Origin of the sequence: Deinococcus planocerae (genome assembly GCF_002869765.1) — a bacterium.
Taxonomy (GTDB): domain Bacteria; phylum Deinococcota; class Deinococci; order Deinococcales; family Deinococcaceae; genus Deinococcus; species Deinococcus planocerae.
In genome coordinates this window covers 1-55,342 of sequence record NZ_PNOR01000025.1, presented here as the reverse complement: position 1 = coordinate 55,342, position 55,342 = coordinate 1, and the positions used below count along the sequence as shown (strand labels likewise).

At 69.2% G+C, this 55,342-nt stretch carries 58 protein-coding genes (1 of these 58 cut by a window edge); 30 read left to right on the top strand and 28 right to left on the bottom strand.

Translation table 11 applies throughout. The features are described from left to right. The 5 genes from folD to A7B18_RS14645 all read right to left on the bottom strand — a co-directional run. On the bottom strand, positions 1–528 hold the 5' portion of the coding sequence (folD, locus tag A7B18_RS14665) for a bifunctional methylenetetrahydrofolate dehydrogenase/methenyltetrahydrofolate cyclohydrolase FolD (RefSeq protein WP_102127443.1). It extends 336 nt beyond the left edge of the window; only the first 528 of its 864 coding nucleotides appear in the window; its start codon is at positions 526–528; the stop codon falls past the left edge of the window. Further along, a complete protein-coding gene (gene nusB / locus A7B18_RS14660; RefSeq protein WP_102127442.1) occupies positions 525–1,028 on the bottom strand; it encodes a transcription antitermination factor NusB in 504 nt (167 codons plus the stop codon). The genes folD and nusB overlap by 4 nt, the downstream gene beginning before the upstream one ends. 130 nt (positions 1,029–1,158) lie before the next feature. Then, positions 1,159–1,509: an Asp23/Gls24 family envelope stress response protein gene (locus tag A7B18_RS14655; RefSeq protein ID WP_102127441.1), complete on the bottom strand. Its 351-nt coding sequence runs from the start codon at positions 1,507–1,509 to the stop codon at positions 1,159–1,161. Between the two features lie 178 nt (positions 1,510–1,687). Further along, a complete protein-coding gene (gene ligA / locus A7B18_RS14650) occupies positions 1,688–3,742 on the bottom strand; it encodes an NAD-dependent DNA ligase LigA (RefSeq protein WP_102127440.1) in 2,055 nt (684 codons plus the stop codon). A gap of 48 nt (positions 3,743–3,790) precedes the next feature. Further along, positions 3,791–4,198 (bottom strand): VOC family protein, encoded by a 408-nt coding sequence (locus tag A7B18_RS14645; RefSeq protein WP_281260164.1) that lies wholly within the window; start codon positions 4,196–4,198, stop codon positions 3,791–3,793. A 221-nt stretch (positions 4,199–4,419) separates the two neighbouring features. Here A7B18_RS14645 and A7B18_RS14640 point away from each other — a divergent pair, with 221 nt between their 5' ends. The 7 genes from A7B18_RS14640 to A7B18_RS14610 all read left to right on the top strand — a co-directional run bounded on the left by A7B18_RS14640 (position 4,420) and on the right by A7B18_RS14610 (position 13,006). Next, on the top strand, positions 4,420–5,535 hold the full coding sequence (locus tag A7B18_RS14640) for a BMP family lipoprotein (RefSeq protein ID WP_102127438.1): 1,116 nt from the start codon (positions 4,420–4,422) through the stop codon (positions 5,533–5,535). Positions 5,536–5,615: 80 nt separating this feature from the next. After that, complete coding sequence (locus A7B18_RS14635; RefSeq protein ID WP_102127437.1) at positions 5,616–6,059, top strand: DoxX family protein; 444 nt, start codon at positions 5,616–5,618, stop codon at positions 6,057–6,059. Positions 6,060–6,436: 377 nt separating this feature from the next. Further along, positions 6,437–7,552 carry a BMP family lipoprotein gene (locus A7B18_RS14630; RefSeq protein WP_102127436.1) on the top strand — a complete coding sequence of 372 codons (1,116 nt, stop codon included), beginning with the start codon at positions 6,437–6,439 and terminating at the stop codon, positions 7,550–7,552. Positions 7,553–7,817: 265 nt separating this feature from the next. Further along, on the top strand, positions 7,818–10,847 hold the full coding sequence (gene uvrA / locus A7B18_RS14625) for an excinuclease ABC subunit UvrA (protein ID WP_102127435.1): 3,030 nt from the start codon (positions 7,818–7,820) through the stop codon (positions 10,845–10,847). Then, on the top strand, positions 10,844–11,599 hold the full coding sequence (locus tag A7B18_RS14620) for a hypothetical protein (RefSeq protein WP_245872901.1): 756 nt from the start codon (positions 10,844–10,846) through the stop codon (positions 11,597–11,599). The genes uvrA and A7B18_RS14620 overlap by 4 nt, the downstream gene beginning before the upstream one ends. Before the next feature lie 273 nt (positions 11,600–11,872). Then, entirely contained in the window at positions 11,873–12,562 is a 690-nt protein-coding gene (locus A7B18_RS14615) for a DsbA family protein (protein WP_102127434.1), read from the top strand. A gap of 9 nt (positions 12,563–12,571) precedes the next feature. Continuing rightward, positions 12,572–13,006, top strand: a complete 435-nt coding sequence (locus A7B18_RS14610) for a disulfide bond formation protein B (protein WP_102127433.1) — start codon at positions 12,572–12,574, stop codon at positions 13,004–13,006. 136 nt (positions 13,007–13,142) lie between these two features. Here A7B18_RS14610 and A7B18_RS21505 read toward each other — a convergent pair whose 3' ends face one another. Both A7B18_RS21505 and A7B18_RS14605 read right to left on the bottom strand, forming a co-directional pair. Continuing rightward, positions 13,143–13,514 (bottom strand): hypothetical protein, encoded by a 372-nt coding sequence (locus tag A7B18_RS21505; RefSeq protein WP_146009551.1) that lies wholly within the window; start codon positions 13,512–13,514, stop codon positions 13,143–13,145. Positions 13,515–13,571: 57 nt separating this feature from the next. Next, on the bottom strand, positions 13,572–14,366 hold the full coding sequence (locus tag A7B18_RS14605) for an SDR family NAD(P)-dependent oxidoreductase (RefSeq protein WP_102127432.1): 795 nt from the start codon (positions 14,364–14,366) through the stop codon (positions 13,572–13,574). Positions 14,367–14,563: 197 nt separating this feature from the next. Between A7B18_RS14605 and A7B18_RS14600 the strand changes: the two genes are divergently transcribed. Then, the gene (locus tag A7B18_RS14600) at positions 14,564–15,733 is read left to right on the top strand and encodes a M28 family peptidase (protein ID WP_102127431.1); all 1,170 of its coding nucleotides are present in this window, start codon (positions 14,564–14,566) and stop codon (positions 15,731–15,733) included. 65 nt (positions 15,734–15,798) lie between these two features. Here A7B18_RS14600 and A7B18_RS14595 read toward each other — a convergent pair whose 3' ends face one another. The 10 genes from A7B18_RS14595 to A7B18_RS14555 all read right to left on the bottom strand — a co-directional run bounded on the left by A7B18_RS14595 (position 15,799) and on the right by A7B18_RS14555 (position 25,921). Further along, positions 15,799–17,493 (bottom strand): bifunctional metallophosphatase/5'-nucleotidase, encoded by a 1,695-nt coding sequence (locus tag A7B18_RS14595; RefSeq protein WP_102127430.1) that lies wholly within the window; start codon positions 17,491–17,493, stop codon positions 15,799–15,801. 46 nt (positions 17,494–17,539) lie between these two features. Then, on the bottom strand, positions 17,540–18,745 hold the full coding sequence (locus A7B18_RS14590) for an alanyl-tRNA editing protein (RefSeq protein ID WP_102127429.1): 1,206 nt from the start codon (positions 18,743–18,745) through the stop codon (positions 17,540–17,542). 89 nt (positions 18,746–18,834) lie between these two features. After that, a complete protein-coding gene (locus A7B18_RS14585) occupies positions 18,835–20,718 on the bottom strand; it encodes an MDR family MFS transporter (protein ID WP_102127428.1) in 1,884 nt (627 codons plus the stop codon). Next, a complete protein-coding gene (locus tag A7B18_RS14580) occupies positions 20,715–21,236 on the bottom strand; it encodes a MarR family winged helix-turn-helix transcriptional regulator (RefSeq protein ID WP_102127427.1) in 522 nt (173 codons plus the stop codon). The genes A7B18_RS14585 and A7B18_RS14580 overlap by 4 nt, the downstream gene beginning before the upstream one ends. A gap of 586 nt (positions 21,237–21,822) precedes the next feature. After that, a complete protein-coding gene (gene lysX / locus A7B18_RS14575; RefSeq protein ID WP_102127426.1) occupies positions 21,823–22,674 on the bottom strand; it encodes a lysine biosynthesis protein LysX in 852 nt (283 codons plus the stop codon). Positions 22,675–22,757: 83 nt separating this feature from the next. Beyond that, a complete protein-coding gene (gene lysW, locus A7B18_RS14570; RefSeq protein WP_102127425.1) occupies positions 22,758–22,931 on the bottom strand; it encodes a lysine biosynthesis protein LysW in 174 nt (57 codons plus the stop codon). Between the two features lie 57 nt (positions 22,932–22,988). Further along, positions 22,989–23,336, bottom strand: a complete 348-nt coding sequence (locus tag A7B18_RS14565; protein ID WP_180970179.1) for a hypothetical protein — start codon at positions 23,334–23,336, stop codon at positions 22,989–22,991. Positions 23,337–23,381: 45 nt separating this feature from the next. Further along, entirely contained in the window at positions 23,382–23,879 is a 498-nt protein-coding gene (locus tag A7B18_RS14560) for a LeuD/DmdB family oxidoreductase small subunit (protein ID WP_102127424.1), read from the bottom strand. 63 nt (positions 23,880–23,942) lie between these two features. Beyond that, on the bottom strand, positions 23,943–24,650 hold the full coding sequence (locus tag A7B18_RS21500) for a hypothetical protein (protein ID WP_146009550.1): 708 nt from the start codon (positions 24,648–24,650) through the stop codon (positions 23,943–23,945). Beyond that, positions 24,647–25,921 carry a 3-isopropylmalate dehydratase large subunit gene (locus A7B18_RS14555; protein ID WP_102127423.1) on the bottom strand — a complete coding sequence of 425 codons (1,275 nt, stop codon included), beginning with the start codon at positions 25,919–25,921 and terminating at the stop codon, positions 24,647–24,649. The genes A7B18_RS21500 and A7B18_RS14555 overlap by 4 nt, the downstream gene beginning before the upstream one ends. A 151-nt stretch (positions 25,922–26,072) precedes the next feature. On the opposite strand from A7B18_RS14555, the gene A7B18_RS14550 reads away from it, so the two are divergent. Together A7B18_RS14550 and A7B18_RS14545 are read left to right on the top strand one after the other, a co-directional pair. Then, positions 26,073–26,561 carry a cation:proton antiporter regulatory subunit gene (locus A7B18_RS14550; RefSeq protein WP_180970178.1) on the top strand — a complete coding sequence of 163 codons (489 nt, stop codon included), beginning with the start codon at positions 26,073–26,075 and terminating at the stop codon, positions 26,559–26,561. 95 nt (positions 26,562–26,656) lie between these two features. After that, entirely contained in the window at positions 26,657–27,823 is a 1,167-nt protein-coding gene (locus A7B18_RS14545; RefSeq protein ID WP_102127421.1) for a cation:proton antiporter, read from the top strand. A gap of 65 nt (positions 27,824–27,888) precedes the next feature. On the opposite strand, the gene A7B18_RS14540 is transcribed toward A7B18_RS14545, so the two are convergent. The 4 genes from A7B18_RS14540 to icd form a co-directional block, all read right to left on the bottom strand. Beyond that, on the bottom strand, positions 27,889–29,421 hold the full coding sequence (locus A7B18_RS14540; protein ID WP_102127420.1) for a B12-binding domain-containing radical SAM protein: 1,533 nt from the start codon (positions 29,419–29,421) through the stop codon (positions 27,889–27,891). Between the two features lie 125 nt (positions 29,422–29,546). After that, positions 29,547–30,317 (bottom strand): class I SAM-dependent methyltransferase, encoded by a 771-nt coding sequence (locus A7B18_RS14535; protein WP_245872899.1) that lies wholly within the window; start codon positions 30,315–30,317, stop codon positions 29,547–29,549. Then, positions 30,314–30,541: a hypothetical protein gene (locus tag A7B18_RS14530; RefSeq protein WP_102127418.1), complete on the bottom strand. Its 228-nt coding sequence runs from the start codon at positions 30,539–30,541 to the stop codon at positions 30,314–30,316. The genes A7B18_RS14535 and A7B18_RS14530 overlap by 4 nt, the downstream gene beginning before the upstream one ends. A gap of 109 nt (positions 30,542–30,650) precedes the next feature. Then, entirely contained in the window at positions 30,651–31,910 is a 1,260-nt protein-coding gene (gene icd, locus A7B18_RS14525) for an NADP-dependent isocitrate dehydrogenase (protein ID WP_102127417.1), read from the bottom strand. Positions 31,911–32,141: 231 nt separating this feature from the next. Here icd and A7B18_RS14520 point away from each other — a divergent pair, with 231 nt between their 5' ends. The 7 genes from A7B18_RS14520 to A7B18_RS14490 all read left to right on the top strand — a co-directional run bounded on the left by A7B18_RS14520 (position 32,142) and on the right by A7B18_RS14490 (position 37,450). Beyond that, positions 32,142–32,378, top strand: a complete 237-nt coding sequence (locus A7B18_RS14520; RefSeq protein ID WP_102127416.1) for a hypothetical protein — start codon at positions 32,142–32,144, stop codon at positions 32,376–32,378. A 90-nt stretch (positions 32,379–32,468) separates the two neighbouring features. Further along, positions 32,469–33,401, top strand: coding sequence for a carbohydrate ABC transporter permease (locus A7B18_RS14515; RefSeq protein WP_102127415.1), 933 nt, complete (start codon positions 32,469–32,471; stop codon positions 33,399–33,401). Continuing rightward, positions 33,394–34,317, top strand: coding sequence for a carbohydrate ABC transporter permease (locus A7B18_RS14510; protein ID WP_102127414.1), 924 nt, complete (start codon positions 33,394–33,396; stop codon positions 34,315–34,317). The genes A7B18_RS14515 and A7B18_RS14510 overlap by 8 nt, the downstream gene beginning before the upstream one ends. A 46-nt stretch (positions 34,318–34,363) precedes the next feature. Then, on the top strand, positions 34,364–34,747 hold the full coding sequence (locus tag A7B18_RS14505; RefSeq protein WP_102127413.1) for a hypothetical protein: 384 nt from the start codon (positions 34,364–34,366) through the stop codon (positions 34,745–34,747). Continuing rightward, on the top strand, positions 34,744–36,117 hold the full coding sequence (locus tag A7B18_RS14500) for an FAD-dependent oxidoreductase (protein WP_102127412.1): 1,374 nt from the start codon (positions 34,744–34,746) through the stop codon (positions 36,115–36,117). Before A7B18_RS14505 ends, A7B18_RS14500 begins: the two co-directional genes overlap by 4 nt. Beyond that, the gene (locus A7B18_RS14495; protein ID WP_245872898.1) at positions 36,114–36,680 is read left to right on the top strand and encodes a histidine phosphatase family protein; all 567 of its coding nucleotides are present in this window, start codon (positions 36,114–36,116) and stop codon (positions 36,678–36,680) included. Before A7B18_RS14500 ends, A7B18_RS14495 begins: the two co-directional genes overlap by 4 nt. After that, the gene (locus A7B18_RS14490) at positions 36,677–37,450 is read left to right on the top strand and encodes an alpha/beta hydrolase family protein (RefSeq protein WP_102127411.1); all 774 of its coding nucleotides are present in this window, start codon (positions 36,677–36,679) and stop codon (positions 37,448–37,450) included. The genes A7B18_RS14495 and A7B18_RS14490 overlap by 4 nt, the downstream gene beginning before the upstream one ends. Positions 37,451–37,456: 6 nt before the next feature. On the opposite strand, the gene A7B18_RS14485 is transcribed toward A7B18_RS14490, so the two are convergent. Then, positions 37,457–37,903, bottom strand: coding sequence for a response regulator (locus A7B18_RS14485; RefSeq protein WP_102127410.1), 447 nt, complete (start codon positions 37,901–37,903; stop codon positions 37,457–37,459). A gap of 141 nt (positions 37,904–38,044) precedes the next feature. Here A7B18_RS14485 and A7B18_RS14480 point away from each other — a divergent pair, with 141 nt between their 5' ends. The 6 genes from A7B18_RS14480 to A7B18_RS14455 all read left to right on the top strand — a co-directional run bounded on the left by A7B18_RS14480 (position 38,045) and on the right by A7B18_RS14455 (position 41,857). Next, complete coding sequence (locus A7B18_RS14480; RefSeq protein WP_102127409.1) at positions 38,045–38,470, top strand: DinB family protein; 426 nt, start codon at positions 38,045–38,047, stop codon at positions 38,468–38,470. Next, on the top strand, positions 38,467–38,985 hold the full coding sequence (gene yjjX, locus A7B18_RS14475; protein WP_102127408.1) for an inosine/xanthosine triphosphatase: 519 nt from the start codon (positions 38,467–38,469) through the stop codon (positions 38,983–38,985). The genes A7B18_RS14480 and yjjX overlap by 4 nt, the downstream gene beginning before the upstream one ends. Next, complete coding sequence (locus A7B18_RS14470) at positions 38,982–39,293, top strand: GNAT family N-acetyltransferase (protein WP_102127407.1); 312 nt, start codon at positions 38,982–38,984, stop codon at positions 39,291–39,293. The genes yjjX and A7B18_RS14470 overlap by 4 nt, the downstream gene beginning before the upstream one ends. Positions 39,294–39,363: 70 nt before the next feature. Continuing rightward, positions 39,364–40,551 (top strand): MFS transporter, encoded by a 1,188-nt coding sequence (locus tag A7B18_RS14465; RefSeq protein WP_180970177.1) that lies wholly within the window; start codon positions 39,364–39,366, stop codon positions 40,549–40,551. A gap of 85 nt (positions 40,552–40,636) precedes the next feature. Further along, positions 40,637–41,440, top strand: coding sequence for a [LysW]-aminoadipate kinase (locus A7B18_RS14460; RefSeq protein ID WP_102127405.1), 804 nt, complete (start codon positions 40,637–40,639; stop codon positions 41,438–41,440). Positions 41,441–41,473: 33 nt separating this feature from the next. After that, positions 41,474–41,857, top strand: coding sequence for a hypothetical protein (locus tag A7B18_RS14455; RefSeq protein WP_146009549.1), 384 nt, complete (start codon positions 41,474–41,476; stop codon positions 41,855–41,857). Between the two features lie 143 nt (positions 41,858–42,000). Here A7B18_RS14455 and A7B18_RS14450 read toward each other — a convergent pair whose 3' ends face one another. The 4 genes from A7B18_RS14450 to A7B18_RS14435 all read right to left on the bottom strand — a co-directional run bounded on the left by A7B18_RS14450 (position 42,001) and on the right by A7B18_RS14435 (position 46,005). Then, a complete protein-coding gene (locus A7B18_RS14450) occupies positions 42,001–43,296 on the bottom strand; it encodes a S1C family serine protease (RefSeq protein ID WP_102127403.1) in 1,296 nt (431 codons plus the stop codon). A gap of 137 nt (positions 43,297–43,433) precedes the next feature. Further along, the gene (locus A7B18_RS14445) at positions 43,434–45,089 is read right to left on the bottom strand and encodes an FAD-binding dehydrogenase (protein WP_102127402.1); all 1,656 of its coding nucleotides are present in this window, start codon (positions 45,087–45,089) and stop codon (positions 43,434–43,436) included. A 33-nt stretch (positions 45,090–45,122) separates the two neighbouring features. Next, positions 45,123–45,482, bottom strand: coding sequence for a VOC family protein (locus A7B18_RS14440; RefSeq protein ID WP_102127457.1), 360 nt, complete (start codon positions 45,480–45,482; stop codon positions 45,123–45,125). Between the two features lie 133 nt (positions 45,483–45,615). Then, complete coding sequence (locus A7B18_RS14435; protein WP_102127401.1) at positions 45,616–46,005, bottom strand: S1 RNA-binding domain-containing protein; 390 nt, start codon at positions 46,003–46,005, stop codon at positions 45,616–45,618. 153 nt (positions 46,006–46,158) lie between these two features. Between A7B18_RS14435 and A7B18_RS14430 the strand changes: the two genes are divergently transcribed. The 5 genes from A7B18_RS14430 (at position 46,159) to infB (ending at position 50,891) form a co-directional block, all read left to right on the top strand. After that, the gene (locus A7B18_RS14430) at positions 46,159–46,758 is read left to right on the top strand and encodes a septum site-determining protein MinC (protein ID WP_180970176.1); all 600 of its coding nucleotides are present in this window, start codon (positions 46,159–46,161) and stop codon (positions 46,756–46,758) included. Positions 46,759–46,988: 230 nt separating this feature from the next. Then, positions 46,989–47,456 carry a ribosome maturation factor RimP gene (rimP, locus tag A7B18_RS14425; protein ID WP_102127400.1) on the top strand — a complete coding sequence of 156 codons (468 nt, stop codon included), beginning with the start codon at positions 46,989–46,991 and terminating at the stop codon, positions 47,454–47,456. A gap of 31 nt (positions 47,457–47,487) precedes the next feature. Further along, a complete protein-coding gene (nusA, locus tag A7B18_RS14420) occupies positions 47,488–48,675 on the top strand; it encodes a transcription termination factor NusA (RefSeq protein ID WP_102127399.1) in 1,188 nt (395 codons plus the stop codon). 5 nt (positions 48,676–48,680) lie between these two features. After that, positions 48,681–48,998, top strand: coding sequence for a YlxR family protein (locus A7B18_RS14415; protein ID WP_102127398.1), 318 nt, complete (start codon positions 48,681–48,683; stop codon positions 48,996–48,998). 69 nt (positions 48,999–49,067) lie between these two features. After that, entirely contained in the window at positions 49,068–50,891 is a 1,824-nt protein-coding gene (infB, locus tag A7B18_RS14410) for a translation initiation factor IF-2 (RefSeq protein ID WP_102127397.1), read from the top strand. Positions 50,892–50,971: 80 nt separating this feature from the next. Here the strand turns inward: infB and A7B18_RS14405 are convergent, their stop codons facing one another. Then, on the bottom strand, positions 50,972–51,778 hold the full coding sequence (locus tag A7B18_RS14405) for a hypothetical protein (protein ID WP_245872897.1): 807 nt from the start codon (positions 51,776–51,778) through the stop codon (positions 50,972–50,974). Between the two features lie 198 nt (positions 51,779–51,976). Here A7B18_RS14405 and A7B18_RS14400 point away from each other — a divergent pair, with 198 nt between their 5' ends. Both A7B18_RS14400 and secD read left to right on the top strand, forming a co-directional pair. After that, on the top strand, positions 51,977–52,339 hold the full coding sequence (locus tag A7B18_RS14400) for a hypothetical protein (protein ID WP_245872896.1): 363 nt from the start codon (positions 51,977–51,979) through the stop codon (positions 52,337–52,339). 57 nt (positions 52,340–52,396) lie between these two features. Then, on the top strand, positions 52,397–54,691 hold the full coding sequence (gene secD, locus A7B18_RS14395; RefSeq protein ID WP_102127395.1) for a protein translocase subunit SecD: 2,295 nt from the start codon (positions 52,397–52,399) through the stop codon (positions 54,689–54,691). A gap of 66 nt (positions 54,692–54,757) precedes the next feature. Here the strand turns inward: secD and A7B18_RS21495 are convergent, their stop codons facing one another. Beyond that, on the bottom strand, positions 54,758–55,189 hold the full coding sequence (locus A7B18_RS21495) for a hypothetical protein (RefSeq protein ID WP_146009548.1): 432 nt from the start codon (positions 55,187–55,189) through the stop codon (positions 54,758–54,760). Positions 55,190–55,342: the final 153 nt, after the last annotated feature.

Sequence of the window (55,342 nt, the reverse complement as noted above, 5' to 3'; positions counted from 1 at the left end):
CGCCGCCATCGGTCGCCCGACGATGTGGCTGCGGCCCACGATCACCGCGCGCTGCCCGGCAACGGGGATGCCGTAGTGCTCCAGCAGGAACATGATCCCGGCGGGCGTGCAGGGGGTCAGGCCCCCGCGCCCCGCCCACAGCTCCCCCACGTTGACCGGGTGGAAGCCGTCCACGTCCTTGCGCGGGTCGATGGCGTGGAGGACGGCCTGCTCGTTGACGTGCGGCGGCAGGGGAAGCTGGACGAGGATGCCGTTCACCGACTCGTCCGCGTTCAGCTCGGCGATCAGGGCGAGGAGGTCGGCCTGCGGGGTCGTCTCGGGCAGGGCGTGGACGGTGCTCCTGAGCCCCACCTCGCGCGCCTTGCGGTCCTTGCCGCGCACGTAGCTCACGCTGGCGGGGTCGTCGCCGAGCCGCACCATCACGAGGGTCGGCGGGGAGGGCAGCCGGGCGGCGCGGGCGCAGACGGAGGCGAGCAGCGCCGCCGCGGCGGGGGGTCCGGCGAGGACGCGGGCGGTCGTGGCCGTCACCCCTGCCCCTCCGCCTCGTCCCCCTGCGCGGCCTTCGGGGCAGTGTTCAGGCCGCGGCTCAGGCCCGCCAGCACCCCGTTCACGAAGCGGCCCGAGTCCTCGCCGCCGAACTTGCGGGCGATGCGCACGGCGCTCTCGATGACGGGCGGGTGCGGCTCGGGCGTGTACATGAGCTCAAAGGTCGCCAGCCGCAGGATGTTGAGGTCGGTCTGGGCCATCTGCTCGAAGCTCCAGCCGCGAATGGTGCGGTGCAGCGTCCCGTCGAGGTCGTCGCGGTGGTCCCTGAGTCCGTCCACGAGCTGCCGCGCAAAAGCGAGGGCCTCCTCGTTGAGCTTCGGGAAGGTGTCGTCCCCCTCGCGCATGGCGCCCTCGGCGCGGGTGAACACGGCGTCGAGCGGCACGTTGCCCCGCTCGGCCTCGAACAGCACCCGGAAGGCGAACTCGCGGGCGGCGCGGCGGGTGCCGACGGGCTGGGCGGCTTTCTCGCGGCGGCGGGTCATACTTCCTCCGGGAAGCAGGCGCGTGACGCCTGCTTCCCCGAGCGGAGCGAGCAGGAGCCGGCTCCCCTTTCGTGAAACGCAGGGCATGACTGCGCATTCCCGGCAGGCCCGGAGTGGAGCGGAAGGGGAGTCAAGCGTTCCCCTTCGGCAGGGTCACGCCCAGCACCGTCACGTTCACGGCCCGCACCTTCAGGCCGGTCATCAGCTCCACGTTCTCGGCCACCGCCTGCTGCGCCTGCCGCGCCACCCCGACGAGGTTGCGCCCGTACTCCACGTTCAATCCCACGTCCACGGTCACGTTCTGCCCGTCGCGGCTCACCCTGAGGGACCGGGGGCGGCGCGGTCCCCCACCCTGCTGGCGTAAGGCCTCCCCGACCTCGCTGGGCCTGAGGCTCGCGGGCGCGACCTCGATGCCCTCGATCCCGTCGAGGGTCGTCTGCGCGATGTCCGTCAGGACACTCCTGCTGATCTCCACTTCCATGCTTCTCGCCTCCGGTGGGCCGCGACTCTGGGGCAGCCCGGCAACGGGAGACAGTGTAGCGGGGGAGGGCTGCGCCGTGAGTGGTCAGTGGGCAGTGGTGGGTGGATCGTGGATGCCGGCCTCCCCATCTGGCAAGTGCGCCACTCCGGTGGCCCAGCGGGGCAAGCACCACGGACCACTACCCACTCACCACTCCCCGTTCCTCCAGCAGCGCCGCGAGCCCCGCCTCGTCCAGCACCTCCGTCTCCAGCTCGCGCGCCCGGTCGAGCTTGCTGCCCGCGTCCTCCCCGGCGATGAGGTAGTCGGTCTTCTTCGTCACGCTGCCCGTCACGCGGGCGCCCTCGCGCTCCAGCAGGGCCTTGATCTCCTCGCGGGGGCGGGAGAGAGACCCGGTGATCACGAAGTTCAGGCCCGCCAGAGCGGCGCCGCGCTCCACGCTCTCCTCGACCGGGTTGACCCCGTGCTCACGCAGGCGGCGCAGGAGCCCCCGCATGTTCTCGTCGGTCAGCGCGGCGGTCACACTCCCCGCGAGGGTGGCGCCCATCCCCGAGATCGCCTCGATCCGCTCGGGTGTGGCGGCCAGCAACGCGTCGAGCGTCCCGAACTCGCGGGCGAGGGTCTGCGCACCCCGCTCCCCGACGTGAGAAATCCCGAGGGCGTTGATCAATCTCCACAGGGGCCGGGTCTTGCTCGCCTCCAGTTGGGCGAGAACGTTCGCCGCCTTCTTCTCGCCGCTGCGCTCCAGCTCGGCGAGTTGCTCGGCGCTCAGCGTGTAGAGGTCGGCGGCGTCCTTCACCAGGCCCACGCTGAGGAGTTGCTCGATCATGCGGTCGCCCAGCCCGCGCACGTCCATTGCCCCCTTGCTCACGAAGTAGCGCAGCCGCTCGTACTGCTGGGCCGGGCAGGCGGGGTTGGGGCAGTAGGTGTTCGCGTCCCCCTCCGCCCGCACCGCCTCATGAGCACACTCGGGGCAGTGGGTGGGGAACTCGAAGGGCACCGCGCCCTCGGGCCGCCTCTCCAGGACCACCCGCATGATCTGGGGGATCACGCCGCCCGACTTGCGGACGACCACCGTGTCCCCGATTCGCAGGTCCATGCCTGCGATGTAGTCCTCGTTGTGCAACGTCGCGCGGCTGACGGTGCTCCCCTCGATCAGCCGCGGAGAGAGGTGCGCCAGCGGCGCGAGTTTCCCGGTGCGGCCCACGTTGATGACGATGTGTTCGAGGACCGTCTCGACCTCCTCCACCGGGAATTTGTAGGCGATGGCCCACCGCGGCGCCCGGCTGGTGAAGCCCGCCTCGTCCTGGAGGTTGAGGGAATCGAGCTTCAGGACGGTGCCGTCCGCATCGAACTCGAAGCCCGCGCGCCCCTCGGTCATCCGGCGGTGGTAGTCGGCGGCGGCCAGGGTCCCGGTGAAGGTCTCCGTGTAACGGCTGGTGGGGAAGCCGTGCCCGGCGAGCCAGGTCAGCAATTCCGACTGCGACCGCACGGGCACCCCGTCCCGTTTGCCCAGGCTGTAGAACAGCGCCCCCAGGTTGCGGCTGCGGGTCACCTCCGGGTCCTTCTGCCGCAGCGCCCCGGCGGCGCCGTTGCGGGGATTCTTGAGGAGAGGCGTGCCCAGCTCCTCCGCCCGCGCGTTGTAGGCGGCGAAGTCGGCCCGCGAGAGGTAGACCTCGCCGCGCACCTCCAGTTCCCCCTTCAGCCCCGGCAGGGTGCGCGGGATGCCCGGCACGGTGAGGACCTGCTCGGTCACCATCTCGCCCGTCACGCCGTTGCCGCGGGTGGCGCCCCACTGGAGCACGCCGTCCACGTAGTAGAGGTTCACGCTCAGGCCGTCGATCTTGAGTTCGCCGGTGTAGGTGAACCCGTCGTAGTCGGGGGGGAGGTTCAGCGCGCGGGCCAGCTTCTCCTGCCACTCGCTCAACTCCTCGTCGTCGAACACGTTGTCGAGGCTGGTCATGGGGGTGGGGTGGTTGACGTGCTGGAAGGCCCCGCTGGGCGCCCCGCCGACCTGTCCGGTGGGGGTCTCGCCGACGGCCCACTCGGGGTGCAGTTCCTCCATCGCCCGCAGTTCCCGCACCATCCGGTCGTACACGTCATCGGGAATCTCGGGGGCGTCCTGCTCGTGGTACGCGCGAGCGTGGTGCTCGACCTCGGCGCGCAGGGCGCGGTACTGTTCCTCCGTGACATCGGCGTGGACGGCGGCGGACGTGTCTGGGACGGCTTGATCCATGAGGGGAAGCGTAGCACCGGGGTCGAATGGGGGCGGGTGCGCTTTCCTTCAGTCTCGGGAGGCCGCCACTCGCCGCGTGCCCAGGGACTCGAAGGGCCGCAGGACGTATCCGCCCGGGTCCAGCACCACGAACCGACGGTTCCCGGCCTCCCGGTCCCCCTGCCGATACCAGCGGTCTTCGAGGGGCAGGAGGACCCGGCTTTCCTCCTGAAGAATCCGCCCGTACCTCGTCTCCACATCCTCCACCTCGATCTGGAGGTGCAGGCCGCGCCCGAAGGGGTGTTCCAACTCCCCGGCGATGAAGGTCCGCGCCGGGTCGGTCGTCTGCCCCAGCATCAGCTCCGCCCCGTCCAGGTCGAGGGAGGCGAAGCGGTCCTCGCGGCGGGCATAGACGACCCGGAAGCCGGGAACCCGCGTGTAGAAGTCCAGCGAGGCGGCGAAGTCGGAGGTACACAGCTCGGGGACGATGCGGGGGCGGGCACGCCCCCCATCCTGACGCGGGGGCGGCGGAGGGGGCGGAGGCTGAAAGAAGCGCGTGCAATTGTGCCGTCGTCTCTCACCCGTCTCAGCCCATCTTGAGAGAGCTACAACTCAGAGACGCCACTTCATCCCGTATACTCTGGACTGGGTTCAAGCAAAATCAAGAACACCCGATCCCCTTCCTCGGAGGATACCGAATGAAGAAATTTCTGACGCTGGCCCTGGCCCTCACCACCACCCTCGCCGCCTCGCCCCTCGGCCAGGCGCAGGGCGCCCTGCGCGTGGGCATGGCCTACGACGCGGGCGGCAAGTTCGACCGCTCCTTCAACCAGAGTGCCTACGAGGGCGGGGCGCGCGCCGTCAAGAACCTCGGCGTGCAGCTCAAGGACTTCGAGCCCGGCGACCCCAGCCAGGTGATTCAGGGCATCCGCTCCTTCGCCAACGAGGGCTTCGACCTCACCGTCGGCGTGGGCTTTGCGAACAACGCCTCCATCACGCAGGTCGCCAAGGAGAACCCCGACCTGTACTTCGGCCTCGTGGACGACGTGAGCCCGCAGAAGAACGTGGCGAGCCTCGTCTTCGCCGAGCAGGAGGGCAGCTACCTGGTGGGCTACCTCGCGGGGCTGAATTCCTCGACGGGCGTGGTGGGTTTTGTCGGCGGCATGGACATCCCCCTGATCCACAAGTTCGAGGCCGGGTACACGGCGGGCGTCAAGGCCGCCAACCCCCGCGCCCGCGTGATCGCCCAGTACGTCGGCACCACGCCGGAAGCCTGGAACAACCCCGGCAAGGCCAAGGAGATCGCGGCCTCCATGCGCGCCCGGGGCGCGGACATCCTCTTCGCGGCGGCGGGGGCGAGCGGCAACGGCGTGATCGACTACGTGCGGCAGACCCAGTGCCTCAAGGCCAACCAGCTTCCGAGCGGCGTGCGCTTTGCCTCGAACAACTTCGCCAATGTCGCGAAGAGCGCCTCCTACCGTCAGGCGTGCGCGGCCAACACCCGCCCGATGTTCTTCATCGGCGTGGACTCCAACCAGAACTACCTCGGCGACTTCGACAAGAACCCCGCCACCATGAACCACGGCCTGACCTCCATGCTCAAGCGGGTGGACAACGCCGTGTACTCGCTGATCAACGACGTGAAGAACAACCGCTTCCGGGGCGGTGAGCGCCGATTCGGCCTCAAGGAAGGCGGCGTGGGCTACGCGGTCGACCAGTACAACCGCGCCCTGATCCCCAGCGCTCAGGTCGCCCGCGTCGAGGCCGCCAAGGCTGGCATCATCGCGGGCCGGATCAAGGTGCCCACGAAGTAACCCGGACGTCCCCTTCAGGGAGGCGGGCCCACGCGGCTCGCCTCTCTTCTTGCTTTGTGGGGAGGGGTAGACTGCCCCCCATGAACCGCCAGCCCGAGGTCGCGCTCGCCCTGGTGCGCGCGGGCGTCGGCGTGGTCTTTGCTTGGCACGGGGCCGACAAGATTTTCGGGACGGGGCTGGAGGCGGTCACCGCACAGTTCGGAGGCTGGGGGGTGCCCCTCCCCCTCCTCACCGCCCCGCTCGTCGCCGTGCTGGAACTCGCAGGTGGGGTGCTCATCGTGCTCGGGCTCGGCGCTCGGCCCATCGCGGCGGCCCTGGGGGCCCAGATGCTGGCGGCGATCTGGTTCGTCCACCGGGAGGGCGGGTTTTTCGCGCCGCGCGGGGTGGAACTGCCCCTGCTGCTGCTCGTCGGCTGTGCGGCGGTGGCGCTGGGCGGGCCGGGGTGGCTCTCGTTGGGGGGCCGGAGGCCGTCTCCCCCGCCCAGGGCCCAGGCGAAACACCCCGCCAGGAAGGGGAAGGCTTGAGACGCTCCCGGCGCCTGTTCATCAGGCGGCCCCGGAGCGTGTGACCCGGCAACGCCGTCAGGCTGAGCCCTTCGCCGCACTCTGCTTCGCACCTTTCCAAGTCAGGGGACCCATTCTTCCGTCAAACGCTCCGGGGCGGGGTCCACAAAGCCTGTCACCCTGGGCAAAGCGCAGGGTCCCAACATCTGGGGATGTTTCGCTGGCGCTCCAGATGACCATGCTGATGCGCTGCGACGTGGGGCGGCGGGCGAGCCTCTTCGTCCGTCACACGCTCCCGGCGCCCTCCATCTTTGCGTTGACCGGGCCTCCCCTACACTCCGGCCAAGGCTCGAACGAGACCGAGAGCCCCCGACTTTCCTACGGACCGAGGACACCGAATGAAAAGATTGCTGACGCTGACGCTGGCCGTTACCACCGCCCTCGCCGCCTCGCCCCTCACCCTCGCGCAGGACACCGTGCGGGTGGGCATGGCCTTCCACGCGGGGGGCAAGTTCGACGGAAGCTTCAACCAGGCCGCCTACGAGGGGGGCCAGCGGGCCGCCAGAACTCTGGGCGTGCAGGTCAAGGACTTCGAGGCCGGGGACCCCAGCCAGGTCGTGGGGGGCATCCGCGCCTTCGCACGCGAGGGCTTTGACCTCACCGTCGGGCTGGGCACGGTCAGCAACGCCTCGGTCACCCAGGTCGCCCGGGAGAACCCGGAGTTGCACTTCGGTCTGGTGGACGACGTGAGCCCCGCCCCGAACGTCGCCAGCCTGACCTTCGCCGACGAGCAGGGCAGCTACCTGGTGGGGTACCTCGCCGGGCTGAACACCAGCACGGGCGTCGTGGGCTTCGTGGGCGGCATGGACGTGCCGGCGGTCCACCGCTTCGAGGCCGGGTACACGGCGGGCGTGAGGGCGGCCTACCCGGGAGCGCGCGTCGTCACGCAGTATCTGGGCACCACCCCCGACGCCTGGACCAACCCCGGCAAGGCGAAGGAGGTCGCGGCCTCCCTGCGGGCCCGGGGGGCGGACATCCTCTTCACGGCGGCGGGGGCGAGTGGGAACGGGGTCATCGACTACGTGCGGCAGACCCAGTGCCTCCGGGCGGCGGACCTCCCGGCGGGCGCGAGATTCAAGTCGAACAACTTCGCCCGCGTGCCCAAAAGCGCCGCTTACCAGAGGGCCTGCGCGGACGACACCCGGCCCCTCTTCTTCATCGGCGTGGACCGCAACCAGAACCCGCAGGGCGACTTCGACCGGAACCCCGCCACCCTCAACCACGGCCTGACCTCGATGATGAAGCGGGCGGACAACGCCGTGTATGCCCTGATCCGGGAGGTCCGGGACGGCGAATTCAAGGGGGGCGTGCGCCGTCTCGGACTCAGGGAGGGTGGCGTCGGGTACGCGGTGGACCGGTACAACCGCGCCCTGATCTCCCCCGCCCAGGTCCTGCGCATTGAGGCCGTCAAGGCTGGAATCATCGCGGGCCGGATCAAGGTGCCCACCCGGTAGTGTCGGAACATTCGGTTGGGGCGGTTCGGCATGGCCGCCTCTCTCCTCCAGCCTGGTTCTCCGCGAAAGAGGCGGAGGCCACGGTTAAGGTCGTGCCCGCCCCTCCCGTCTCCCAGCCGCACGCCCACCCCTTCCGGGGTGTTAGAATGGCCTGTTTCAGAGCGAAGGGGCCCCCGGTCCTTACGCGGTCAACAGAACCCCTCGCGGCGAGCGGAAGGTGGATTTAGCCCCACCGACACGGCGCCGCCCTCAAAGGAGCCTGAGTTTGCAGAACCAGAACCTAGTGGTGCGCGGGGCGCGGGAGCACAACCTCAAGAACGTGACGGTCGAGCTGCCGCGCGACAAGTTCGTGGTGATCACGGGCGTGTCGGGCAGCGGCAAGAGCACGCTCGCCTTCGACACGATCTACGCCGAGGGCCAGCGGCGCTACGTCGAGAGCTTAAGCGCCTACGCCCGCCAGTTCCTCGGCCTGATGGAAAAGCCCGACGTGGAGGCCATCGAGGGGCTCTCGCCCGCCATCTCCATCGACCAGAAGACGACGAGCCACAACCCCAGGAGCACGGTCGGCACCGTCACCGAGATACACGACTATCTGCGCCTGCTGTACGCGCGGGTGGGCACCCCGTACTGCCCGGTCTGCGGGCGCAAGATCGAGAAGCAGTCGCCGAGCGAGATCACGGACCGATTGCTCGCGCAGTTCGGGGACACGCGCGCGATCCTCCTCGCCCCGGTCGTGCGTGGGCGCAAGGGCGAGTACCGCAAGCTGCTCGCTGACCTGCGGCGCGAGGGCTTCGCGCGCGTGCGGGTGGACGGCACCCTCTACGAGCTGGAGGAGGCCGAGAAGCTCAAGCTGGAGAAGTTCGAGAAGCACGACGTGGACGTGGTGGTGGACCGAGTGACCCTGCGCGAGTCCGACCGCAGCCGCATCGCGGAGAGCGTGGAACTCGGGCTGCGGCGGGGCGAGGGGCTGCTGCGCGTCCTGATGCCCGACGCGGGCGAGGGGGGCACACCGCTGGAAGAACTCTTTTCCGAGAAGTTCGCCTGCCCGGAGCACGGCAGCGTGCTGGAGGAACTCGAACCGCGCTCCTTTTCCTTCAACAACCCCTACGGCGCGTGCGGCGACTGCGCGGGGCTGGGGAGCAAGCAGGAGTTCTCGCCGGACCTGGTGGTGGACGAGAACCTGAGCGTCGCGGAGGGGGCGATCCTCCCCTGGAGCAAGAAGGGCACGGGCGGCGGCGTGTACTACTGGGACAAGCTCAAGGCGCTCGCCGAGCACCTGGAGTTCGACCTCAAGACGCCGTGGCGCGACCTGCCCGAGAAGGCCAAGCACGCGATCCTGCACGGGCCGGGCGAGCCCTTCGAGGTGATCTACCGGCGGGGCGGCAAGGAGACGATGCGCTTCACGACCGAGTTCGAGGGCGTCCTGCCCAACCTGGAGCGGAGATTTGCCGACACCGAGTCGGAGTTCATGCGCGAGAAGCTCGAGGAGATGATGGAGCTGCGCCCCTGCCCGACCTGCGACGGCACCCGGTACAAGCCCGAGATCCTGGCGGTGCGGGTGGGCGGCCTGAACATCTCGCAGGCGAGCGGCATGAGCGTGCTGGAGTCGGACGCCTTCTTCCAGGGCCTCCAGGCGGGCGCTCTCGACCACGCGGCCATCGAGCCCCACCTCCACGGGCACCTCGGCGGCACGGCGAGGGCGCACCCGCCCCGGCGCTACGAGTACGGCCTGAACGAGTTCGGGGCGGCGGTCGGGGAACCGATCCTGCGGGCGATCCGCACCCGGTTGAGGTTCCTGGTGGACGTGGGGCTCGATTACCTCAGCCTCGACCGCACGGCGAACACCCTCTCGGGCGGGGAGGCGCAGCGCATCCGCCTCGCCACGCAGGTCGGCTCGGGGCTGACGGGTGTGCTGTACGTCCTCGACGAGCCCTCCATCGGCCTGCACCCCAAGGACAACGGGCGCCTGATCGGCACGCTGAAGAACCTGCGCGACCTGGGCAACACCCTGATCGTCGTCGAGCACGACGAGGACACCATGCTGGAGGCGGATTATCTCGTGGACATGGGGCCGGGCGCGGGCGTGCACGGCGGCGAGATCGTGGCGGTCGGGACACCTGAGCAGGTGCGGGAGAACGAGGGCAGCCTGACGGGCAAGTACCTGCGCGGCGAGCTGAAGATCGAGGTGCCCGCCACCCGCAGGCGCGGGAACGGCAAGCGGCTCAAGGTGATCGGCGCCCGCGAGCACAACCTCAGGAACGTGAGCATCGACATCCCGCTGGGGACGATGACGGTCGTGACTGGGCCTTCGGGGTCGGGCAAGTCCACGCTGATCCACGACATCCTGCACGCGACCCTCGCCCGCGAGCTCAACCGGGCGAAGACGACGCCAGGGCGCTACGACCGCATCGAGGGGATGGAGCACCTCGACAAGGTGATCGAGATCGACCAGAGCCCCATCGGGCGGACGCCGAGGAGCAACCCGGCGACGTACACGGGCGTCTTCACCGAGATCCGCGACCTCTTCACCCGGACGCCGGAAGCGCGGAGGCGCGGCTACCAGTCGGGTCGTTTCTCCTTCAACGTCAAGGGCGGACGCTGCGAGCACTGCAAGGGCGACGGGGTGATGAAGATCGAGATGAATTTCCTCCCCGACATCTACGTGCCGTGCGAGGTCTGCAAGGGGGCGCGCTACAACCGCGAGACGCTGGAGGTCAAGTACAACGGCAAGACGATCTCCGAGGTGCTCGACCTGACGGTGGAGGACGCCCGCGCCTTTTTCGAGAACATCCCCGGCATCGAGCGCAAGATGACGCTGCTGTGCGACGTGGGGCTGGGCTACATGCGGATCGGGCAGCCCTCGACCACGCTCTCCGGCGGCGAGGCGCAGCGCATCAAGCTCGCCACGGAACTCAGCAAGCGGGCGACCGGGAAGACGATCTACATCCTCGACGAGCCGACGACGGGGCTGCACTTCGAGGACGTTCGCAAGCTGATGGAGGTGCTGCAACGGCTGGTGGAGGGCGGCAACACCCTGCTGGTGATCGAGCACAACCTCGACGTGATGAAGTGCGCCGACCACCTCATCGACCTGGGGCCGGAGGGCGGCATCCGGGGCGGGACGGTGGTGGCGACGGGGACGCCCGAGCAGATGGCCGCCCACCCCACGAGCCACACGGGCGAGTACCTGCGCCGGGTGCCGGGCATCGTGCCCGCCGAGGCGCCCGAGAACGCGGAGCTCGCCCTCGCCGTGCCCGACAAGAAGCCCCGCGCGAAGAAGGCGGTGGGCGCGTGACGGGGACGGCCTCCCCGGCGCGACCGAAACGGCGGGCCCGCCTCAACCCGGGCCCCGCGCGGGTGTCGCCGGTCTGGACCGTACTGCGGCTGCTCGGTGGCTGCGCGGCAGTGGCGGCGCTGGCGTACCTGCTGTGGACCTGGCCGCCGACCGACTGGCCCATGCGGCTGCTCTTCTGGGTGGGGCTGACCATCCTGGCGGACGAGTTCGGCGGGTGGTTCGGCTATCTGGGGGCCGCGCTGGGGGGGCTGCCGTTTTTCGTCCCGGGCCTGCTGACCTCGCAGTGGACGGTGATCGTGCCGCTGGTGGGCGGGGCCCTGCTCGCGCTGCTGCTCGTGAAGCATTCGGGGGGGGCCTTCGTGCTGCCCTTCGCCGCCGCCGTCTTCGCGCTACCGCTGCTGGCGGTGGGGCGGTACGGCACGAAGCTCGACCCGGAGCTGACCCTGCCCGCCAACGCGACCTTCCAGCGCACGGCGCTGACCGCCATGCTCGCCGGGCTGGCCTTCAGCTTCGTGCGCCAGCTCGTCGGGGTGGCGTGGCGGTACGCGGCGCGCAGACGGGCGAGGCGCGCGGCGCTGGCGTCGGCCCCTGCCACGCCCGTTCCCGCGGCGGGCGCGGCCCCCGTCCCCCCGGCCTCGCCCGAGCCGCTGACGGTGACGACGGCCACCGAGGTCATCACGGTGACCGCCGCGCCCGAGGACGGGCAGGTCGGCCTGCCGGGGAGCCACCGGGAGTCGGGGCGGCACGGCTGAGGCTCGCCTCAGGGGTGGGGCCGACCGGAGGGGCCGGGGTGGAAACGCTCCGGCCCCTTCGCCCTGGCTCAGCCCTTCAGCGGGCGGGTGACCCCCCGCGGCCCACGCTCAACTCCGGCGGCCTGGCCCACGGGGACCTCGCCGTGCGCCCTCACCGCGCTCGCCGCGGGCCGCGGGGACGCGGCACACAGGAGGTCGGGGCTTTCCCCCCCGGCGGCGAAGTCCAGCCCGTGCGCCCGGATTTCTAACGGGGGCCGGCGGTACACTGCCGGGGTGACCAGACTCCAGGGCAACAACCAGGGCCGCACGGTGCTCGTGATCGGCACGCTGATCGCCGCCGTCCTCATCGCGCTCGCGCTGTTCGCGGTGCGCGGCAGGCCCAGCGCCGGGGAGGGGCAGACGGTCAGGTTCGACCTGACGGGCCAGCCCGTGCTCGGGCGGGAGGACGCGCCCGTCACCCTGGTGGTGTTCGAGGATTTCAAGTGCCCCAACTGCAAGCGCTTCGAGGAGGAGTTCATGCCCCAGATTCGCTCGCAGTACCTCGACACCGGGAAGGCGAAGCTCGTCTCGCTGAATTTCCCCTTCCTGGCCGAGGCGGCCCGCCTGCCGGTGGACGACAGCAAGCTCGCCGCGCAGGCCGCCGAGTGCGCTTTTGTGCAGGGGGGCAGCGAGGCCCACGAGCGGATGCGGCAGATCATCTTCCGCGCGCAGGGTCCGGAAAGTCAGGTCTGGGCCACCAAGGCCCGCCTCAAGGAGCTGGCCGGAAGCGTCGAGGGCATCGATCAGGCCCGCTTCAACACCTGTCTCGACAACGACGAGACCGCCGCCGCCGTGGACGCCGACGAGCGGCAGGCGCGCGAGGCCGGAGTCGGCGGCACGCCCAGCATCTACGTGAACGGCAAGCTCCTCCCGAGCTACGACGCGGCGACCGTCGGGGCCGCCATCGACGCCGCCCTCCAGTAAGGGTCGGGCGTGACCCGCGACAACCGCCTTTACCTTGCCTGGGTCGTGGCGCTCGCCGCCACCCTGGGCAGCCTGTACTTCAGCGAGGTGCGCGGCTTCGCGCCGTGCGTCCTGTGCTGGTTTCAGCGCGTCGCCATGTACCCTCTCGCCCTGCTGCTGGGCATCGCGGCCCTGCGCGGCGACCTGAGCATCCGGGCCTACGCGGTGCCCCTCGCCGTGCTCGGCTGGCTCGTCGCCCTCGTGCACAACCTGGAAGACTGGGGCGTGATCGAGACCCTGCGCGTGTGCAGCGCCGCTTCCTCCGTGCCCTGTAATGTCCACTGGCCGGTGTGGGGAGGGCCGCTCGCCAACCTCAATTCGGTCCTCACCATCCCCGCCCTCGCCCTGATCGCCTTCACGCTGATCGTCGGGCTGCTCGGCTGGGGACGGGAGCGGAGGTTGTAGGAGCCGATTGGGTTTTAGAGCATTTGACGGAAGAAGTGTCACCCTGAACGAAGTGAAGGGTCTCGGTCGGCAGGTTAGAGATGCCTCGCTATGCTCAGCGTGACAGTATTTTTGTAGTGAATGTCCTAGAACAAATTTAGGCTCGATTCGGAATTACTATATATTTTTCCTGTGGGTCGTAGACCACCAAGCCCCATCGGTAAGCCCGCTCCTCTATCAAATCAGCCACAACGTCTGCGACCGACCATCGAATCGAAAAGACGACTCCTCCCCTTGTGACCTGCGGTGTTACGGACCACACCGCCTTCTTCGGGTCGTCAAGATCCTTCTCGGCTAAATCCTCCAGGGCGGGATAAGTCCTGAAAATGTCGCTCAAGAATCCGGCAACCCCATGCTCAGGGAGGGTATCGACTTGCGAATCCCCCTCGCAGAGCTGCTCATAAATCGTCTGCGCTTCACGACTGCTCTTAGGGATGGGCGAGTGCCACACTGCCAGATCGAAACTCATATCGTCTTGATCCTACTTAATGGCGTGGACAGGCACCAAAGCCGACCTTCAGCGTCCCTACACCGGCCTCCCCGCCATCATGAAACTCGCCGTCATGCCGCCGTCCACGGTCAGGATCGCGCCCGTCACGAAGCTCGACTCGGGGCTGCCCAGGAAGTAGATCGCCCGGGCGACCTCGCGCGGCTCGCCGAGGCGGCGCAGGGCGTGGAGGTCCTCGTAGTCGCGGCGGGTCTGCTCCGGGTTCTCGCTGCCGTGGATGGCCTGCATGACGCCTTCCGTGGCGATGGCGCCGGGGGCGACGGCATTGACCCGCACGCCGCGCGGGGCGAGGTCGAGGGCCATCGCGCGGGTGAGGTTGACCAGCCCGCCCTTGCTGGCGTTATAGGCGGCGTTGTTCTGCTCGGCGAAGAGGCCCTGCACGGAAGCGACGTTCACCACCGCGCTCCCCGGCCCCATCAGGTCGAAGAGGGTGCGCGTGAGGAGCAGCGGCGCGGTGAGGTTCACGCCCAGAGCGCGCATCCAGCCGCGCTCGCTGACCTCCAGTACGCCGCCGTGTGCGCCCTGGTACGCGGCGTTGTTCACGAGCACCCCCACGGCGCCCAGGGGCCGCGCCGCCCGCAGGATGCGCTCGCGCCCGGCGGCGGTGCTCACGTCCGCCCGCACCCGCGGCTGCCCGCGCAGCACCGGGGGCATGCCCAGGTCCACGCTCAGCACCCGGTGCCCCCGCTCGGCGTACAGCTCCGCGACCGCCCGCCCGATCCCCCGCGCCGCGCCCGTCACGATCACCGTGCCGGACTCCCCCGGTGATGTCGGCGTCCCCTCTCCCCCGGCGGCCTTCCCCTTGCCCGTCATGTCCGTAGTGTGCAGGGCCGTGAGGTCAGGCGGAGAGTGGGTTAAGGCGTGCTTAAGGTGTGGCACATGGTCCGGTCAGCCTTCGCCGTGAGATGGCGCCCAGACAGTCGTAGCGCAGGCCACACACCCTGCGCTCAGCCCGCACAATCTCATGTCTCCGGGGGTCAACTCATCCCCGCCCGTGCTCTCCTGTCCCCATGCGTCAATTGGGAGTGCGCGCCGTGTTGGGCGCGTTGTTGTTGGGTTCGACGGCTCTGGCCTCCATCGAGAACGACTTCTCCGCCGTCTTGAAGTTCGGCCCCCGGGTGACGGGCACTCCGGCGAACGAGCAGGCCCGCACGTACCTGGAAGGGCAGTTCCGCGCCCTGGGGTACACCACCCGCCGCGAGGCCTTTTCCTACCCGCGCTTCGACGACCTCGGCTCGGACGTGCGGGTGGGCGAGCGGACCCTGCGGGGAGTTGCCCTCCAGGGGAGCGCGGGCGGGGAGGTCAGCGCGCCCGTCGCCCTCGTGCCCGGTGTCGGCACCCCCGAGGAGTTCCGGGGAGCGGACGTGCGGGGCAAGGTCGCCGTGGTGCGGCGCGGGCAGATTCCCTTCGCGCAGAAGGCCCGGAACGCCCTGGCGGCGGGGGCGCGGGGCCTGATCGTCGTGAACAACGCGGACGGGGAGCTGCGCGGGGGCACCCTCGGCGAGCGGGTGGAGCTGCCCGTGCTGGGGGTCTCGGCGGCCACCGGGGCGGGCCTGCGCGCGGGGCAGCCGGTCACGCTCGCGGTGCGGGTGCGCCAGGGCGACGTGCGCGGCGTGAACGTGGTCGCCTTCAAGACGGGGGTGACGCGGCCCGAGCTGCTCTTCGGCGCCCACATGGACTCGGTGGCCGGGGCGCCGGGCGCGAACGACAACCTCTCGGGCACGCTCGCGGTGCTCGACCTCGCGCGCCGCGCGGTGAACACGCCGCTCGCCGCCCGCAGCTATTTCGTCCTCTTCGACGGCGAGGAGGACGGCTTGCGCGGCTCGCGCGCCTTCGTGAAGGACAACGCGGCCCTGGTGGGGGGCTTGCGGGCCATGTTCAACTTCGACATGGTGGGCGTGAACGTCGACCCCCTCGGCGTGAGCGGCGACGACGCGCTCGTGAACGCCGCGCGGGAGGCGAACCCCGCCCTGCGCTCCTTCTCGGGCGGGGGCGGCGGGAGCGACCACGCCTCCTTCGCGCAGGCGGGGGTGGCGACCCTCTTCTTCCACACGGGCATCGACCCCAACTACCACCAGCCGGGCGACACCGTGCTCGACCCCGCGCTCGTCCGGCAGACGGTGGACGCGGCCCTGAAGACCGTGGACGCCGTGCTGAGCGCCGCGCCCGCCAGCCGCTGACCGGGAAGGCGAAACGGTGAGGGGGAGAGGCCACCGCACCTCTCCCCCACTGCCTTGCCCGCGCCTCAGTTCAGGCGGGTGATGCGGCCCAGCGGCGGCGGGGTAACTTCCCTGCCGCGCAGGTAGTTCTGGAAGGCGTCGAGGTCCACGTCGCCGCCCAGGCGATTCGTGCCCTGGGCGAAGACGGTGAAGTTGTCGCCGCCGTCCGCGAGGAAATTGTTGACGGTGACGCGGTAGCTCGCCGCGGGGTCGAGGGGCTGGCCGTTCAGGGTGATGCCCACGACCTTCTCGCCCTTGGGCCGGGCGTTGTCCCAGGTGTAGGCGAAGCCCTCGCTGACCTGGAGGATGCGGTTTTGCCCGGCGGAGGGGTTGTCGAACTGCTGCTCCAGCACGGCCCCTATCTGGGCGCCCGTCAGCGTGATCACGGCCAGGATGTTTCCGAAGGGCTGCACCGCGAAGGTGTCGCCGTACGTCACCCGGCGGCCAGGGTTGGGCACGTTGGCGGGCAGGTCGGCGCGGATGCCGCCGGGGTTCATGAACGCGATCACGGCGCCGCCCTTCTCGGGGGCGCGGGTCGCGGCGAGCTGCGAGTCGGCGATCACGTCGCCGAGCGGGCTCTCGCCCGCCGGATTCTGGGCGCGGGTGATCTGCTCGACGCCGAGGGTGGCGATGGTCTGCCCGGCGACCGGATCGGTGATCGCCTTGGCCTTTTGCACGATGGTCGTCATCGCGGCGTCCTTGGGGCCGTTCGCCGCGTCCACGAGGACGTTTCTCGACTCGACGGAGACCACCCGGTTCGCGCGGGTGTCCACCTTCAGGTCGAGGCGCTGGAGGAGGTGGCCGAAGGCGTCGCCCTGGATCACCACGCGCTCCTGACCGTCCGGGCCGGGCACCCGGCAGTTGTAGCCGCGGTGGGTGTGGCCGGTCATGATCGCGCTGACGGCGGGGTCGAGGCCCCTGGCGATGTCCACGATGGGGCCGGTGAGCGTCTTGCAGTTCACCACGTCGAAGGCGTCGGGACTCGCGCCTCCCTGGTGGACGAGGGCGACGATGGCGTCCACGTTGCCGCGCTTGATCTGCGGGATCACCCGGTTGATCGCGGCGACCTCATCCTCGAAGCGCAGGCCCGCCACGCCCGAGGGGGTGACGACGGTGGGGGTGTCTTTCAGCACCGCGCCCACGAAGGCGACGCGCGCCGGGCCGACCTGCACGATCTTGTAAGCGGGGAAGGCGAGCGCGCCCGTCTTCTCGTCCACGACGTTCGCGCCGATGTAGGTGTAGGAGGCGCCGGGGAAGGGGTTGACGTACTTGCAGGCGCGGCCAGGGTCGTTCGAGTCGCAGCCGCCCTTCTGGAAGCGTTGCAGCTCGGCGTAGCCGTAGTCGAACTCGTGGTTGCCCACCACGTTGACCGCCATGCCGAGTTCACTCAGCGCGAGGATGGTGGGCTCGTCGCGCAACAGGCCGCTGACCAGGGGGGAAGCGCCCGTCATGTCGCCCACGCCCACGAAGACGGTGTTGGGGTTTTCCTGGCGCGTCTGGGCGAGGATGCCCCCGATGGTCTCGATGCCGCCCGCCTGCACGGTGACCGTCTTCGTGCGGTCGGCGGGGTCGGGCACGCGGAAGCTCGTCGGCAGGAGGTTGCCGTGGAAATCGTTCACGCCGAGGACGGTGACCGTCACCTCGGGCTGGGCCGGGCCGAGAATCGAGGAGCAACTGCTCAGGGAGAGCGCCGTCCCCACCAGCATCAGGTTTCTTTTCATGCGTGACGATTTTCGCACGAAGGAGGTCAGGGGCGTGTGAGGCGCCTCAGGCCTCCTGCCCCGCCCACCGGGACGCGAGCAGGGCCCCCCGCACGGCCTCCAGAAACGCCTCAGGCTCCAGGGTCGTCCCCTGGGCGAGCGCGGGCCGACCGCCCCCCTTGCCGCCCGCGGCCTCCAGCGCCCGGCCCAGCAGGGTGCCGGCGGGCACGTCCTCCCGCGCGCTGCCGACGCCGCAGCGTCCGCCGGGGGCGAGGGCGGCCACCACCTCGTCCCGGGGCACGTCCGTCAGGACCAGGGGCAGCAGGGCCACGTCGTCGAGCGTCACCTCGCGCAGGGGGACGCCGCCGACCTCACGGGCGGGCACCTGCCGCACGAGCGTGTGGGCGAGGCGCTGGCGCAGCGTGGCGGTCTCCCCCTTCAGGGTGGCCCGCTCTTCCGTCAGGGCCGCCACCCGCTCCGGCAGACGCTCCACCGGAATGCTGAAGTCCTGCGCCAGCGCCCGGCTCTCCGCGTATACCCCGCCCAGGTACTGGGCAGCCTCCTCCCCCGCCATGAAAGACACGCGGGTCAGCCCGCCCCGGATGCGCTCGGTCCGCAGGACAACCACGGGCGCGGCCATCGCGGCGTGGGGGACGTGCGTGCCCCCGCACGCGCTCACGTCGAAGGGCACGCCCTCCGGGTCGCGGAAGATCACCAGCCGCACGTCGCCCTCCACCTTCGCCTCCCGCCGCAGCGGGTAGCGGTGCAGTTCCGCGCTCGGCACCGTGGGCGTGTCGAGCGTCAGGGGCGTGCGGGCGAGCGTCTCGCGCAGCAGGGTCTCGGCGGCGCGCACGTCGGCCTCGGAGGGGTCGCCGTGCAGGTCGAGGGTGGACTCCGGATTCCGCATACTCACCGCCGCCACCCCGAAGGCGGGGCTGATCCGGTGGAAGGCCTGCGCGAGGAGGTGCTCGCCGCTGTGCCGCCCCGAGTTCCGCCACCGCCGCGCCGCGTTCACCTCGCCCGTGACGGGCGTGCCGACCTCCGGCCCCGCGTCCTCCAGCTCGTGCCAGACCACGCCGCCCTCGCCCTTGCGGGTGTCCCGCACGCGGACCTCTCCCCCGTCCCAGCGCAGCCGGCCCGCGTCCCCGTTCTGCCCGCCGCCCTCGGGATAGAAGGCGGTGGCGTCGAGGGCGACGGCCCTCTCCCGCACCTCCGTCACGGTCGCGCCGAAGGTGAGGAGGGCCGGGTCTTCGCGGAACAGGGGGCGGGTCATGGGCGTCAGGGTAGAGCGTGGGGGCAAGGGACGGGGGCGGGCGTGAACCCCGCGTCCACGCCCGCCCCCTTTCCCGCGACTTCCGGCCCTCAGACCTCGACGTGCGCCGCCGGGACCCGCTCCCCGCGCCTGCGGGTGGGCATGGAGAGGTTGGGCATCATCAGCGTGGCGAGCAGGGCGAGCAGGGCCACGAGGATGCTCCAGCGGTAGATGTTGGCGATGGCGCCCGCGAAGGAGACCTTCACCACCCGCTCGATGCGCTGCCCGGCGGCCTCGAAGGCGGCGTACTGCTCATTCAGTTGGCTCAGCACCCCCGCGCGGCCCTGCTCGGTGGCGAGGGCCTGCGCGGGAATGCGGCCCAGCCCCTCACGCAGGCCCTGCGGGAGCGCCGGGTTCTGGGCGATCTGGCCGAGGGCGGCGGCGTTGCCGCTCTGCACGGCGGCCTCCACCTGACGGCGCGCGGTTGCAAGTCCGGTGGCCTGGTCGGTGCCCTCCGCCTGGGGGGCCGCGCCGAAGCCGCCCCCGGTGTTCCGCGCGGCGGCCTGCTGGCTCTGGGTCAGGATCGCCTGCACGGCGGGGGGCTGGCCGACCTTGGCCTGCTCGAAGTTGCGGGTGAACTGGGTCGAGAGTCCGGCGGTCAGGAGCGCCCCGAAGATCGCCGTGCCGATGGTGCTGCCCATCTGCTGGAAAAACTGCCCGGCGCTCGTCGCCACGCCGATCTCCCAGGGCTTGACGGCGAGTTGCAGGGCGGTGGTGAAGAGGGGCAGCGCGGGCCCCAGGCCCAGGCCGAGCAGCACCATCCGCAGCACCACCCCGCCGTAGGGCGTGTCGGCGCTCAGGGTGCTCAGGCTGAAAAAGCCGACCACGGTCAGCGCCAGCCCGATCAGGATGAGCGGCTTGTACCGACCGATGCGGCTGGCGATCTGCCCGGAGGCGATGGAGCCGATGATCAACCCGACCGTCAGGGGAATCGTGGCGGTCCCGGCGGCGGTGGCGCTCACCCCCTGCACGTTCACGAGGTACAGGCTCAGGAAGAGGATGGCCCCCAGGAACCCCGCCCCGATCAGGAAGCGGGCGACCGCCCCCCACGCGAAGGTGGGGTTGCGAAAGAGGGTCAAGGGCAGGATCGGGCTCTCGTGGCGGCTCTCCACGAACAGGAAGGCCACCAGCGAGGCGGCGGAGAGGCCGAACAGGCCCAGGATCAGGGGGCTCGTCCAGGCGTAGTTGCCGTCCGCCCCCCACGTCAGCGCGAGGAGCAGCGGCACGGTAAAGACCAGGATCAGGAACGCGCCCAGCCAGTCCACCTTCGCCTCCAGCCCGCTGGCGAGCCGGGGCATCCGGGAGGCGATGAAGGACAGGGCGATCAGCCCCAGCGGCAGGTTCACGTAAAACACCCAGCGCCAGGAAATCTGGTCGGTCAGAAAGCCGCCGAGCAGGGGCCCCAGCACGCTGCTGAGGCCGAAGACGGCCCCGAACAGGCCCTGGTAGCGGGGCCGGTCCACCGGCTCGAAGAGGTCGGCGATGATGGCGAAGGCCACCGAGCCGAGCGCCGCCGCCCCGATGCCCTGGACACCCCGGAACACGACGAGCTGCATCATGCCGCCGCCGAAGAGGTTGCCGAAGAAGGGCTCACCGGAGAGGCCACACAGCGCCGAGCCGATCAGGAAGATCACGATGCCGGTCATCAGGATGGGCTTGCGCCCGTACAGGTCCGAGAGCTTGCCGTAGATGGGCACGAGCGCCGTGTTCGTGAGGAGGTAGGCGGTCGTGACCCAGGCGTAGAGGTTCAGCCCGTTGAGGTCCTGGGCGATGCGCGGCATGGCGGTCGAGACGATGGTCTGGTCGAGCGCGCTCAGGAAGAGCCCGAGCAGCACCCCGAAGAGGATCACGCGCTTGGTGCGCATGTCGAGCGTCTGTGCGTAGTTGATGCGCTCGACGGCGGCGCGGGCGCCGGGTGGGGGGGGAGTGGTCATGGGTTCTCCTGGGAGGGGGGGGTACAGTCGGGGCCGGGGCCGACCTCGGCCACCAGCGCGCGCACGGCGGCGGCGGCGGCGCGGATCGTCTCGGGTCTTACCCGGCTGAAGGCAGTCTCGTAGGCGCCGATAAACTGCGCGTCCATCCGGTTCACGATGTCCTGACCCTGGACGGTCAGGGCGACGAGCTTCTCGCGGCGGTTGTCCGGGTTCTCCCGCCGCTCGGCGAGCCCCCGGCGCACCAGCCGCTCGACGAGGTGGCTCATCGCGGGCAGGCTCAGGCGGGCGCGGTCGGCGAGCGCCGTGACGGTCAGGGGGGCCTGCGCGCGGAGCTGGTGCATCACCGTCATCTGGGTAAAGCTCAGCTCGTGGCCCTGCAACTCGTCTTGCATGTTCAGCAGCACCCGGCTGCTGATGAGTCGGTGCAGTCGCCGCATCTCCGCCGCCAGCCGGGCGGCATCGGCACTGGCCTGGTGGGCATCGTTCGGGGCGTTGGCCTGCGCCAGCGGATCGGTCATGGTTGCAAGCTTGAAAGGGTTTGACTCATAAGATGGTATGATGCTTCACACTGAGCGGCGGGTCAAGCTGACAAACAGGCCGAGCGGTGTGGGCGGGTGACGCCGACGAACGCAACCTTCACCGGCACCTGTCCTCGCGCCGCAGCATCGAGAGTTAGGGCAGAGGCGAGGGTGTTGTGACTGGCCCGGCAGGCCGCGAATTCTCGCCCCGCCAAAGCGAGGACACGGGTGATCAGGCGTTCCCGATGTTCGAGGACGAAGGATACGGGGGACTGTGCCAGCCCCGGAGCCGATTCCGGCGCGTCGTGACCCTTGTGGGCGAAGCTCAGGGTGTGCGGATGGGCCACCACGTCGGCACGCCCTCCGCGTCCCCCCTTTCGTGACGATGGCCCAGGCGTTGACGGTGAGGGGCAGAAAGTCCCGGCTCCCTGTGGTCGGGTGAATTGGAAGCGGCGGTCGTCGCTCGTCAGGGCCAGTTGGGGAACAGGGCGCAGACCAGGCCGAGGTAAGCAGCGGCCCCCTCTCCACAGGAAAACCGCCGCAGGTTGGAGACGAGCCGGGGGGCGATGATGCCCCAGCCTGTCACCTAACCGAGCAGACCGAGGGCGTACTCGCCCATCCGGCGGGGAATGTCCACACCCGTCGTGCTCACCGAATTCTTGAATTCCATCGTGTGGTTGATCTCGATGACGAGCAGGCCCCGCCCCGGGTCCTCCACGAGGTCGATGGCGACGATCTCGCCGTGGACGGCGGCGGCGGCCCGGAGGGCGAGCCCCTCGATCTCGGGTGTGACCGGGCAGTTGCTCGCCGTGGCCCCCCGCGCCGTGTTCGTGATCCAGTGCTCGGAGGTGCGGTAGATCGCGCCGATGCACTCGCCGCCCACGACGAAGGCGCGGATGTCGCGGCCCGGCTTGGCGATCATTTCCTGCACATAGAAGATGCCGTGCTGAGGCCCGCCCAGCACCTCCTTGTGCTCGATGACCGCCTCGGCGGCGTCGCGGTCATTGATGCGGCTGACCATCCGTCCCCACGAGCCCACGGTGGGCTTGAGGACGACCGGGTAGCCCAGCTCCTCGATGAGGGCGAGCGCCGCCTCCCCGTCGAAGGCGACCCCCGTGCGCGGCGTGGGCAGCCCGGCGCGGGCCAGCGCGGCGTTCGTGGCGAGCTTGTCGCCGCACAGCTCGATGACATGGGAGGGATTCACGACGCGGACGCCGAGCCCTTCCAGCGCCCGCGTGACCCCGTGCCCGCGCGACTGGCTCACGCAGCGCTCGAGGGCGACGCGCCACGGCACCCCGGCGCGCCCGGCGTCGTCGAAAGTCACCCTGAGCTGCGGCGCGTACACCTTGTCGTAGGGCACGCCGAGAGCGTCGAGCGCCGCGAAGAGCATCTTCTCGTCGGGGCGGATGCGGTCGTAGATGATGGCGAGGTCGGCCATAAGGTGTAGGGGGAGGCAGTCAGCTTTCAGCGGTCAGCCGTCAGCACGGGGCTGAGAGCCGACCGCTGACGGCTGAAAGCGCCTTACTCGCCCCAGTCCTCCGCTTCCTGCGGGGCCTGCTCCAGGCGCGGGGGGTCGATGGACACCACCTCGTACTCCACGCCCGTCTCGTCGTCGATGACGAGTTCGCCGAGTTCGGGATCGGTGAGTTCGATGGTCGCGCCCGTCTCCGGGTTTTCAAATTGAATGGTCGGCATGGCGTTCTCCTTGCGGTTGACAGGTTAACTCAGGCTGCCTTAGGCCGGAGGGGTTGCCTAGCCCGCGCGGGAGCCGTCCTCGTCCTCGAACTCCAGCTCGATGCGGGCGCGGCAGTGGGGGCAGGTGACGACGCTGACCTCCACACCGTCTGCGCCCTGGACGGTGGGTGCGGCGGCGAGCATGTCGTCGGTCACGTCGAACTCCTCGCCGCAGTTGGGGCAGACGGTGAGGATGCCGAGGAGTTCCAGCTCGAAGTCCTCGCCGCCCTCGTTGCGGGTGACTTCCATCTCGGCGTTGCACGAGTCGCACACGATCACGTCGCCGACGGCCAGATCGGCGCGGTCCTCGTCGGTGAGTTCGAGAACCTCCGCGCACACGGGGCAGTCGATTTCCAGGGTTGCCATGCCCAGAGTGTAGTGAGGAGGAATGGGGGATGAGTGATGAGGGGGCTACTCGGCGGGTTCGCCGGGAAAACGCCCGTACTTCTTGAAGAAGGCGAGGATGCTCCCCTCCCGCAGCGCCTCGGTCAGGAACGCGGGGGGCGGGGGGAGCTGGAAGGTCTCGGTGCCGCGCGTGAGCACCCCGGAGGCCACGTCCAGCGTCACCTCGTCGCCGTCTTCGAGCACACCCGTCAGGTCGGCCTCGAAGGCGGGGATGCCCAGGTTGAGCAGGTTGCGGTAGTGGATGCGGGCGAAGCTGGGCGCGATGATGCCGCCCACCTGCAACTTCTTGAGGGCCTGCGGGGCGTACTCGCGGCTGGAGCCCAGGCCCCAGTTGCGCCCGCCGATCAGCACGTCGCCGGGCCGCACCTGCGAGGCGAACTCCGGGCGGATGTAGTGGAAGGCGAAGGTCTGGAACAGGTCCTCACCTGCCATGAAGGGGGCGAACTTGCCGGGGAGGATGTCGTCGGTGTTCACACTGTCGCCGAATTTCCAGACTCGGGGCATGGGATTTGCCTCTTTCTTTCTGAATGGCAGGGACGAGGGTGATGCAGAGGGTCAACAATAAAATTAAATCTTCGCTTCAACCGATATCTCTGCGATTTGAATGGGGAACCAATAGCTGTCCCCTACCGAGCCACCCTCCGCATCGTTGTTCATGATTGCAGCTTCTCGTGCGAGTTCTAAGGTTGGCAGCAGGCCCCATCTATTGAAAGTCGCGCCTAGATCACGAACGAACCCATCACGCACGTCGTAACAGACGGAAGTGTGCATATCACCCCAAGGCTGTACTCCCCACACTTCAAACCCGAGAGCTTTGGTACCAGGAAAAGGAAGGGCGGCTTTTTGTGCCGCAAGATGTTTTCCGGTTAGCAGCGTGTTGCTAGCAGGGGGCGCAGTAGCATCGAGGAAACTGGGAAGCAGATCATCAGGAATCGACAACTCGTATAGGCCTACATCGGGGCGTCCCTGAAACCATCTATTCAGGAAGTTGGCAGCAGGCATGTACTCAGAGAATACGCCGTCAGTCCCCCATAATGAATCATTACAGAGCTTATCGACCTCTGCCTGAAACTTTTGCCTCTCTTCTTGATCTAGCCGAAGCCCTTCCATGTAGACTGTCTTAGTTTGTGAATCTTCCATCCACGTTAAAGCCAGATTAGAAGGGTGGAGCGTGCAAACACACTCTGTTGGCGTGTAAACGGTTTCTGGCACGCTTGAATGCATCCATTCCGTTCGCGAATGTCCTTCAATTAGGACATACCCGACGACGATCATACGGGTATAGGCTTTCTAAGCACATCTTCCGGCAATGCGATCCGTCCCATCACCGCCGTCGCCGCCGCCACCGCGGGCGAGGCGAGGTAGATTTTCGCGTCCTTGTCGCCCATCCGCCCGATGAAGTTGCGGTTGGAGGTCGAGACGCAAACCTCACCGGGGGCGAGCACGCCCTGGTGACGGCCCATGCACGGCCCGCAGCCCGGCGTGCCCAGCACCGCGCCCGCCTGCATCAGCGTGAGGAGGGTGCCGTCCCCCATCGCCGCCTCCATGACCTCGCTGCTCGCCGGGATGACGAGGAGGCGGGTGGAGGGATCGACCCGCTGGCCCTTCAACACCTCGGCGGCGGCGTGCAGGTCCTCCAGCCGCCCGTTCGTGCAGGTGCCGATGAAGACCTGATCGACCTTCAGGCCGCGCAGCTCGGACACGTCGTGAACGTTGTCCACCTCCGAGGGCGCACTCATGCGAGGGCGCAGGGCGGCGAGGTCGATGGTCACGTCCTGAACGTAGGTGGCGCCGGGGTCGGGGTATACCCAGTCGGGAATGTCGTAGCCGTAGCCCGTCAAAATCTCGCCACCGGGAACGACGAGGCCCGCCTTCGCGCCCGCCTCCACGCACAGGTTCGCCAGCGTCATTCGCTCGCCGCGCGTGAAGCGGTCTCCGGCGTGAATCTCGACGCTCTGGTAGGTGGCACCGTCTGCCCCCAGGACGCGGATCATCTCCAGGGCGGCGTCCTTAGCGGTCACGCCGGGTCGCAACTCGCCCACGAAGGTGACCTTCACGCTCTCGGGCACCTTGAGCCACGTCTTGCCGCTCGCGGCGGCGAGGGCGATGTCGGTCGCGCCCATCCCCGTGCCGAAGACGGCCACCGCCCCGTAGGTCGTCGAGTGGCTGTCCGAACCCAGGACGATCCAGCCGGGTTGCGCGAGGCGTTCTTCCATCAACACCTGATGGCAGATGCCGCGCCCCACGTCGAAGAGCCGGACACCCGCCTGCGCGGCGTACTCGCGCGCCTCCTTCTGCGCCTGCGCGACGCTGACGGTGGAGGCGGGGGCCACGTGGTCGATCACGATGGAGACGCGCTCCGGGTACTTGGGGCGGGCAGCGAGGTCCTGCTCCATCCTCTGAATGAAGCTCTGCGCGATGGAGTCCACGACCATGACCTGATCGACCTCCACGACGGCGAGGTCCCCGGCGTAGACGGTTCGGTCGCCGCGCCGCGAGAGGATTTTTTCCGCCATCGTCTGCGGGCGGGGAGGGGGAACGTTCATGGGTGCCAGTCTCGCGTGTCTTCTGCACCCGTACCGTGAGCTTGCCTGTTCAGGTGGCGGTGACGCCTGGCAAATGACAGGTCTTGCCGCTGGGGCGCGGACGGGCACCTCCCTCGCTGCGCCGCGGCTCGTCCCGCCCTATGCTGCGCCTATGGTCAAGCTGGAGGAAACGCAACTGCCGGGCGTGGGCGTGCGGCACGATTTCGACGGGCGCTTCGGCAAGCGGGTGGGGGTGATCACGCACCGGGACGGGCGGCGCGAGATTTTCGTGGCCCGGCGGGACGACCCGGACGCCTGCGCGCAGAGCATCGTGCTGAGTGACGAGGAGGCCGAGGCGGTCGCCGACCTGCTGGGCGGCAGCACAATTACCCGACACATGAACACGCTGACCCAGGACATCGAGGGGCTGGCGATGGACTGGGTACCTCTCGCCGAGGGCACGCCTTTCGCCGGACGCCCACTGGGCGAAACGCAGATGCGGACCCGCACGGGCACGAGCATCGTGGCGGTCATGCGAAGCGGGCAGGCGATCCCCGCCCCCGGCCCCGAGTTCGGGCTGGAGGCGGGCGACACCGTGGTCGTGGTCGGCACGCCGGGCGGGGTGGTGCGTGCGGCCCGGCTGCTGGGCGGCGAGGGCTGAGGCACCCGGCCCCCACCTCCCCTCTCTGAGCCTCCCCCTCACCGAGCGCCGCGCGCCCCAGCTCCGGCCCGCTCCCCACCCCTGGAGGCCCTCCTCTGTCCCTCGGTCAACTGTTCCTGGAAATCGGCGCGGTCATCCTCGCCCTGGCCTTCGTGGGCCGCGCCGCCGGGCGGCTGGGGATCACGCCCATTCCGCTCTACCTCCTCACGGGGATCGTGCTCGGGGCCGTCATGCGCCTGGGGGACGCCCCGGGCGAGTTCATCCACGTCGGGGCGGAGATCGGGGCGGTGCTGCTGCTCTTCACGCTGGGGCTGGAGTACACCAGCCAGGAGCTGCGGGACAACCTGCGGGCGAACCGTCAGGTCGGGCTGCTCGACCTCGCGCTGAACTTCACACCGGGGGTGGTGGCGGGGGTGGTGCTGGGGTTCCCACCCCTGGGGGCCGTATTGCTGGGAGGCGTCACCTACCTGACCTCCAGCGGCATCGCCAGCAAGGTCTTGTCGGACCTGGGGAGGCTGGGTAACCGCGAAACGCCCGTCGTTCTGGCCGTGTGCGTGCTGGAGGACGTGGCGATGGCGGTCTACCTGCCCGTCGTCGCCGCGCTCCTGATCGGCGGAACGATGGCGGCGGTCGGGGTGAATCTGGTCGTGGCGCTGGACGCCTTCGCGCTGGCATTTTTCCTGGCGCTGCGCTACGGGCACGTCCTGAGCCGGGTGGTGAACGTGCGGAACAACGAGACCCTGCTCCTGAGCGTGTTCGGGCTGGTGCTCGTCGTGGCGGGAGTGGCCGACCTGCTGCGGGTGTCGGCGGCCATCGGCGCCTTCCTCGTCGGCATCGCCCTCTCCGGAGAGGTCGCCGACCGCACCCGCGGGCTGATCGAGCCGCTGCGCGACCTCTTCGCCGCCGTGTTCTTCGTCTTCTTCGGGCTGCAACTCGACCTGGGGACCGTGCCGGGCGTCCTGCTGCCCGCCGTGCTGTTGGCCGTCATCACGAGCGTCACCAAGTTCGTCACCGGGTGGTGGGGGGCCGCCCGCGCCGGGGTGCAGACGCGGGGCCGCTTCCGCGCCGGGGCGACCCTGATCCCGCGCGGCGAGTTCAGCATCCTGATCGCCGGGCTGGGTCTGGGCCTCGTGCCCACGCTGGGCCCCCTCGCCGCCGTGTACGTCCTGCTGACAGCGATTCTGGGGCCGCTCCTGGCGCGCTTCGACGGACAACTGGCGCCGCTGCTGGACAGGCGGCTGCGGGAGGCAAGGACGGGATAGCAGAAGGCGAAAGGCAGATGGCTTGTCCCCTCGCCATCTGCCTTCACCTTGAGCCTTCTGCCTCCCTACACCGCCAGCCCCTGCGCGTGCGCGCTCACCTCGCGCGGCTCGTACTGCCCGGGCGGCAGGCCGATGGCGGGCGTGTTCGCCTCGAACTCGTCACGCCAGCCCACCTCGTCGAGCGCCTTTTTCCACGCGCCGATGCTCTCGCTCCGGTAGATCGAGTAGGCGGCCATGCCGACCTCGGGGCCGCCGCGGGCGATCACCGACTCGACCCAGGCCCACTTGGCGGAGACGTTGCGCAGTTCGGCGGTCGTCCGCAGCTCCTTCTGAATGCGCTTGAGCCTCTTCTCGATGGTCTGCACCCCCGCGAAGGGGTCGGCGAAGTGCGGCGTGTGGCGCTTGGGCACGAAGGGGCTGACCCCCAGCGCGACCCGGTTGATCTTGGCGAGGTCCTTCGTGAACTCGATCAGCTCGGTGATGTCGTCGTCGTTCTCGGGCCCCAGGCCGATCATCATGTAGACCTTGATGCCGGAAAAGCCCAGGTCGCGGCTGATCTGCGCGGTCTTGATCAGGTCCTCGGTCGTGATGCCCTTCTTCAGCCAGCGGCGCAGGCGCTCGGAGGGCGCGTCGGAGGCGACGGTGAAGGTCCGCAGCCCGCCCGCCTTCAGAATCTCGGCCAGTTCGGCGTCCACCGTGTCGGCGCGGATGCTGGACACGCCCAGCTTGATGCCGCGGTCGGTCAGCACCCGCCCGACGTACTTGGTGTGCGGGAAGTCGGAGAGCGCCGCGCCCACCAGCCCGACCTTCTCCACCCAGTCGGGGATGGTGTCGAGGAGTTCCTGCGCCTGGTTGTTGCGGTTGGGGCCGTACATCGTCCGCGCGAGGCAGAAGGTGCAGGGCCGCGGGCAGCCGCGCTGCGCCTCCACCAGGAACATGTTGCTGAGTTCCGAGTTCGGCGTGACGATCTGGCTGTAGGCGGGCAGCAGTTCCTTCGGCGCCGTCGCCCACGTCGGCTCGTGGACGTGCCGGGCGGGCAGGAAGATGCCGGGCATCCCGTCGATCAGGTCGTAGAAGTCCTCGCGGGTCTGGGATTCCCGCAGGGCCTCGGACACCACGGGCACGATCTGCTCGCCGTCGCCGATCACGATGATGTCGGCAAAAGGGGTCAGCGGGTAGGGGTTGGAGGACGTGAAGGGCCCCCCGATCATCACGATGGGGTCGTTCTCGTCGCGCTCCTCGCGCAGGGGGTGCATTCCCGCCACGTCGAGGGTGCGGATGATGTTGGTGAGGTCCAGCTCGAAGGACACGCTCAGGGCGAAGAGTTCGCAGTCGCCCGCGTCCCGCCCGCTCTCGACGGTGGGCAGGGCCTGCCCGGTGCGCTCGAAGGCGTCCACATCGTCGGGGAGGAAGGCCCGCTCGCAGGCAATGCCCTCTTCCTGGTTGAACATGCGGTAGATGACCTGATAGCCCAGAGAGGCCATTCCCACGGAATAGCGGTTAGGAAACGCCAGCGTGACGCGGATCGGGGCCTGCTTGAACATGGTCCCCGTCTCCGCATCCAGCAGCGGTTTGATCTGGTTGCGCCAGTAACTCAAGAAGCCTCCCGGATCGCGCTGGGGGCTGAGGGGTGCTCAGGAGTCAGCGCGCGTCACAATCGAATAGTTTAAAGGATCTTGTTTCCCCAAATGAAGCGGGAATCACGGGTAGGGCCGTCAGGGAGTCAAGAGGTCAAGGGGTCGAGAAGTCCCAGGAAGGCGTGCGTGCGGTACATCAGGGTGACGGTGCCGCCCTGCCCGTGCGCGTCGCATAGCGCGTCGAGCGCCCGCGTCATCTCCGGGTAGGTAGGGGCACTTGGCGATGGCAGGTAACTGACGCTTCCGGCGAGGGCGTACAGCCGCCCGCGGGTGAGGGTCAGGGAATTTTCGAAGGTGAGGCGTTCGAAACCACCGGGGAGGAATTGAGGAAGCTCGTCCTCAGGGACGCGGGTGGCGAGGTCAGGGGTGCCGGGGGCGAGGAAGCCGTTGACGACGGCCCCGTAAGCGAGGTTGAACGCCGTCTCCTCGCCCCGCCAGTCGTTCCAGACCAGGAGTACCTTGCCACCGGGGGTCAGGACGCGGCGAAACTCCTCCACCGTCGGCGCGGGTGTGAACCAGTGGGCGGCTTGCGCGGCGGTGATGAGGGAAACGGAGGCGGCGGGAAGTCCGGTGACCTCGGAGGAGCCCGGCTGCACAGTGAGACGGCCCGCCTCGACCTCCCCGGCGAGTCCTGCCGCGAGCTGGGCGCGCATCTCCGGATTGGGTTCGACGGCCACGACCCGGGCACCGTGGGCAAGGAGCAAGCGGGTGAAGAGGCCCGTGCCCGCCCCCACGTCCGCGACCGTGCCACCCAGCGACCCCCGCTCTGTCAACCACGCCCCGAGCGAGGCCGGATAAGAGGGCCGCCCCTGCGCGTAAGCATCCGCCCGGCCCAGGAACCGGTCGGCAGAGGTCAAGGGCGCGGCCCCTTCGTCGGTCGCCACGCGCTCGCCAGGAAGTAGGCCAGCCCGGCGAGCAACCCCGTCCCCAGCAGGTAGCCGAGCAGCCGTCCCAGCACGCCCGCCGTCCCGACGATGAACGAGCCCAGGCCCACGAGCACCTGCCCGGCGAGCCACACCAGGGCCAGCGCGGTCACAGCGAGCAGGATCACACCCGCGAGGGCGAGGAGGAGGCGGGTCATGGGGGGAGGGTAGCAGAAGGCGAAAGGCAGAAAGCAGAAGGCAACAAGGGCTGAGGCCCACGCCCCAGCCCCCGCAGTTGGCCTTCAGCCTTCTGCCATCTGCGCGCCTTCAGGCGCCCCGCATGTTCTCGACGATCTTGTCCGCGAACTGGCTGGTCTTCACCTCGGTCGCGCCCTCCATGTTGCGGGCGAAGTCGTAGGTCACGACCCTTTGCTGGATGGTCTGGTCGAGACCCTTCAGAATCAGGTCGGCGGCCTCCGTCCAGCCCATGTAGCGCAGCATCATCTCGCCGGAGAGGATGACCGACGAGGGGTTGATCACGTCCTTGCCCGCGTACTTGGGTGCCGTGCCGTGGGTCGCCTCGAAGACGGCGTGGCCCGTCACGTAATTGATGTTGGCGCCGGGCGCGATGCCGATGCCGCCCACCTCGGCGGCGAGGGCGTCGGAGATGTAGTCGCCGTTGAGGTTCAGGGTGGCGATCACGTCGTACTCGGTGGGGCGCAGGAGAATCTGCTGGAGGAAGTTGTCGGCGATCACGTCCTTGATGACGATGCCGTTCGGGAGCTGGCACCAGGGCCCGCCGTCGATCTCTACGGCCCCGAACTCGCGCTTGGCGAGGTCATAGCCCCAGTCGCGGAAGGCGCCCTCAGTGAACTTCATGATGTTGCCCTTGTGCACGAGCGAGACGTTCTTGCGCCCGTTGTCCACGGCGTACTGGATGGCGGCGCGCACGAGGCGCTCGGTGCCCTCCTTCGACACGGGCTTCACGCCGAAGGCCGAGGTCTCGGGAAAGCGGATCTTGGTGACGCCCATCTCCTCCATCAGGAAGCGGCGCACACGCTCAGCCTCGGGAGTTCCGGCGCGGTACTCGATCCCGGCGTAGATGTCCTCCGTGTTCTCGCGGAAGATCACCATGTTCACGTCTCCTGGCCGCTTGAGGGGGCTGGGGACGCCCTCGAAATACTGCACCGGACGGACGCAGGCGTAGAGGTCGAGTTCCTGGCGCAGCGCCACGTTGATCGAGCGGATGCCGCCGCCGACGGGCGTGGTGAGCGGCCCCTTGATGCCGACGAGGTACTCGTCGAAGGCGTCCACGGTCTCCTGGGGGAGCCACTCGCCCTCGCCGTAGACCTGCACGCTCTTCTCGCCCGCGTAGACCTCCAGCCACTCGATCTTGCGCTCGCCTCCGTAGGCTGCCTCCACCGCCGCGTCGAGCACCCGCACGGACGCGCGCCAGATGTCGGGCCCGGTGCCGTCGCCCTCCACGAAGGGGACGATCGGGTGGTTCGGCACCTGGAGCTTCTCCCCCTGCATGGTGATCTTCTCGCCCTCGGTGGGCACCTTGACGTGCTGCTGGGTGTTCGTCATGACGGCCCAACTCTACCTCCCCACCCCCAAGTGGGGGGAATGTCGTCCCTGTCACCTGAACGGGGTACAGGGGTTCAGGTCCCGTCAGAAGCGGCAAGACCCCCGGAGCGTCAAGGCGTTGCCCCCGGAGGGTGACGCGAGGGCCAAGCCTCAACTTACCCACGGCTGAGCTTGTGGGCGCATCCTGTGGCTACCCAATCCGGGAATCCACCGCACAGGAGGTCTACACGCATGAGTGATGACAAGAGCACGCTGGGCAACCTCGCCGACGCCGCCGGGGCCAAGCTGAAGGAAGGGGCCGACCGCGCCCGCGCCGCCGGGCACGAGGTGGCCGGGGCCCTCAGCGACAACCCCAAGCACGACGCCGAGGCGATGGAAGACCGCGCCAAGGCCGAGGTCCACAACACGCAGGCCCACGCCGAGTACAGCGAGGGCAAGCGCGAGGCGCAAGACGGCGACGGCCACTGAAGCCCAGCACCGCCTGGCAGGACCGGCTCTTCGCAAGAGGGCCGGTTTTTTTCATTCCTTAATGGGCCGCCGACCCGTAGACTGCCGGGCATGACCACCACCAAGCGGCGGGAGTCGCGGCGGGCGCAACATGTCCGGGGCGCGCAGGGGGCACGCGTGACCGTGCGCAATACCCTGATCGCCTACGCCTTCATGCTGCCCTTTCTGATCCTGCTCGTTCTGTACCACACCTGGCCGGTCTTTTTCGGCACGTACCTGGCCTTCACGAAGTACAACATCATCTCCCCGCCGGAGTGGGTGGGGCTGGAGAACTTCCGCACCCTCGCCGCCGACTCGCAGTTTTGGGCCGGGCTCAGGAACAGCCTCAAGTACATCCTCGTCGTGCCCGTCATCCAGCTCCTGAGCATCGCGGTCGCCATGCTCGTGAACAGGCCGCTGAGAGGCATCGGCTTTTTCCGCACGGCTTACTACGTGCCGGTCGTGACGAGCTTCGCGGTGGTGGGCCTGATCTGGACGTGGATGTACCAGCAGGACGGGCCGGTGAGCGCCGTGCTGAGGTTCCTGGGGTTGGAGGCGCGCGGCAGCCTGCTGAACAACCCGGTCACGGCCCTGTACGCGGTGATGTTCGTGACCCTGTGGAAGGGCATCGGGTACTACATGGTGCTGTACCTCGCAGGCTTGCAAGCGATTGGCCGCGAGTTGGAGGAGGCCGCCGTGATCGACGGGGCGACCCGCTGGCAGGTCTTCGTGAACGTGACGCTGCCGGGGCTGAGGCCGACCATCCTGGTGTGTAGCCTTCTGAGCACCATCAGCGCGATCAAGGTCTTCGAGGAGATTTACGTGATGACGCAGGGCGGACCCGCCGGAAGCACCTACACGGCGCTCTTTTTCACCTACTCGCGGGCCTTCGTGGACTTCCAGTACGGGCTGGCCGCCGCCGCCGGGCTGATCATCGCGGTGATCAGCATCGTGTTCGGCTTCATCAACTTCAAGCTGACGAGGGGGGGGAAGGCGGATGCTTGAGAGAGCGGCCAGCAGCCAGCGGCCAGCGGCCAGCCCGACCCTGAGCGAGATCAAGGCGCGCAGGCGGCGCAAGAACCTGCTGTGGAACGCCCTCGCCTACACGGTCCTCGTCGTCATCGCGCTGATCTTGCTCTATCCCTTTTACTGGACCCTCATCACCAGCCTGGAGACGACGGGGAGCATCTACGAGGCGAAGCTACTGCCCAAGGACGTGAGTCTGCGAAACTACTTCGAAGTGTTTCAGGGAACGACGGTGCCGTTCTGGCGCTTGATCGTCAACAGTCTGATCATCTGCACGCTGGGCGTCACGCTGACGGTCACGCTGGCCTCGCTCGCCGCCTACCCGCTCGCCAAGATGAGGTTTCCGGGGCGGGACCTGATCTTTTACGCGATCCTGGTCCTGATGGTGCTGCCCAACGAGGCGGGGCTGATCGTCAACTACATCACGACGATCAAGCTGGGGCTGCTCCAGCAGACGAACCCGGTGCTGGACGCGGCGCGGCAGTACGCGGCGGTCGTGCTGCCGGGCGTGGCGAGCATCGTGGGCCTCTTCCTGCTACGGCAGGCGTACCTGGGGGTTCCCATCGAACTCATCGAGGCCGCCCGCATCGACGGGGCGAAGGAACTGACGATCTGGCGGCGGATCATGCTGCCGCTCGCGCTGCCGACCATCGTGGCCTTCTCGATTCTGGAGTTCGTGGCGTACTGGAACTCGTTCCTGTGGGCACGGATCATGCTGCCGGACAAGGAGCTGATGCCGCTGTCGGCGGGGCTGCTCGAACTCTCGGGCACCTTCAGCACGAACTCGCGCGCGGTGATGGCGGGGGCGGTGATCACCGTGTTGCCCATCCTGGTGATCTTCGCCTTCGGGCAGCGGTACTTCATGAAGGGCATCGAGGGGGCGGTGAAGGGGTGAAGCAGGTGCGGACGTGGGACCTCACCCGGAATGGCAGGATGAGCGTATGAAGAAGCTGTTGGGCGCTGCGACCGTCGCCTTCACCCTAACCGCCTGCGGGGGCAGCGGCGTGGAGGAAGTGTTTCCCCTGACGGTGGTTGGCGTGAACGTGCCCGCGACCGTCTCTTCCACGGAGGCGCTGCGAGTCGACGTTCGTGCCTACAACTTGAGCACCTGTGAGGGCTTTGACCACCGCCTGAGCATGGTGTCCCGGACGGCGCAGGCCCTGACGCTGCGGGCGGAATCTGTGGGCAGACGTTCGAACCGTCCCTGTCCCCCCGTCGTTGAGGAAGGCACGTTGTCCTACACCGACCCCGGAACGCCTGCCCGCGTAGGCCCCTTCGAGGTCATCGTGAACGGGAAATCGTGGGGCGAGGTCGGCGTCCAGTGACCCTCCCCTCCCACACCGAACCCCGCTCCTGGGATGTCCTCGTCGCCGGGGGCGGCACCGCTGGCGCCATCGCGGGGATCGCCGCCGCTCGGGCTGGAGCGCGCGTGCTCGTCGTGGAGGCGCAGGGGAGCCTGGGCGGCACGGGCACAAACGCCTGGGTCACGCCGCTGATGCGGAATGTCTCGGCGGGGCGGAACCTGAACCGGGGGCTGACGGACGAACTCAAGGCCAGGATGCACGCGCGGGGTGACGGCGCGACCGACCCCGGCGGCAACGACAACTGGTTCAATCCCGAGGGCATGAAGTTCGTGCTGGAGGAGATGTTGCTGGAGTCGGGTGGCGAGGTGCTGTACCACACCCACGTCGTTCAGCCACTCGTGGAGGAAGAGCGAATTACCGCGCTCGTCGTCCACAACAAGGGCGGGTTACAGGCCCTCCACGCGGGCGTGTTCATCGACTCGACGGGGGACGCGGACGTGGCCGTGGGGGCGGGCGTCCCCTTCCACGCGGGCGACGAGGAGGGCATTCACCAGGCGATGAGCCTGCGTTTCACGCTCGCGGGGGTGGACACGGAGAGGCTGTGCGCCTTCTTGAACGCGCACGGGCAGGGACAGACCTCTGCCGACTTCCTGCACTTCTGGATGGTGTGGGGCAAGCGGTCCACGCTCGAACCGCTCTTCCGGGAGGCGGTGGCGGCGGGCGTGCTGGAGGAGCGCGACGGCGACTACTTCCAAGGCTTCAGCGTGCCGGGGCGGCCCGGCGAGATCAGCTTCAACTGCCCGCGCATCCGCGCCGACCTCAACGACGGGGCGAACCCCTGGCACCTCAGCGCGGCGCAGACGGACGGGCGGGCGGCGATTGACCGACTGACGGCCTTCTGCCGCCGCTATCTGGAGGGGTGCGAGTCGGCCTTCATCGGCACCGTGGCGCCGATGGTGGGGGTGCGGGAGACGCGGCGCATCGTCGGGGAGTACACGCTGACGCTGGAAGACATTCTCGACTGCCGCCGCTTCGAGGACTCGATCTGCCGAAACCACTACCCGGTGGACATCCACTCGGTGAAGGCGGGCGCCCATCTCCTGCACGAGCGGGAGGGCAAGGCGCCGTACTTCGCCCCCGATGCCTTCCACGAGATTCCCTACCGCTCCATCGTGCCGCAGGGGGTGGCGAACCTTCTCGTGCCGGGCCGCGCGGCGTCGAGCACCTTCGAGGCGCAGTCGGCGATCCGGGTGCAGCAGAACTGTCACACGATGGGCGAGGCGGCGGGGATCGCGGCGGCGTGGGCGGCGCGGGAGCATGGGGGCCGGGTGCGCTGCGTGGACGTGGCGGCCCTGCAATCGGAGATGCGGCGGCTGGGGGGGAACGTGTGAGGGGAAGCGGTGGGCTCTGCGCCGTCAGCGATGGGCCGAAGATCGCGATAGGGACGCTTCTCCTGATCAGACATGCGAAGGCGACCGGGCAGGCTCTCGACGCGCCACTGACTCCAGAGGGGGAGGTGCAGGCCGCGCAGTTGGCGGAAAGGCTGGCCGAGCTGGGCATCACCCGCATCGTGAGCAGTCCGTGGAGGCGGGCGGTGGACACGGTGCGCCCGCTGGCGGCCCGGCTGGGGCTGAAGATTGAGACGGACGGGCGATTGACGGAGCGGGTGCTGAGCGGTGCCGACCTGACCGACTGGATGACGCACCTGCGGTCGAGCTTCGCGGATGATGAACTTGCGCTGATGGGGGGCGAGTCGGGCACGACAGCGCGGGCACGCATCGTCCGAGCCCTCGCCGACGCCCGCGACCCGCGCGGCCTCACCGCCGTCGTCACCCACGGCAACCTGCTCGCCCTCGCGCTGGGGCTCGACTTCGGGGGCTGGGCGACCCTGTGCAATCCCGACGTGTGGACGCTGGACGCGGAAGGACGAGCGGCACGATTGGAAACGGCATGACCGAGCGAACCTTCGACCCCGCCGACCCGCACGCCACGCCGACGCACGAGGGGACCCCGTACCTCATCGAACGGCGGGTGCTGGCGGGCGTTCCCGTCCTCATCGAGCGACCTGCGGAACTGGCCGACGTGCGGGCCGTGTGCCTCACCTACCACGGGGCGTGGGCGGCGAAGGAGGGCAAGCTCGGCGTGTACTCCGGGCTCACCGCGCACGGCTGGGCCGTCGTCGTCCCGGACGCGGCGCTGCACGGCGAGCGGCTGGGAGACACGCCGCCCGGGCTCAACGCCCGCGAGTACGTCTGGGAGAGCGTGCGCCGGACGGTGGCGGAGGCCCCGGCCCTGCTGGACGCCCTGGCGGAGCTGGTCGGTCCGGTTCCCGTCTCCGTCACCGGGTCGAGCATGGGCGGGTACGTGACGCAGACCCTCGCGCGGACCGAGAGGCGGGTGCGGCGGGCGGCGGCCCTGATCTCGTCCGGCGTCTGGCACGAGCCGGAGGTACGGAGGCCGGAACTGCGCGCCTTTCTGGAGGCCCACCGCCCGCTCGACCACGCCGGAGACGCCCCGCCCATCCCCCTCCTGCTGGCGAGCGGGGACGTGGACCCGGCCTTTCCCCTCGCCGCGCACCACGTTCCCACCGCCGCCGCGTACCGAGAGGCTTACGGGCGGGCGGGCTGCCCCGGGGATTTCCGAGAGGTCGTCTTCCCCGGAGTCGGCCATTACACGAGTCAGAAGATGCGGGACGAGACGGTCCGCTTTCTGCTCGGCTCCTGAGCCCTTCTAGCCCGGCGGCGGCACGCGCACGATGGTGAGCATGTAGCGCCCGAGGGCCTGAATCGCCTCGTAGAAGCGGTCGAAGTCGATGGGTTTGACGACGTAGCTCGCGGCGTGGGCCTGGTACGAGCGCAGGATGTCCTCCTCGGCCTGGCTGGTCGTCAGGATGATGACGGGGATGGTCATCAGCGCGGGGTCGCGCTTAAGGACGGCGAGGAGTTCGAGGCCGTTCATGCGCGGCATGTTGATGTCGAGGAGGATCACGTCCGGGCGGGGCACGCCCGCGTACTCGCCCTCCCCGCGCAGGAAGGCGAGGGCGTCTACCCCGTCGCGCACGACGTGCAATCTGTTGGCGATTCCGGCGGCGGCGAAAGCCTCCTCGGTCAGGAGGATGTCGGCCTCGGTGTCCTCGACGAGCAGAATCTCGATGGGTGTGGTCTCGGAACTGGTCATCAAGGTCTCCGGTCTAATGCCCGTAGTGTGGTGCCCCCGGCCCGCAGAAACACCCGAAACCCCGCCCGGCGCCTTTACGCTCCCGAAACGCGGCCTTGGCGTTCCCTTGAGTCGCCGCCGGGGCGGGCTAGGCTGGGGCCCATGAACCTCCTCCAAGCCTCCCTCGCGGGCGGGGCCGCCTTCCGCGAGCCGTCCCAGCTTCTCGACGGGCTCACCCTGGAGGTCGCCTCCCGGCCCGTACCCGGCGTGCCGTACACCCTCGCCGCCGTGCTCGCCCACCTCGCCGTGACGGGCCGCGCCAGCCTCGACCTCGCCTCAGGCCGCACGCAGGCGTGGCCGGAGGGCCTCGACGTGTGGCCGGACCCGCCCGTCACCGAGGCCGGATTTCGGCACCTTCTCGATGAACTCACCTTCGAACTCGCCGAGGCGCAGGCGCTGGCGGGGGACCCCTCCGAGCGGGCGCGGGACGTGTTGACCGACCTCGCCGCGCACAACGCCTACCACTGGGGGCAGGTGGCCCTGCTGCGGCGAGTCCTCGGGGACTGGCCGGAGGAGGCAGGCGAGTGAGGGTGCGGGTGGGGAGCCTCAACCCGGCGAAGGTGGGGCCGGTGCAGGGCGTGTTCGGGGCGTGGTGGCCGGACGCCGAGGTGGAGGGCGTGGACGTGCCCAGCGGCGTGCCCGAGCAGCCCGTCGGGGAGGCGCAGACGCGCGAGGGAGCGGTGAACCGGGCGCGGGCGGCCCTGGTCGGGGCGGACTGGGGCGTGGGGCTGGAGGGGGGCGTGACCTTCGACGGGAAGGAGGCGCGGCTGTTCGGCTTCGTCGCCGTCGCGCGCGGGGGGCGGGTGGAGGTCGCCCGCACGGCAGAGGTGCGTTTGCCCCCCGTCGTCGCAGGACGGGTGCGGGCAGGCGAGGAACTGGGCCGGGTGATGGACGAGCTGCTGGGCACGGTGGACGTGAACCGGGGCGTGGGGAGTTTCGGGGCGCTCAGCCGCGGGATGGTCACGCGGGCGGACGTGTGGCGGCAGGCGGTCGCGTTCGCCGCCGTCCCTTTTCTGGACCCGGGGCTGTACCCTGAGCCATGAACCCCGACCTTCAGGTCACCAACAACGAGGCCGAACGCCGCTACGAACTCCGCCTGGACGGCAACGTCGTGGGCTTCGCCGAATACCGCCCGGCGGGGCCCGCCCTGATGTTCACCCACACCGAGGTCGAGGAGGGCCACGAGGGGCAGGGGCTCGGCAGCACCCTCGTCCGCGCCGCGCTCGACGACGCCCGCGCGCAGGGGCGACAGGTCGTGCCCATGTGCCCCTTCGTGGCCGCCTTCATCCGCGAGCACCGCGAGTACGTGGACCTCGTGCAGCCGGGGCAGCGGGGCGTGTTCGGGCTGTAACGACGGTCACGGCTGTTCCCGGGCGGGAAACGCACGGTTGCGTTCCTCCGCGAGGCGCACCCTCAGAGAGATGACGGCCTCCCCTCCTCCCCGGCCCGTGCCCTGGGTCACGCGGCTGACGCTGCTCTTGACCGCCACCCTCACCATCATGAGTGGGGCGACCATCGCGCCCTCGCTGCCCGCTATGCAGGAGCACTTCGCGGGCTTGCCGAACGCCGACGTTCTGGTGCGCCTGACCGTGACGGTCGTGGGCCTCGCCATCGCGGTCAGCGCGCCCCTGAGCGGCTACCTCACCGACCGGATCGGGCGGCGCCCGGTGCTCGTCGTGGCGATGGGGCTGTATGCCCTGGCCGGGTCGAGCGGGCTGTACGCGCCGGACCTGACCACCCTGATGCTCGGGCGGGTCCTGCTCGGCCTCGCGGTGGGGGCGACGATGACGGCGGGAGCGGCGCTGGTGGCGGACCTCTTCGCCGGGGAGGAGCGGGCGCGCTTCCTGGGCTTGCAGAGTGCGTTCACCAGCCTCGGCGGGGTGATCTTCCTGCCGCTGGGCGGACTTCTGGCGAGTGTGGGGTGGCGCGCCCCCTTCGCGGTGTATCTCGCCGCCCTCCTGATCGTGCCGCTGGCCCTGCGGCTCCCGCGCGGGGAGACGGCGGGGGCGAGGGGCGCCGGGGACGCCGCCGAGCGTGTGCCGTGGCGGTGGGTCCTCCCGGCCTACGCGGTGGCGCTGGGGTACATGGTGGTCTTCTACCTGATGCCCACCCAGCTTCCCTACCGCCTGGAGGGGCTGGGGGTGGCTCCGGCGCAGGTCGGCTTCGTGATGGGGGTCAGCACCCTGTCGGGCGCCGTCGCGGCGCTGTGGTTCTCACGGCGCGGCGGCACCCGCACCCCGGCCCTCACGGCGGGCCTGAGCATCCTGGCGATGGCGACCGGGTGGACGGTGGTGAGCCTCGCTCCCGGCGCCGGGTGGGTCGTCCCCGGCCTGATCGTCGGTGGGGCGGGCGCGGGCCTGGTGACCCCGAACCTCACGACCTTCCTCGCGGGCCTCGCCCCGGCCCACGCGCGGGGAAGGGTGATGAGCGGGCTGTCGGCGAGCATCTTCCTGGGACAGTTCCTCTCGCCGCTCCTCGCCCAACCCTTTGTGCGCGGAGCCGACGTGAGTCACACCTTCGCGGCGGGGGCGGTGTTCGCGGCGCTGATCGGGGCGGGCCTCCTCGTGGCCGGGCTCCGGCTGGCGGCAAGGCGGTCGGCGGCGGGGTAAGCGTCGCCCCCGCTCCCCCGTATCGCGATACCTATCAATCGCCATTTCTGAGTCTTTAATACTTACCATGTGATACCTTAACCCCATGATCGTCGTCAAGGTGGGCGGAAGCGCCGGGATCGACTACAACGCCGTGTGCGCCGACCTCGCCGCGCGGTGGAAGGAGGGCGGGCGGTTCGTGCTCGTCCACGGGGGGAGCGGGGAGACGAACCGCGTCGCGGAGGCGCTGGGACACCCGCCGCGCTTCGTGACGAGCCCGAGCGGGTACACGTCGCGCTTCACCGACCGCGAGACGCTGGAAATCTTCGAGATGGTGTATTGCGGCAAGATCAACAAGGGCATCGTCGAGCGGCTCCAGCGTCTCGGCGTGAACGCGGTGGGCCTCAGCGGGCTCGACGGGCGCATCTTCGAGGGCCGCCACAAGGACACGGTGCGGGCAGTCGAGAACGGGAAAGTGCGGGTGCTGCGGGGGGATCACACCGGCACCGTCGAGCGGGTGAACGTGGACCTCGTGCGGCTCCTCCTCGGTGCGGGCTACCTCCCCGTCCTGACCCCTCCCGCCGCGAGCTACGAGGGCGTGGCGATCAACGTGGACGGGGACCGGGCCGCCGCCGCCCTCGCCGTGGCGCTGGGAGCCGACGCGCTGCTCCTCCTCTCGAACGTGCCCGGCCTGCTGCGGGAGTACCCGGATGAAAGCAGCCTGATTCGGCAGATTCCGGCGAACGACGTGGAGAGCTATCTGGAGTTCGCCCAGGACCGCATGAAGAAGAAGGTCCTGGGCGCCGCCGAGGCCGTGCGGGGCGGCGTGAAGCGGGTCATCTTCGGGGACGCGCGGGCGGGGCAGCCAGTGAGCGCGGCACTGGGCGGGGCGGGGACGGTGGTGAATTAGGTTCTGCTTGTACCCGGTCGGTAGACTGGGCACGTGAAAGACCCCGAATACGCCGCCGCAGAACGGGAACTGTACGCCTCCTGGCGGCGGGCCCAGGCAGCCATGCTGAGGAGCTGGGAAAAGCATGGGCCAGAGTGGTGGCGACGACTTGCCATGCTTTTCTTCGCTGCCGCGATGGGTTATATGGCTGTCTTCTCTGTCTGGTTCTTTATAGACTCGCTGGAGCTATTCAGATCGTACAATCTCGGCTTCCCGTGGCAGGCCCTGTTCTTGCTCCTGGTCACCATCGGCCTCCCGCTATTCTTCCGGTTCCTGCCTCAGACTCGCCCGTACCTCCGGCACTTTGACTGGGAACTTGGTCTTGGGTTCAGCGCCGGAGTTGTCATGACCGTCCTCCTCGCGCCACCCTGGACCTGACAGCCACGCTCGCCTCTCCCATGACGGATCAAGGTGAACATGCTGTGGCAACGTCGGGTGGTCGTGTCCTGGTGGCACTGCTCAACAAGAGAAGCGGTCCCGGCTGGCACATTCGCCGCTTCCAGGACCGCTTCTCGTTGTGATTACTGCTGTGCGCTCGGAATCTCGAACGCCTGGAGCCCCACCGTCACCTCACGCGCCCTGCCGTCGCGCTGCACGGTGAGGCGCACGCTGTCGCCGATCTGCTTGCCGATGATCGCCCGGCGCAGGTCGTCGCCCTCGGTGACCGGCTGGCCGTCCACGGCGGTGATGATGTCGCCGCCCGTGACGATCTGGGGTTGAGTCTGGCCGCCTTGTCCCGGGAAGCCCTGATTCCGGTCGGTCGCAGAGGGTTGGGTGCTCCCTCTCAGCCCCGCCCGCGCCGCCGGGCTGCCGGGGTAGACCTGCCCCACCAAGGCGCCGCTCGCAGGGAGGTTCAGCCGCTGACGCGCGTCAGGTGAGAGAGCGCTCAGGTCGGTGAACTGGATGCCCAGCGTCGGAGTGCGAAGCTCGCCGCCTGCCTGGAGCTGAGACAGCAACCTCTTGACGGTGTTCACGGGGATGGCGAAGCCCACGCCCGCGCTCTGGCCGCTGCCGCCCGTGAGAATCTGGGTGTTCACGCCGATGACCTGCCCGGCGCTGTTCAGCAGGGGGCCGCCGGAGTTGCCGGGGTTGATCGCCGCGTCGGTCTGGATGACGCTCTGGCTGACCCCCTTGGTGCCGACGGGGACGGTGCGCTCCAGGCTGGAGATGATGCCTTCCGAGACGCTGAAGTCGAGGCCGAAGGGGGCGCCCATCGCAATCGCCTTGAGGCCCACGTCGAGCCGCGAGGAGTCGCCGAGCGGGATGGGCCTCACGGCGCCGCGCGGCAGCCCCTCGGCGCGGATCAGGGCGAGGTCGAAGTCGGGGGCGCGGCCAATCACCCTCGCCTTGTAGGTCTGCTTGCTGCCGTGCAGGCGGATGGTGATCTCGCTGGCCCCCTCGACGACGTGGTTGTTGGTGATGATGTCGCCGCGGCTGTTCACGAAGAAACCGCTGCCGGTGCCCTGCTGCACGCCGCCCTCCGGCAGGCCGGGGATGTCGGGGCCGAACTGGTCTTGCAGCCGCTGGCGGAGTTCGACCTGGGGCCCGCTGCCCGCCCCCTCGGTCACGCTGATGTACACGAGGCCGTCCTGGCGCTGCTTGACGACATTCACGGTATTCGCCTCCGACTCGGTGCGGGCGCGGCCCGAGTCGTAGACGGGAGAGGGGGTCCCAGCGGAGGAGGGAGGCGCCGTCTGGGTCACGGCGGTCTGAACGAGCGAGGTCTGGGCGTTCGTCCGCTCCGACAATTCAAAACCCGCAAACGCCCCGAGCGCGAGCGTGCCTGTCAGGGCCAGCAGGGAGAGGTTCCTTTTCACACGCCGAGCTTGCCCGAGGTCGGTTACGCGGCGGTTAAAACGTGGGGAGCCGCCGTGCCGTCCCATCCCTGGAGCAAAAGCGCAGAAGGCGGAAGGCAGAAGGCCGAGCGGCGGCGCCTTCTGCCTTTAGCCTTTCCTCACCCCGCCGCGCTCGCCTGCCCCGCCACCCGACCGCTGAAGAGGCAGCCTCCCAGGAAGGTGCCCTCCAGCGAGCGGTAGCCGTGCATCCCCCCTCCGCCGAAGCCCGCCACCTCGCCCGCCGCGTAAAGGCCGGGGATGACCTCGCCTCCCGGGCTGAGGACCCGCCCCTGCAAGTCGGTCTCCAGCCCGCCGAGCGTCTTGCGGGTGAGGACGTTCAGGCGCACGGCGATCAGGGGCCCGCCCGCCGGGTCGAGGATTGGGGCGGGCGGCGAGACGCGCATCAGCCGCTCGCTGCGCAGGCCGCGCGCCCCCCGCACCAGGGCGAGCTGGGTGTCCTTGCCCACGTCGTTCAGGAGCTGCGCGTCCCGGTCTTGCACCTCCCGCTCCACGGTCGCGTAGTCCGCGTCCTGGGTCCCGACGAGCGCGTTCACCCCCGCCACGAGGTCGCGCAGGTTGCCCCGGATCACGAAGTCCTCCCCGTGGTCCATGAAGGCCTGCACGGGAGCGGGCACCTTTCCCGTCACGCGGCGCAGGACCAGGCGCACGTCCTTACCGGTCAGGTCGGGGTTCTGCTCGCTGCCGGAGAGGCCGAACTCCTTTTTGATGATGCGGCGGTTGAGGAGGAACCACGTGTGGGGATAGCCGCTCCGGGTGATGTGCGTCAGCGTGGCGAGGCTGTCGAAACCGGGGTAGTGCGGGAAGGGCAGGCGCTTGCCCGTGTGGTCGAGCCACAGGCTGCTGGGGCCGGGCAGGATGCGGATGCCGTGCCCCGGCCAGACCGGGTTCCAGTTGCGCAGCCCCTCGGTGTAGTGCCACATCCGGTCCTCGTGGATGAGGCTCGCGCCCGACCGGGCGACGGTCGCCTGCAACTCGCCGTCCACGTGCCGGGGCACTCCGGCGACCATGAACTTCGGAGGAGGGCCCATGCGCTCGACGGGCCAGTTCCGCCGCACGAGGTCGAAGTTGCCGCCGATGCCGCCAGAAGTGACGACGACCGCCCCCGCGTTCAGGCTGAAGTCGTCCACCACGACCCGCGAACTCGCCTCGCCGCGCGCCACGTCGGAGGGTTCGAGCACGTCGCCGTGGACCCCGTGGACGACGCCGTTCGTGATGTTCAGGCCGCGCACCCGGTGGCGGAAGCAGAAGCCAATTCGTCCCGCCTGGACATGCTCGCGCACCCGCCGCTCGAAGGGCTCCATCACGCCCGGCCCGGTGCCCCAGGTGATGTGGAAGCGGGGAACGCTGTTGCCCGGCGCGTCCGCCCCCTGCCCGCCGCGCTCGGCCCAGCCGACGGCGGGGAAGAAGCGCATCCCCTGACCCGTCAGCCACGCCCGCTTCTCCCCCGCCGCGAAGTCGAGGTAGGCGTCGGCCCAGCGGCGCGGCCAGTGGTCCTCGGCCCGGTCGAAGCCCGCCGTGGCCGCCCAGTCGCGCCCGGCCAGCTCGCGCGAGTCGCGGATGCCCAGCCTGCGCTGCTCGGGCGAGTCGATCAGGAAGAGCCCGCCGAAGGACCAGAAAGCCTGCCCGCCTAAGTTTTGCTCGCCCTCCTGGTCGAGGAGGAGGACGCGGCGCCCGGCGTCGGCGATCTCGGCGGCGGCGGTCAGCCCGGCGATTCCGGCGCCGACGACGATGACATCTGTGTCAGGGGTGTGCATGGAAGACCTCGGGGACGGGGAGGGGGGCGCTTCCTACAGCAACTCCCGGTGGAACTTCTGGACCTCGACCGTGAAGCCCCCCGGCGTCATGAAGTAGAACGTCCAGCGACCGTGGTCCTCCCTGGGGGCCTGCGGGTGAAACCCGCCTTCCACGAGGCGGCGGTACACCTCATCGACCTCCTCGACGGTCTCCCGGGTAAACCCGATGTGGAACATGGGCGGATAGATCACGTCGTCCTCCCGGAAAAGGGAAATCAGGGCGCCGCCGTCGTCACGCAGGAACGCCATGTCCCCGGTGACCAGCCGGGTCCGGCGCAACCCGAAGTAAGTTTCCAGGAGAGAGACGGTGGCCCCCACATCGGTGACCGCCAGGTTGACGTGATTGAGGTTCATGGGTTCAAGGAGTGTACTGCACGGCGCCAGCCCGCCCCACCCGGCGACGAAGAACGGGGACACCCCACTTCCCGAGGGTGTCCCGCTGCTGGGTTGGATTTTGGTGGTGCTCGCTCAGCCGTTGGGCTGGGTCCTACTTCTTGCGCTTGGAGGTCGCGGGTCCCTTCTTGCCGCCGCCACCACCACCGCCCCGCTCCTTGGCGTCGCGCATGAAGGAGCGCAGCTTGGCCTCGAACTGTGGGCTCTGGCGACCGATGGCGCGGGGGCGCGGAATCTCTTCCGGTTCTTCGAGCAGCTCCTTGATGGAGAGGTCGAGGCGGCCCCGCTCGTCGCGGCCCAGCACCTTGACCTCCACGTTCTCGCCCTCGCGGACGTGATCGTGGATGTTCCGCACGAAGGAGTGCGCGATCTGCGAGATGTGGACGAGGCCGGTCTCGCCGTTCTCGAACTGGATAAACGCACCGAAGTCGGTGACGCGCGTGACACGGCCCTCGACGACCGCGCCGGGGTCAAGCTGCACCAAGGGTGCCCTCCTGAATCAGCATGGGGCCAAGTCTACACCATGCCCCCGCACCCCTGCACCCCCAAAGGTGAGAACTCGCCCAGAAACCGGCAAGGCGTTGTGCACCACCTCCGCGCTGAGGACCCGGACAGCTCACCCGCTAGAGTGAAGATCATGAAGCTTCGCGGCACGCTCGGCGGTCTCAATCTCCTCCTCGAACCGGGCGACACGGCTTCCAGTGTGATGAACGCACTCGCCTCCCGCGCGGAGCTGCTGGGCTCCAGCGTGACGCTCGAAATCGGGGGAGATACCGACCCCGGCGCCGTGGAGGCCGCCTTAGGGGCCATCCGGTCGGCGGGGGGCACGCCGGGCCGGGTCCGCGCCCCCCGCGTGACGGTCCCCAGCGCGGCGGGCGACGACGGCAGCGCCCGCACGGTGATCTTGCCGCACGGCGTCCGCGCGGGCTTCCGGGGTGAGTACCGGGGCAGCGTGGTGATTCTCGGCGACGTGAACCCCGGCGCCGAGATCGTCGCGGGCGGCGACGTGATCGTGATGGGTGCTCTGCGCGGCGTGGTCCATGCAGGATATGGGGGCAATGCCGACGCCATCGTCTGGGCCCGCCCCATCGCCAGCGCGCAAATCCGCATCGGCGACGCCGTGGCCCGCGCCCCCGAGGGCAGCAGCCTGAGCAACATGCGCAAGCTCGACGGCCACGAGGGGGCGGAACAGGCGAGGCTCCAGGACGGAGTAATCGTGATCGACGCCCACAGGTGAGTGGTTCGTGGTGAGTGGTCAGTGGAACAGAAAGCCGAGGCCAGAGCTTTCGCCGATGCTCCCACTCACCACTGACCACTTCCCACTCACCCCTTTGTAACCCGTTTCCCCGCCCCAGCCCACATTTCGCGTATACTGCCGAGGCAATTCCTCGAACGGGGGGTGGGCAGTGGGCCCACCTTTTTTCGTGGAGGGGGTGGTGGAGGGCTGCCCGAAAGGTGGCCGACAATATGAATAACAACGCAGCCAACAACTCAAACAACCTGCACACGCTCGCCGACGGGGTGCTGCGGTCCCTGGGCTTCGAGGTGCTCGACGTGCAGGTGCAGAATCCCGGTCGGCGGCCCATCGTGGTGATCCGCATGGACCGCCTCGACGAGCAGCCTGTCACGGTGGAGGACCTGGAGGCCGCGAGCCGGGCGGTCGGGGCCGAGTTCGACCGGGTGGACCCGATTTCCGGCGAATACCGGCTGGAGCTGGAGTCGCCGGGTGCCAAGCGGCCCCTGACCCGGGCGCGGCACTTCGAGCGCATGGTCGGCCTCAAGGCCCGGGTGCGCGGCGAGGGGCACGCCTTCACCGCCCCCATCAAGGCCGTGCAGGGCGAGCAGGTGACCTTCGACCGCGAGGGCGAGGACGTGACACTGACGGTGGGGAGCTTCCAGGGCAACCTCGCGGAGTTTCCGGACCGGCACCGCTAAAACCGAATAGCAAACAGGAAGGAAGAGTGAGATGACCCAAGGTGAATTCAACTTCGCGGACGCCCTGCGTGAGGTCGCGCAGGCCCGCAACATCAACGAGATGCAGCTTATCGAGGCCTTCGAGCAGTCGCTCGCGCAGGCGTACACCCGCAACGTCGAGCCCGACCGCCGGGTGGAGGTCCACCTCGACCCCGTGAGCGGCGAACTCGAAGTCCTGATCGTGCGCGAGGTCGTCGAGAAGGTGGAGGACGAGAACCTCCAGATTTCCCTCGCCGACGCCCTCGAACTCGACCCCGGCGTCGAGATCGGCATGGAGATGGAGTTCCCGGTGGACCGCGAGAAGTTCTCCCGGATCGCCCTCCAGGCCGCCAAGCAGACCCTGACCCAGAAGATGCGCGAGACCGAGCGCAACGTGGTCTTCAACGAGTACAAGGACCGCGAGGGCCAGGTGCTTACCGCGCAGGTGGTCCGATCCGACAACAAGGGCAACTGGTTCGTGGAACTCGGGGCCGGAGAAGCGATCCTGCCCCCCCGCGAGCAGATTCCCGGCGAGAAGCTCACGCCCGGCAACCGGGTCAAGATCTACCTCAAGGAAGTTCGCAAGACGCCCAAGGGCCCGACCATTCTGGCGAGCCGGGCGGACGAGCGGCTGCTGGACTACCTGCTCCGCCAGGAAATCCCCGAGGTCGCCAACGGCATCGTGGAGGTCAAGGCGATCTCGCGTGAGGCGGGGCAGCGGTCGAAGGTCGCGGTCTTCTCGCACAACCCCAACGTGGACCCCATCGGCGCGTGCATCGGGCACCGGGGCAACCGCATCCAGGCGGTGACGGGCGAGCTGGGCCGCGAGCGTGTTGACGTGATCCTCTGGGACGGCAACACCCGCGACTTCATCCGCAACGCGCTCTCGCCCGCGAAGGTGGGATTGATCGAGGTCCACCCCGACGTGCGCGAGGCGACGGTGACGGTCACGCCCGACCAGCTCTCCCTCGCCATCGGCAAGGGCGGGCAGAACGTGCGGCTGGCGGCCAAGCTGACGGGCTTCAAGATCGACCTGCGCGAGACGGCGGCGGTCAGCGACCTCGACCTGGCGATGCAGCAGGCGATGCAAGACGAGCGGGCGGCGGCGAGCGGTGCCGGGAACGCGAGCTCGGCCTTCGACGCCCTGTTCAAGGACAGCAAGTCGGTCGCCACGGCCAGCCCGGACGACGGGCAGGAGTAAACCGCATGACCGCCCAGCCCCGCCACGTCCCGGAACGGTCCTGCGTGGCCTGCCGCCGCAAGCGTCCCCAGGGCGAGTTCGTGCGGGTCACGCGGACGGCGGAGGGGTGGCGGGTGCTGGGCGGGCAACGGACGGGCCGGGGCGCCTACGTCTGCGCCGACTCGCCGGAGTGCTGGGCGGAAAAGCGTCTGCGGCGGGCCTTTCGGGGGGACGCCCCGGGGGTCAGCGCGGCCCTCCTGGCGCGGCATTCAGGCCCCAATCACCCGAACTCCGGCCACCCAAACCCGACTCACACAGCTACGGATCAGCCTATGACACCCTGATCTTCTGCCCCCACCGCCCTCTTCCGCACGGACGAAGGGGCGGCCCAGGGGGCCTCACCGGAGGTGAGTATGTCGAAAGTTCGCATCTACAACCTCGCCCGCGACCTGGGCGTGGACAACGGCAAAATGCTGGAAATCCTCGACGGGCTGGGCGTTTCCTACAAGAGCGTGAGCAGCACCATCGAGGACGAGACGGTCGACCTCATCAAGCAGATTCTGGAGGAGGAAGCGGCGGGCGAGCCGGCCCCGGCGCCGACGAACACTCCCGCTCCCGAACCCGTCCAGGCCAGCGCCCCGCAGGCCCAGGCCGAGACGCAGGCCGCGTCCCAGTCGGCCCCGACGGCGACGGTGGAGCGTGAGCCCGAGCCCGCCGCTCCCGCCGCCCGGGAAATCCCTCACCGCGCCCCGGTCGTCACGATCATGGGGCACGTGGATCACGGCAAGACCTCGCTGCTCGACTACATCCGCAAGACGAAGGTGGCGGCCAAGGAGGCGGGCGGCATCACCCAGCACGTCGGCGCCTTCGAGGCGAGGACGAGCAAGGGCAAGGTCGTCTTCATCGACACGCCGGGCCACGAGGCGTTCACGACCATTCGTGCGCGCGGAGCGAACGTCGCCGACATCGCCATCATCGTGATCGCCGCCGACGACTCGCTGATGCCGCAGACGCGCGAGGCCATCGCGCACGCGCAGGCCGCCAAGGTCCCCATGATCGTGGCGATCAACAAGGTGGACCTCCCGCAGGCCGACGCCGAGCGGGTCAAGACCGACCTCACCCAGCTCAACCTCGTGCCCGAGGAGTACGGCGGCGACCTGATCGTCGTGCCCGTGAGCGCGCGGACGGGCGAGGGCGTGGAGGACCTGCTGGAATACATCAGCCTCACCGCCGAACTCGAAGACCTGCGGGCCGATCCCAAGGGCGAGTTCCGGGGCGTGGTGATCGAGAGCCGGGTGGACCGCCAGGCGGGCGTCCTTGCCACCGTGATGGTGCAGGAGGGGACGCTGCACGTGGGCGACTTCCTCGTCGTGGGTGAGGGCTACGGCAAGATCAAGGCGATGACGGACTCGAACGGCGGGCGCATCAAGGACGCCGGGCCGAGCACGCCGGTGCAGATTCTGGGCTTCAACGAGGCCCCGGCGAGCGGCGAGCAGGTCCGCAGCGCGAAGAACGAGCACCAGGCGCGCGAGGTCGTGGCCGGGCGCGTGGGTGTGCGCCGCGACGCCGAGGAGGCCCGGGGCCGCCGCCGCCTGAGCCTGGAGGAGATGATGGGGCCGCTCGGGGAGACCCGCACGGTGAACGTGATCCTGCGCGCGGACACCCAGGGCAGCCTGGAGGCGATCCAGGGCATCCTCGCCAAAAAGGAGACGGACGACGTGAAGATCAACGTCCTTCTCGCCGGGATCGGCTCGCCGACCGAGGGCGACGTGCTTCTGGCCTCCACCGCCGAGGCGACGATCCTGTGCTTCAGCGTGACGGCGGCGGGCGGGGTGAAGAAGACCGCGGAACAAAAGGGCATCGAACTGAAGTCCTTCCGGATCATCTACGAACTGATCGACGAGGTGGACCGCCTGATCAAGGGCAACGTCGAGCCCGTCTTCGAGGAGCGTTACCTGGGCCGCGCCGAGGTCCGCATGATCATCAAGCACCCCAAGAGCGGCAACATCGCGGGCTCGTACGTCACCGACGGGCTGCTGCGCAGGAACGCGAAGGCCAAGGTCACGCGGAACCGTCAGGTCGTGTACCAGGGCACCATCGTGGGCCTCAAGCGCTTCAAGGACGACGTGCGCGAGGTGCAGACCGGCTACGAGTGCGGGATCAACGTTGACTGGAACGACGTGCAGGAGGGGGACATCATCGAGGCCAGCGAGATGGTGGAGGTCACGCAGGCGTAAGGGAGCGGCCAGCTTCCAGCAAAAGAGAGAGGGGCGGCCCCGGTGTGGGAGACCGCCCCTCTTTTTTTCGGTGTGAAGGCTCAGGAGCCCTGGGTGCCGGGGGTCGTGGTGCCCGGGGTGTTCGGCTGGTCGAAACCGCGCGGCCCACCCTGGCCGTCACGACCGGGGCCACCGCGTCCGAAGTTCAGGCCGAAGTTCTCGTCGGCCTGAGCGCGGGCGAGGAGCTGCCCGGCCTGGGCCTGGGAGAGGCGACCGGCCTGGACCTCGGCGTTCAGGCTGGTCCTCAGGGCGGTGACGGCGGCGGCGCGGACGGTCTGGGTGCTGACGCCCCGGGCCTGGGCGAGCTGGCGGACGGTCTGCCCCTGCCGGAGCTGCTGGGCGAGGGCCTGCTCGCTCAGCCCGAGGGTGCGGGCGACGGCGGAGACGATGGCCTGGCCGAAGCCCGCGCGGGGGCCACGGTCATTCATCTGGCCGCGCTGACTGTCCGGTCCACCCCGGCCACCGAAGCGTCCGAAGTTCAGGGGCGCGTCTTGAAGGCGGGCCTTGAGGTCGGCGGCGCGGTCTTGCGAGATGTCGCCGCCCCGCACCGCCTGGTCGATGGTGGCGTTCCCGGCGGCGACGGCGGCGGCGCGCAACCGCTCCACGCTGACGCCGAGCCCCGCGGCGAGACGTTGCAGGAAGAGGTCGGTGTAGTTCGTGGCGCTCGTCTGCCGGCCCGGGGTGGTGCCGGGCCGGGTGTTCTGCCCCTGGCCGGGCTGCGCGGGCTGAACACGCTGGGGCTGGGCCGAGGTCGCCTGGGCGAACACCAGACCCGCCGTGAGGGGCAGGGCGGCGACGAGGGCGAGCAGGGCCGTACGGTTCCTGGGGTTGGACTTCACAAGCTTCACGCTCCTTTGTGGGGACGGGCCCGGCCAGAGGGAAACCGGGCACGGGGTCAGGGTGGGGCGGGGCCGTTAAACGGGGGCTAACGCCGGGGGAGGGTGACGGTCGCGCCGCGGCGTGCCCGGGAGCCCTGCTATGCTGGGGCGCTCGGCGCGGGCGGCCTCACCTCCTGACCGGGCCGCCCCGCGCACAGACCCACGAAGATGCCCACCCCCGAGCCCGTCCCCACCCGCCCTCACGTGACGCCCCCGTGGCGCTCGCGCCTGCTCGCGTGGCCGGGCGTGCTGACGCTGCTCTCGGTCCTGGCGGTGCTGCTGGGCCACCAGCCGCCGGTGATGGACCCGGGGCCGCGGGTCACGGCGGGCCCGGTCGCCCCGGCCCTCCCCGAGTTGCGCCCGGCGCCGCAGCCCACCCCCGGGCCCGCGCTGGGGGCCGTCCCCCCGCCCGAGCCGTTCCGGGTGCCGGGGGGGGCCGACGAGGCGCACGACCGACTGCCCGTCTGGACGGCTCCCTCCCCGAAACGCAGCCTCGCCCTGCTGGGGCGGCGGCAGACGGACGGGGGGTAGGAAGGCGGAGGCCGGACCACCACCGCCTTCCCCTTCCCTTCCCTCTGGAGTCTTTCCGTGACCTACAGCAATCCGAACCGCAACCGCAACCGTCGCCCGCCGCCCCGGAAGGCGGCCCCCCCGCCCGGCAAGCCGAACCGCTGGACGGGCCTGCTCCTGCTCCTCACCCTGCTCGCCAGCCTGCTCTACATCTGGCGGCCCTGGGAACACCGGGGCAACCTCTGGACCCTCTGGGACGACCAGTACCAGTTCATGACGCTGGGACTCGACCTCAAGGGCGGCCTGAGAATCGAACTCGCGCCCGAGGGCGGGCCCGCCACCCGCGAGGAACTCGACCGGGTGAAAACGGTCATCGAAAACCGCATCAACGCCCTCGGCGTGGCCGAGCCGACCGTCACCGTGGCGGGCGGGCGCCGGGTGGTCGTGGAGATTCCGGGCGCGACCCCCGCCGTGCAGCAGCGGGCGCGCGAGATCATCGGGCGCACCGCGCGGCTCGAATTCCGCATCGTGAACCCGGGGGCACAACCCGATCCGCAGCTCGCGCAGCAGAAACCCGCGACGGGCGGCTATACCCTCGAAGACCTCGGCCCGGTGCAGGCGACGGGGGAGGTGATCGCCAACGCGCAGGCCTCGACCGACCCCACGACGGGGCGCTGGGTGGTGAACTTCCAGAACACCGACCGGGGGGCGCAGACCTTCGGGGAGTTTACGGGCCGCAACGTCGGGCGGCTGATGGCGGTCGTGCTCGACGACCAGATCCAGTCGGTGGCGACGATCCAGCAGCGCCTCTTCCGCGACGTGCAGATCAGCGGCTCCTTCGACGCCGAGGAGGCGGGGCAGCTCGCCCTCGTGCTGGAGTCGGGGGCGCTGCCCATCCAGATCAAGACCGAGGCCGAGCGCGCCATCGGGCCCACGCTGGGCGCCGACGCCATCCGCAGCGGCGCCATCGCCTCGCTGGTGGGGATCGCGCTGGTCTTCGGGATGCTTTTCCTGTACTACGGCTTCTGGTTCGGGCTGGTGGGGGCGCTCGGCCTGCTGTTCTCGGCCATCGTGATCCTGGGAATGCTGGGCGGCTTCGGGGCCACCATGACGCTGCCGGGCATCGCAGGGCTGGTGCTCACCATCGGCGCCGCCGTGGACGGCAACGTGATCTCCTTCGAGCGCATCAAGGAGGAGATGGCGAAGGGCAAGGGCCTCAAGAACGCCATCGGGGCCGGCTACCAGCACTCCACCGCCGCGATCCTCGACGTGAACGCCTCGCACCTGCTCTCGGCGCTGGCGCTCTACAACTACTCGACCGGCCCGGTGAAGGGTTTTGCCGTCACCCTGATCATCGGCGTGATCGCCTCGACCTTCTCGAACCTCGTCTTCGCCAAGTGGGGGATGCAGGTTCTGGCGCAGCGCAAGCCGAATGCGAGCGCCCCGACCCGCATCGGCAAGACCAACATCAACTTCATGAAAGCCGCGCCTATCGTGACCACCCTCAGCGTGCTGCTGGCGGTGGGCGGCGGGCTGATCCTGGCGACCAAGGGCCTGAATTACGGGGTGGACTTCGTGTCGGGCACCACCCTGACCGTCCGGGCGAGCGCGGCGACGACGCCTGAGCAGATGCGGGCGGCGGTCACGGGCGCGAGCGTGGCCAAGGTGACCCCGCAGAGCGCCACGATCCAGCGGGACGTGATTCCCGGCATCGGCGGCGCGCAGTACACCGTCAAGGTGCCCGAACTCACCGCCGCCGAGACGCAGCGCCTGGGCACGGCCCTCACGGCGCTTCCCCAGGGAGAGGTGCTGTCGAGCGAGACGGTCGGCCCGGCGGTCGGCCAGGAACTCACCCAGAAAACCGTCTACGCCGTGATCCTGGGGCTGGCCCTAATCCTGATCTACGTCGGCTTCCGCTTCGACTTCATCATGGGGCTGGGCAGCATCATCGCGGCGATCCACGACGTGGCGATTGCGATGGGCCTGTTCAGCCTGCTGGGCCTGGAATTCACGGTGGCGACCGTGGCCGCGCTGCTCACATTGATCGGCTACTCGCTCAACGACTCCATCATCGTCTCCGACCGCATCCGCGAGAACCTGCGCGAGATGCGCGGGCGGCCCTACCGCGAGATCGTGAACACCTCGATCAACCAGACGCTCTCGCGCACGGTGATGACCTCCATCAGCACCATGCTGCCGCTCGTCAGCCTCCTGATCTTCGGCGGCCCGGTCCTGCGGGACTTCAGCCTGATCCTCCTGATCGGCATTCTGGTCGGCACCTACTCGTCCATCTACATTGTCGCGCCGATGGTCGTGTACCTGGAGGAGTGGAAGGATAAGCGCAAGGCGGGCGGGCGGACAGTTAAGGCATAGAGCACGCGAACTCGAAGGGGCGGCTTCCGGTGGGAGGTCGCCCCTTCGCTTTTGGGCCGATCTCGACTACGCGACGGTAATGATGAGGCCCGACTTTCGGTTGAAAGCAGCGTTGGTCGCCTCCTGAGTAGAGGGCAAGGCGCCCCAATCCGGGTCCAAGTCTCGCAAGTGACTTTCGCTCAGAGAGTCAAATGTCAACTTGAGCTGCGATACTTCCTCTGCCGTCCAGTAGGAAAGGCGGAAGACATTATCTTCCGAGTAAAAGGGTTGTGCCGATGCATCTCGAAGCACGGGTCGCCCTGACAGGATGTATCCCGTGAGGGTGGCGGCTCGCTCCATTCGATGTTGCCTCAAGTATTTCTCAAAAGCTTCATAATGTCGGATATTGATGCAGCTCCACGCTGCGCTCCACAACTTCGACTTGAAGTCGGCAAAAAGTCCATAGTAATCGGCCAGCAGCAGATCGACTGACTTTGGCTCCTCCCGGCTGGCCTCCACCAACGCTCGCCGACCCTTACGAACTACTCAGGAGTTGCACCTGCATAACGACGGGGAAGCGCTCCCAGCCGAGAAAATCTGGGAGTGTCTACGTCACAGATTCTGGGGGAGCGCGTCCGCATTCTGGCAGATGAGTTCCTGGCCGTTCCAACC

Excerpts from the sequence above, each read along its gene's own strand:
- nusB (WP_102127442.1), bottom strand. The coding sequence starts at position 1,028 with ATGACCCGCCGCCGCGAGAAAGCCGCCCAGCCCGTCGGCACCCGCCGC.
- A7B18_RS14655 (WP_102127441.1), bottom strand. The coding sequence starts at position 1,509 with ATGGAAGTGGAGATCAGCAGGAGTGTCCTGACGGACATCGCGCAGACG.
- ligA (WP_102127440.1), bottom strand. The coding sequence starts at position 3,742 with ATGGATCAAGCCGTCCCAGACACGTCCGCCGCCGTCCACGCCGATGTC.
- A7B18_RS14640 (WP_102127438.1), top strand. The coding sequence starts at position 4,420 with ATGAAGAAATTTCTGACGCTGGCCCTGGCCCTCACCACCACCCTCGCC.
- A7B18_RS14635 (WP_102127437.1), top strand. The coding sequence starts at position 5,616 with ATGAACCGCCAGCCCGAGGTCGCGCTCGCCCTGGTGCGCGCGGGCGTC.
- A7B18_RS14630 (WP_102127436.1), top strand. The coding sequence starts at position 6,437 with ATGAAAAGATTGCTGACGCTGACGCTGGCCGTTACCACCGCCCTCGCC.
- A7B18_RS21505 (WP_146009551.1), bottom strand. The coding sequence starts at position 13,514 with ATGAGTTTCGATCTGGCAGTGTGGCACTCGCCCATCCCTAAGAGCAGT.
- A7B18_RS14605 (WP_102127432.1), bottom strand. The coding sequence starts at position 14,366 with ATGACGGGCAAGGGGAAGGCCGCCGGGGGAGAGGGGACGCCGACATCA.
- A7B18_RS14600 (WP_102127431.1), top strand. The coding sequence starts at position 14,564 with ATGCGTCAATTGGGAGTGCGCGCCGTGTTGGGCGCGTTGTTGTTGGGT.
- A7B18_RS14595 (WP_102127430.1), bottom strand. The coding sequence starts at position 17,493 with ATGAAAAGAAACCTGATGCTGGTGGGGACGGCGCTCTCCCTGAGCAGT.
- A7B18_RS14590 (WP_102127429.1), bottom strand. The coding sequence starts at position 18,745 with ATGACCCGCCCCCTGTTCCGCGAAGACCCGGCCCTCCTCACCTTCGGC.
- A7B18_RS14585 (WP_102127428.1), bottom strand. The coding sequence starts at position 20,718 with ATGACCACTCCCCCCCCACCCGGCGCCCGCGCCGCCGTCGAGCGCATC.
- A7B18_RS14580 (WP_102127427.1), bottom strand. The coding sequence starts at position 21,236 with ATGACCGATCCGCTGGCGCAGGCCAACGCCCCGAACGATGCCCACCAG.
- lysX (WP_102127426.1), bottom strand. The coding sequence starts at position 22,674 with ATGGCCGACCTCGCCATCATCTACGACCGCATCCGCCCCGACGAGAAG.
- lysW (WP_102127425.1), bottom strand. The coding sequence starts at position 22,931 with ATGCCGACCATTCAATTTGAAAACCCGGAGACGGGCGCGACCATCGAA.
- A7B18_RS14565 (WP_180970179.1), bottom strand. The coding sequence starts at position 23,336 with ATGGCAACCCTGGAAATCGACTGCCCCGTGTGCGCGGAGGTTCTCGAA.
- A7B18_RS14560 (WP_102127424.1), bottom strand. The coding sequence starts at position 23,879 with ATGCCCCGAGTCTGGAAATTCGGCGACAGTGTGAACACCGACGACATC.
- A7B18_RS21500 (WP_146009550.1), bottom strand. The coding sequence starts at position 24,650 with ATGATCGTCGTCGGGTATGTCCTAATTGAAGGACATTCGCGAACGGAA.
- A7B18_RS14555 (WP_102127423.1), bottom strand. The coding sequence starts at position 25,921 with ATGAACGTTCCCCCTCCCCGCCCGCAGACGATGGCGGAAAAAATCCTC.
- A7B18_RS14550 (WP_180970178.1), top strand. The coding sequence starts at position 26,073 with ATGGTCAAGCTGGAGGAAACGCAACTGCCGGGCGTGGGCGTGCGGCAC.
- A7B18_RS14530 (WP_102127418.1), bottom strand. The coding sequence starts at position 30,541 with ATGACCCGCCTCCTCCTCGCCCTCGCGGGTGTGATCCTGCTCGCTGTG.
- icd (WP_102127417.1), bottom strand. The coding sequence starts at position 31,910 with ATGACGAACACCCAGCAGCACGTCAAGGTGCCCACCGAGGGCGAGAAG.
- A7B18_RS14520 (WP_102127416.1), top strand. The coding sequence starts at position 32,142 with ATGAGTGATGACAAGAGCACGCTGGGCAACCTCGCCGACGCCGCCGGG.
- A7B18_RS14515 (WP_102127415.1), top strand. The coding sequence starts at position 32,469 with ATGACCACCACCAAGCGGCGGGAGTCGCGGCGGGCGCAACATGTCCGG.
- A7B18_RS14510 (WP_102127414.1), top strand. The coding sequence starts at position 33,394 with ATGCTTGAGAGAGCGGCCAGCAGCCAGCGGCCAGCGGCCAGCCCGACC.
- A7B18_RS14505 (WP_102127413.1), top strand. The coding sequence starts at position 34,364 with ATGAAGAAGCTGTTGGGCGCTGCGACCGTCGCCTTCACCCTAACCGCC.
- A7B18_RS14490 (WP_102127411.1), top strand. The coding sequence starts at position 36,677 with ATGACCGAGCGAACCTTCGACCCCGCCGACCCGCACGCCACGCCGACG.
- A7B18_RS14485 (WP_102127410.1), bottom strand. The coding sequence starts at position 37,903 with ATGACCAGTTCCGAGACCACACCCATCGAGATTCTGCTCGTCGAGGAC.
- A7B18_RS14480 (WP_102127409.1), top strand. The coding sequence starts at position 38,045 with ATGAACCTCCTCCAAGCCTCCCTCGCGGGCGGGGCCGCCTTCCGCGAG.
- A7B18_RS14470 (WP_102127407.1), top strand. The coding sequence starts at position 38,982 with ATGAACCCCGACCTTCAGGTCACCAACAACGAGGCCGAACGCCGCTAC.
- A7B18_RS14465 (WP_180970177.1), top strand. The coding sequence starts at position 39,364 with ATGACGGCCTCCCCTCCTCCCCGGCCCGTGCCCTGGGTCACGCGGCTG.
- A7B18_RS14460 (WP_102127405.1), top strand. The coding sequence starts at position 40,637 with ATGATCGTCGTCAAGGTGGGCGGAAGCGCCGGGATCGACTACAACGCC.
- A7B18_RS14445 (WP_102127402.1), bottom strand. The coding sequence starts at position 45,089 with ATGCACACCCCTGACACAGATGTCATCGTCGTCGGCGCCGGAATCGCC.
- A7B18_RS14440 (WP_102127457.1), bottom strand. The coding sequence starts at position 45,482 with ATGAACCTCAATCACGTCAACCTGGCGGTCACCGATGTGGGGGCCACC.
- A7B18_RS14430 (WP_180970176.1), top strand. The coding sequence starts at position 46,159 with ATGAAGCTTCGCGGCACGCTCGGCGGTCTCAATCTCCTCCTCGAACCG.
- rimP (WP_102127400.1), top strand. The coding sequence starts at position 46,989 with ATGAATAACAACGCAGCCAACAACTCAAACAACCTGCACACGCTCGCC.
- nusA (WP_102127399.1), top strand. The coding sequence starts at position 47,488 with ATGACCCAAGGTGAATTCAACTTCGCGGACGCCCTGCGTGAGGTCGCG.
- A7B18_RS14415 (WP_102127398.1), top strand. The coding sequence starts at position 48,681 with ATGACCGCCCAGCCCCGCCACGTCCCGGAACGGTCCTGCGTGGCCTGC.
- infB (WP_102127397.1), top strand. The coding sequence starts at position 49,068 with ATGTCGAAAGTTCGCATCTACAACCTCGCCCGCGACCTGGGCGTGGAC.
- A7B18_RS14400 (WP_245872896.1), top strand. The coding sequence starts at position 51,977 with ATGCCCACCCCCGAGCCCGTCCCCACCCGCCCTCACGTGACGCCCCCG.